This is a genomic window from Actinoplanes couchii, from assembly GCF_016862075.1.
Lineage (GTDB): Bacteria > Actinomycetota > Actinomycetes > Mycobacteriales > Micromonosporaceae > Actinoplanes > Actinoplanes couchii.
The window spans coordinates 57,224-113,764 of the sequence record NZ_BOMG01000082.1; the positions used below are offsets into that span (position 1 = coordinate 57,224).

General features: G+C 70.6%; 54 protein-coding genes and 1 pseudogene (2 of these 55 only partly in view). 28 read left to right on the forward strand and 27 right to left on the reverse strand.

Features of this window, described 5'->3' with window-relative positions:
* From Aco03nite_RS32760 to Aco03nite_RS32775, 4 genes are all read left to right on the forward strand, one after another.
* On the forward strand, positions 1-1,515 hold the 3' portion of the coding sequence (locus Aco03nite_RS32760) for a chitinase (RefSeq protein WP_203801856.1). Its footprint begins 63 nt before the window's first position; only the last 1,515 of its 1,578 coding nucleotides appear in the window; the start codon falls outside the window, past its left edge; the stop codon is at positions 1,513-1,515.
* An 86-nt stretch (positions 1,516-1,601) separates the two neighbouring features.
* On the forward strand, positions 1,602-2,180 hold the full coding sequence (locus Aco03nite_RS32765; RefSeq protein ID WP_203801858.1) for a YncE family protein: 579 nt from the start codon (positions 1,602-1,604) through the stop codon (positions 2,178-2,180).
* Positions 2,181-2,193: 13 nt separating this feature from the next.
* The gene (locus Aco03nite_RS32770; RefSeq protein ID WP_203801860.1) at positions 2,194-4,077 is read left to right on the forward strand and encodes an Ig-like domain-containing protein; all 1,884 of its coding nucleotides are present in this window, start codon (positions 2,194-2,196) and stop codon (positions 4,075-4,077) included.
* A gap of 9 nt (positions 4,078-4,086) precedes the next feature.
* Positions 4,087-4,926 (forward strand): calcium-binding protein, encoded by an 840-nt coding sequence (locus tag Aco03nite_RS32775; RefSeq protein ID WP_203801862.1) that lies wholly within the window; start codon positions 4,087-4,089, stop codon positions 4,924-4,926.
* 54 nt (positions 4,927-4,980) lie between these two features.
* Here Aco03nite_RS32775 and Aco03nite_RS32780 read toward each other — a convergent pair whose 3' ends face one another.
* Together Aco03nite_RS32780 and Aco03nite_RS32785 are read right to left on the reverse strand one after the other, a co-directional pair.
* The gene (locus Aco03nite_RS32780; RefSeq protein WP_203801864.1) at positions 4,981-6,183 is read right to left on the reverse strand and encodes a carbohydrate-binding protein; all 1,203 of its coding nucleotides are present in this window, start codon (positions 6,181-6,183) and stop codon (positions 4,981-4,983) included.
* 14 nt (positions 6,184-6,197) lie between these two features.
* A complete protein-coding gene (locus Aco03nite_RS32785) occupies positions 6,198-7,451 on the reverse strand; it encodes a chitinase (RefSeq protein WP_203801867.1) in 1,254 nt (417 codons plus the stop codon).
* 181 nt (positions 7,452-7,632) lie between these two features.
* Between Aco03nite_RS32785 and Aco03nite_RS32790 the strand changes: the two genes are divergently transcribed.
* The 5 genes from Aco03nite_RS32790 to Aco03nite_RS32810 all read left to right on the forward strand — a co-directional run bounded on the left by Aco03nite_RS32790 (position 7,633) and on the right by Aco03nite_RS32810 (position 11,543).
* Positions 7,633-7,926, forward strand: a complete 294-nt coding sequence (locus Aco03nite_RS32790) for a hypothetical protein (RefSeq protein ID WP_203801870.1) — start codon at positions 7,633-7,635, stop codon at positions 7,924-7,926.
* A gap of 75 nt (positions 7,927-8,001) precedes the next feature.
* Positions 8,002-8,616: a sigma-70 family RNA polymerase sigma factor gene (locus Aco03nite_RS32795; RefSeq protein ID WP_203801873.1), complete on the forward strand. Its 615-nt coding sequence runs from the start codon at positions 8,002-8,004 to the stop codon at positions 8,614-8,616.
* Entirely contained in the window at positions 8,613-9,350 is a 738-nt protein-coding gene (locus tag Aco03nite_RS32800) for an anti-sigma factor (RefSeq protein WP_203801876.1), read from the forward strand. Before Aco03nite_RS32795 ends, Aco03nite_RS32800 begins: the two co-directional genes overlap by 4 nt.
* A gap of 70 nt (positions 9,351-9,420) precedes the next feature.
* Positions 9,421-10,068 carry a fasciclin domain-containing protein gene (locus tag Aco03nite_RS32805; RefSeq protein ID WP_203801880.1) on the forward strand — a complete coding sequence of 216 codons (648 nt, stop codon included), beginning with the start codon at positions 9,421-9,423 and terminating at the stop codon, positions 10,066-10,068.
* Positions 10,068-11,543, forward strand: a complete 1,476-nt coding sequence (locus Aco03nite_RS32810) for a molybdopterin-dependent oxidoreductase (RefSeq protein ID WP_203801882.1) — start codon at positions 10,068-10,070, stop codon at positions 11,541-11,543. The genes Aco03nite_RS32805 and Aco03nite_RS32810 overlap by 1 nt, the downstream gene beginning before the upstream one ends.
* Here Aco03nite_RS32810 and Aco03nite_RS32815 read toward each other — a convergent pair.
* The 9 genes from Aco03nite_RS32815 to Aco03nite_RS32855 all read right to left on the reverse strand — a co-directional run bounded on the left by Aco03nite_RS32815 (position 11,524) and on the right by Aco03nite_RS32855 (position 17,530).
* Complete coding sequence (locus Aco03nite_RS32815) at positions 11,524-11,763, reverse strand: ferredoxin (RefSeq protein ID WP_239145634.1); 240 nt, start codon at positions 11,761-11,763, stop codon at positions 11,524-11,526. The genes Aco03nite_RS32810 and Aco03nite_RS32815 overlap by 20 nt on opposite strands.
* The gene (locus Aco03nite_RS32820) at positions 11,760-12,974 is read right to left on the reverse strand and encodes an NADH-ubiquinone oxidoreductase-F iron-sulfur binding region domain-containing protein (RefSeq protein ID WP_203801885.1); all 1,215 of its coding nucleotides are present in this window, start codon (positions 12,972-12,974) and stop codon (positions 11,760-11,762) included. The genes Aco03nite_RS32815 and Aco03nite_RS32820 overlap by 4 nt, the downstream gene beginning before the upstream one ends.
* Positions 12,975-13,005: 31 nt before the next feature.
* The gene (locus Aco03nite_RS32825) at positions 13,006-13,602 is read right to left on the reverse strand and encodes a ferric reductase-like transmembrane domain-containing protein (protein WP_203801887.1); all 597 of its coding nucleotides are present in this window, start codon (positions 13,600-13,602) and stop codon (positions 13,006-13,008) included.
* Positions 13,599-14,516, reverse strand: coding sequence for an FAD:protein FMN transferase (locus Aco03nite_RS32830; protein WP_203801890.1), 918 nt, complete (start codon positions 14,514-14,516; stop codon positions 13,599-13,601). Before Aco03nite_RS32830 ends, Aco03nite_RS32825 begins: the two co-directional genes overlap by 4 nt.
* Position 14,517: 1 nt before the next feature.
* Positions 14,518-14,754: a hypothetical protein gene (locus tag Aco03nite_RS32835; protein ID WP_203801893.1), complete on the reverse strand. Its 237-nt coding sequence runs from the start codon at positions 14,752-14,754 to the stop codon at positions 14,518-14,520.
* A 147-nt stretch (positions 14,755-14,901) separates the two neighbouring features.
* On the reverse strand, positions 14,902-16,038 hold the full coding sequence (locus Aco03nite_RS32840) for an LCP family protein (RefSeq protein WP_203801895.1): 1,137 nt from the start codon (positions 16,036-16,038) through the stop codon (positions 14,902-14,904).
* A 134-nt stretch (positions 16,039-16,172) separates the two neighbouring features.
* Positions 16,173-16,577 carry a superoxide dismutase, Ni gene (sodN, locus tag Aco03nite_RS32845; protein ID WP_203801897.1) on the reverse strand — a complete coding sequence of 135 codons (405 nt, stop codon included), beginning with the start codon at positions 16,575-16,577 and terminating at the stop codon, positions 16,173-16,175.
* Entirely contained in the window at positions 16,577-17,059 is a 483-nt protein-coding gene (locus tag Aco03nite_RS32850; protein ID WP_203801898.1) for a flavin reductase family protein, read from the reverse strand. Before Aco03nite_RS32850 ends, sodN begins: the two co-directional genes overlap by 1 nt.
* Positions 17,060-17,113: 54 nt before the next feature.
* Entirely contained in the window at positions 17,114-17,530 is a 417-nt protein-coding gene (locus tag Aco03nite_RS32855) for a hypothetical protein (RefSeq protein WP_203802079.1), read from the reverse strand.
* A gap of 31 nt (positions 17,531-17,561) precedes the next feature.
* Between Aco03nite_RS32855 and Aco03nite_RS54805 the strand changes: the two are divergent.
* Positions 17,562-17,867, forward strand: a pseudogene (locus Aco03nite_RS54805) (calcium-binding protein); the annotation flags it as partial.
* A 241-nt stretch (positions 17,868-18,108) separates the two neighbouring features.
* Positions 18,109-18,540, forward strand: a complete 432-nt coding sequence (locus Aco03nite_RS54810; protein ID WP_203801899.1) for a calcium-binding protein — start codon at positions 18,109-18,111, stop codon at positions 18,538-18,540.
* On the opposite strand, the gene Aco03nite_RS32870 is transcribed toward Aco03nite_RS54810, so the two are convergent.
* From Aco03nite_RS32870 to Aco03nite_RS32885, 4 genes are read right to left on the reverse strand one after another with little or no spacing between them, the layout of a single operon-like run.
* Positions 18,541-19,089 carry an ECF transporter S component gene (locus Aco03nite_RS32870; RefSeq protein WP_203801900.1) on the reverse strand — a complete coding sequence of 183 codons (549 nt, stop codon included), beginning with the start codon at positions 19,087-19,089 and terminating at the stop codon, positions 18,541-18,543.
* Complete coding sequence (locus tag Aco03nite_RS32875; RefSeq protein ID WP_203801901.1) at positions 19,086-19,820, reverse strand: energy-coupling factor transporter transmembrane component T; 735 nt, start codon at positions 19,818-19,820, stop codon at positions 19,086-19,088. The genes Aco03nite_RS32870 and Aco03nite_RS32875 overlap by 4 nt, the downstream gene beginning before the upstream one ends.
* Positions 19,817-21,478: an ABC transporter ATP-binding protein gene (locus tag Aco03nite_RS32880; protein WP_239145636.1), complete on the reverse strand. Its 1,662-nt coding sequence runs from the start codon at positions 21,476-21,478 to the stop codon at positions 19,817-19,819. Before Aco03nite_RS32880 ends, Aco03nite_RS32875 begins: the two co-directional genes overlap by 4 nt.
* Positions 21,479-21,510: 32 nt before the next feature.
* Positions 21,511-21,987: a hypothetical protein gene (locus Aco03nite_RS32885; RefSeq protein WP_203801905.1), complete on the reverse strand. Its 477-nt coding sequence runs from the start codon at positions 21,985-21,987 to the stop codon at positions 21,511-21,513.
* Between the two features lie 133 nt (positions 21,988-22,120).
* On the opposite strand from Aco03nite_RS32885, the gene Aco03nite_RS32890 reads away from it, so the two are divergent.
* Complete coding sequence (locus Aco03nite_RS32890) at positions 22,121-24,193, forward strand: tetratricopeptide repeat-containing protein (RefSeq protein WP_203801907.1); 2,073 nt, start codon at positions 22,121-22,123, stop codon at positions 24,191-24,193.
* Positions 24,194-24,350: 157 nt separating this feature from the next.
* Positions 24,351-24,908: a hypothetical protein gene (locus tag Aco03nite_RS32895; RefSeq protein WP_203801911.1), complete on the forward strand. Its 558-nt coding sequence runs from the start codon at positions 24,351-24,353 to the stop codon at positions 24,906-24,908.
* Positions 24,909-25,018: 110 nt separating this feature from the next.
* Here the strand turns inward: Aco03nite_RS32895 and Aco03nite_RS32900 are convergent, their stop codons facing one another.
* The 3 genes from Aco03nite_RS32900 to Aco03nite_RS32910 all read right to left on the reverse strand — a co-directional run bounded on the left by Aco03nite_RS32900 (position 25,019) and on the right by Aco03nite_RS32910 (position 28,001).
* Positions 25,019-25,684, reverse strand: a complete 666-nt coding sequence (locus Aco03nite_RS32900; protein WP_203801914.1) for a biliverdin-producing heme oxygenase — start codon at positions 25,682-25,684, stop codon at positions 25,019-25,021.
* 67 nt (positions 25,685-25,751) lie between these two features.
* The gene (locus tag Aco03nite_RS32905; RefSeq protein WP_203801915.1) at positions 25,752-26,744 is read right to left on the reverse strand and encodes a WxL protein peptidoglycan domain-containing protein; all 993 of its coding nucleotides are present in this window, start codon (positions 26,742-26,744) and stop codon (positions 25,752-25,754) included.
* A gap of 75 nt (positions 26,745-26,819) precedes the next feature.
* On the reverse strand, positions 26,820-28,001 hold the full coding sequence (locus tag Aco03nite_RS32910; RefSeq protein WP_239145637.1) for an HtaA domain-containing protein: 1,182 nt from the start codon (positions 27,999-28,001) through the stop codon (positions 26,820-26,822).
* A gap of 132 nt (positions 28,002-28,133) precedes the next feature.
* On the opposite strand from Aco03nite_RS32910, the gene Aco03nite_RS32915 reads away from it, so the two are divergent.
* From Aco03nite_RS32915 to Aco03nite_RS32930, 4 genes are read left to right on the forward strand one after another with little or no spacing between them, the layout of a single operon-like run.
* Entirely contained in the window at positions 28,134-28,931 is a 798-nt protein-coding gene (locus tag Aco03nite_RS32915; RefSeq protein ID WP_203801917.1) for a hypothetical protein, read from the forward strand.
* A complete protein-coding gene (locus tag Aco03nite_RS32920; protein ID WP_203801923.1) occupies positions 28,928-29,953 on the forward strand; it encodes a heme/hemin ABC transporter substrate-binding protein in 1,026 nt (341 codons plus the stop codon). Before Aco03nite_RS32915 ends, Aco03nite_RS32920 begins: the two co-directional genes overlap by 4 nt.
* Positions 29,947-30,987: a FecCD family ABC transporter permease gene (locus tag Aco03nite_RS32925; protein ID WP_203801925.1), complete on the forward strand. Its 1,041-nt coding sequence runs from the start codon at positions 29,947-29,949 to the stop codon at positions 30,985-30,987. The genes Aco03nite_RS32920 and Aco03nite_RS32925 overlap by 7 nt, the downstream gene beginning before the upstream one ends.
* On the forward strand, positions 30,984-31,739 hold the full coding sequence (locus Aco03nite_RS32930; protein WP_203801927.1) for a heme ABC transporter ATP-binding protein: 756 nt from the start codon (positions 30,984-30,986) through the stop codon (positions 31,737-31,739). Before Aco03nite_RS32925 ends, Aco03nite_RS32930 begins: the two co-directional genes overlap by 4 nt.
* Here the strand turns inward: Aco03nite_RS32930 and Aco03nite_RS32935 are convergent.
* The gene (locus tag Aco03nite_RS32935; RefSeq protein WP_203801929.1) at positions 31,645-33,900 is read right to left on the reverse strand and encodes a DEAD/DEAH box helicase family protein; all 2,256 of its coding nucleotides are present in this window, start codon (positions 33,898-33,900) and stop codon (positions 31,645-31,647) included. The two genes, Aco03nite_RS32930 and Aco03nite_RS32935, sit on opposite strands and share 95 nt — an antisense overlap.
* Before the next feature lie 3 nt (positions 33,901-33,903).
* A complete protein-coding gene (locus Aco03nite_RS32940; protein ID WP_203801930.1) occupies positions 33,904-35,721 on the reverse strand; it encodes a site-specific DNA-methyltransferase in 1,818 nt (605 codons plus the stop codon).
* 260 nt (positions 35,722-35,981) lie between these two features.
* Between Aco03nite_RS32940 and Aco03nite_RS32945 the strand changes: the two genes are divergently transcribed.
* A complete protein-coding gene (locus tag Aco03nite_RS32945; RefSeq protein ID WP_203801931.1) occupies positions 35,982-37,571 on the forward strand; it encodes a hypothetical protein in 1,590 nt (529 codons plus the stop codon).
* A gap of 56 nt (positions 37,572-37,627) precedes the next feature.
* Here Aco03nite_RS32945 and Aco03nite_RS32950 read toward each other — a convergent pair whose 3' ends face one another.
* A complete protein-coding gene (locus tag Aco03nite_RS32950) occupies positions 37,628-41,002 on the reverse strand; it encodes a DUF4132 domain-containing protein (protein ID WP_203801932.1) in 3,375 nt (1,124 codons plus the stop codon).
* A 73-nt stretch (positions 41,003-41,075) separates the two neighbouring features.
* Here Aco03nite_RS32950 and Aco03nite_RS32955 point away from each other — a divergent pair, with 73 nt between their 5' ends.
* Positions 41,076-42,173: a threonine aldolase family protein gene (locus Aco03nite_RS32955; RefSeq protein ID WP_203801934.1), complete on the forward strand. Its 1,098-nt coding sequence runs from the start codon at positions 41,076-41,078 to the stop codon at positions 42,171-42,173.
* Here the strand turns inward: Aco03nite_RS32955 and Aco03nite_RS32960 are convergent.
* Positions 42,170-43,726 carry a pectate lyase family protein gene (locus tag Aco03nite_RS32960; protein WP_203801935.1) on the reverse strand — a complete coding sequence of 519 codons (1,557 nt, stop codon included), beginning with the start codon at positions 43,724-43,726 and terminating at the stop codon, positions 42,170-42,172. The two genes, Aco03nite_RS32955 and Aco03nite_RS32960, sit on opposite strands and share 4 nt — an antisense overlap.
* A 113-nt stretch (positions 43,727-43,839) precedes the next feature.
* On the opposite strand from Aco03nite_RS32960, the gene Aco03nite_RS32965 reads away from it, so the two are divergent.
* From Aco03nite_RS32965 to Aco03nite_RS32980, 4 genes are all read left to right on the forward strand, one after another.
* Positions 43,840-44,430: a hypothetical protein gene (locus Aco03nite_RS32965; protein ID WP_203801936.1), complete on the forward strand. Its 591-nt coding sequence runs from the start codon at positions 43,840-43,842 to the stop codon at positions 44,428-44,430.
* 85 nt (positions 44,431-44,515) lie between these two features.
* Positions 44,516-45,670, forward strand: coding sequence for a Gfo/Idh/MocA family protein (locus Aco03nite_RS32970; protein WP_203801939.1), 1,155 nt, complete (start codon positions 44,516-44,518; stop codon positions 45,668-45,670).
* Position 45,671: 1 nt separating this feature from the next.
* Complete coding sequence (locus tag Aco03nite_RS32975; protein WP_203801942.1) at positions 45,672-46,811, forward strand: dihydrodipicolinate synthase family protein; 1,140 nt, start codon at positions 45,672-45,674, stop codon at positions 46,809-46,811.
* On the forward strand, positions 46,808-47,599 hold the full coding sequence (locus Aco03nite_RS32980; protein ID WP_203801969.1) for a sugar phosphate isomerase/epimerase family protein: 792 nt from the start codon (positions 46,808-46,810) through the stop codon (positions 47,597-47,599). The genes Aco03nite_RS32975 and Aco03nite_RS32980 overlap by 4 nt, the downstream gene beginning before the upstream one ends.
* A gap of 58 nt (positions 47,600-47,657) precedes the next feature.
* On the opposite strand, the gene Aco03nite_RS32985 is transcribed toward Aco03nite_RS32980, so the two are convergent.
* Positions 47,658-48,125, reverse strand: coding sequence for a hypothetical protein (locus tag Aco03nite_RS32985; protein WP_239145638.1), 468 nt, complete (start codon positions 48,123-48,125; stop codon positions 47,658-47,660).
* A 294-nt stretch (positions 48,126-48,419) separates the two neighbouring features.
* Between Aco03nite_RS32985 and Aco03nite_RS32990 the strand changes: the two genes are divergently transcribed.
* Entirely contained in the window at positions 48,420-50,057 is a 1,638-nt protein-coding gene (locus Aco03nite_RS32990) for a LamG-like jellyroll fold domain-containing protein (RefSeq protein WP_203801972.1), read from the forward strand.
* A gap of 7 nt (positions 50,058-50,064) precedes the next feature.
* Here the strand turns inward: Aco03nite_RS32990 and Aco03nite_RS32995 are convergent, their stop codons facing one another.
* The gene (locus tag Aco03nite_RS32995) at positions 50,065-50,400 is read right to left on the reverse strand and encodes an ArsR/SmtB family transcription factor (protein ID WP_203802052.1); all 336 of its coding nucleotides are present in this window, start codon (positions 50,398-50,400) and stop codon (positions 50,065-50,067) included.
* Between the two features lie 230 nt (positions 50,401-50,630).
* On the opposite strand from Aco03nite_RS32995, the gene Aco03nite_RS33000 reads away from it, so the two are divergent.
* Positions 50,631-51,002, forward strand: coding sequence for a hypothetical protein (locus Aco03nite_RS33000; protein WP_203801975.1), 372 nt, complete (start codon positions 50,631-50,633; stop codon positions 51,000-51,002).
* A gap of 9 nt (positions 51,003-51,011) precedes the next feature.
* The gene (locus tag Aco03nite_RS33005; protein ID WP_239145639.1) at positions 51,012-51,737 is read left to right on the forward strand and encodes a YqjF family protein; all 726 of its coding nucleotides are present in this window, start codon (positions 51,012-51,014) and stop codon (positions 51,735-51,737) included.
* A gap of 32 nt (positions 51,738-51,769) precedes the next feature.
* Here the strand turns inward: Aco03nite_RS33005 and Aco03nite_RS33010 are convergent, their stop codons facing one another.
* The 3 genes from Aco03nite_RS33010 to Aco03nite_RS33020 all read right to left on the reverse strand — a co-directional run bounded on the left by Aco03nite_RS33010 (position 51,770) and on the right by Aco03nite_RS33020 (position 54,714).
* Positions 51,770-52,351 (reverse strand): biotin transporter BioY, encoded by a 582-nt coding sequence (locus tag Aco03nite_RS33010; protein ID WP_239145640.1) that lies wholly within the window; start codon positions 52,349-52,351, stop codon positions 51,770-51,772.
* Between the two features lie 91 nt (positions 52,352-52,442).
* On the reverse strand, positions 52,443-54,011 hold the full coding sequence (locus tag Aco03nite_RS33015; RefSeq protein ID WP_239145641.1) for a M4 family metallopeptidase: 1,569 nt from the start codon (positions 54,009-54,011) through the stop codon (positions 52,443-52,445).
* A gap of 136 nt (positions 54,012-54,147) precedes the next feature.
* Positions 54,148-54,714 carry a DNA mismatch repair protein MutL gene (locus Aco03nite_RS33020; RefSeq protein ID WP_203801981.1) on the reverse strand — a complete coding sequence of 189 codons (567 nt, stop codon included), beginning with the start codon at positions 54,712-54,714 and terminating at the stop codon, positions 54,148-54,150.
* Between the two features lie 36 nt (positions 54,715-54,750).
* Between Aco03nite_RS33020 and Aco03nite_RS33025 the strand changes: the two genes are divergently transcribed.
* Together Aco03nite_RS33025 and Aco03nite_RS33030 are read left to right on the forward strand one after the other, a co-directional pair.
* Positions 54,751-55,437, forward strand: a complete 687-nt coding sequence (locus Aco03nite_RS33025) for a response regulator transcription factor (protein WP_203801984.1) — start codon at positions 54,751-54,753, stop codon at positions 55,435-55,437.
* Positions 55,434-56,541, forward strand: the 5' portion of a protein-coding gene (locus tag Aco03nite_RS33030) for an ATP-binding protein (protein WP_203801985.1). It continues 161 nt past the right edge of the window; only the first 1,108 of its 1,269 coding nucleotides appear in the window; it begins with the start codon at positions 55,434-55,436; its stop codon lies beyond the right edge, outside the window. Before Aco03nite_RS33025 ends, Aco03nite_RS33030 begins: the two co-directional genes overlap by 4 nt.

Genomic DNA, 56,541 nt, shown 5'->3' on the forward strand with positions numbered 1-56,541 from the left:
GAACAGCCGCCGAAACGGCTGTCGTGGACGAGACTGGGCATTCTCGTTCTCGTTCTCGGAATGGTCGGTGCCGGCGGCACCTTCGGGTTCCTGCACCTGCGGGACACGTCCGGCCCGACGGCGAAGTCCTGGGCGGTGCCGTACGTCGACGTCACCCTCACGCCGACCTTCCAGTTCCAGGACCCCAGTGCGAACCCGGCCAACGACGTGGCCCTCGGCTTCGTCGTCGCCGACCCGGCGAGTCCCTGCACACCGAGCTGGGGTGGGGCGTACACGCTGGATGGCGCCTCCTCCGCCCTTGACCTTGATCGGCGGATCGAGCAGCTGCGCCAGTCCGGCGGCGACATCACCCTCAGCCTCGGCGGGCTCAGCAACTCCGAACTCGCCGTCGCCTGCACCGACCAGGAGAAACTCGACGCGGCGTACGAGCAGCTGATCGACCGCTACGACGTGAAGACCCTGGACCTCGACATCGAGGGCACCGCCACCGCCGACCAGGCGTCCCTGCAGCGCCGGGTGAAAGCCGTCGCCGCGCTGCAGAAGAAGGACGACGAGCTGGCGGTGTGGCTGACCCTGCCGGTGTCGCCGAGCGGGCTCACCGCGGACGGCGTCGGCGTGGTCCGCGGCATGCTCGAGGGCGGCGTGAACCTGCGCGGCGTCAACGTGATGACGATGGACTACAACAACGGCGACAAGAAGCCGGACATGCTGGCCCTCGGGCTCAGCGCCCTGAACGGCACCCACCGGCAGCTCACCGACCTCTACCTGCAGCTCGGGCAGAAGCTGACGTCGCCGCAGGTGTGGTCCCGGATCGGCGCCACACCGATGATCGGCCAGAACGACATCGACGCCGAACGGTTCACCGTCGCCGACGCCGAGGGGCTGGCCCGGTTCGCCGTCGACAACGGCCTCGGCCGGGTCTCGATGTGGTCGATCAACCGGGACGCGCCCTGCACCGGCACCTTCTCCGGCGTGGTCGTGCACTCCAACACGTGCAGCGGTGTCGACCAGGAGGCGCTGGCCTTCTCCAAGGTCTTCGCCGGCCTGCCCGGCAAGGCGGTGGGCGACGATCCCGGCTCGGTCGAGATCCCGGACCGGGCGGCCACCGTGGACGACCCGAAGACCAGCCCGTACCCGATCTGGCGTCTCACCGCCCTGTACGTCACCGGCTACAAGGTGGTCTGGCGTGGCGTGGTCTACGAGGCCAAGTGGGCCAACTCGGGGCTCGACCCGTCCTCGGCGCCGGTCGCCGGCCAGCAGAGCGCCTGGTCGGTGCTCGGGCCGGTCAGCCCGGTGGAGAAGGCGCCCCGGCCGACACCGCAGGTCACCAACGTGGCCCGGACCTGGAAACCGGACGTCACCTACCGGCGCGGCCTCCGGGTGCTCCATCAGGGACTGCCGTACGAGGCGCGCTGGAACAACAAGGACCAGACCCCGTCGACGGCGTTCCCGATCGACGCCGACGACCCGTGGAAGCCGCTCTTCGACGTGCCGGGCGAACCCTCCACGTCGTGACGTAGCCGACTCGTCCTTTCGGTCGATGGGTTGCTCTTGATCTTCGATATAGCCTCGCGTCGAACCATGACGCACGGGGGAAGATCATGAGCAACCGACGGGTCGGAGCGGTGGTCGCCGCGGTACTGACCGGAACCACCGCGCTGGTGGCCACACCGGCCTCGGCCGACGACACCAGAGCGGCACTGACCATCACCTCGATCGGCGACATGCTCGTCGACGGTGTGCACGAGCGGGTTTTCATCAGCGACCCGAGCGCGGGCCAGGTGATCGCCACCGACTACAGCGGTAAGCAGGTCGGGACCGTGGACGTGCCGGGCGCGGGCGACCTGGCCCTCACCGCGGACTCGTCCCGGCTCTACGTCGCCTCGCCGGGCACCTCTGCGGTGGTCGCTCTGGACACCGCCACCCTGGACCGGGCGGCGACGTACTCCACCGGTGAGGTGAAACCGGATGACGTGACCGTCGCCGGCGGCCGGATCTGGTTCTCCTACGTCAGCGGTGGCGGCGCGCTCGGCACCATCGACCCGGCCACCGAGACGGTGTCGCTGAACCGCTACGCCACCGGTCAAGTCCGCCGCCGAACTGGCCTCCGCCTCCGCCCGGCCCGGCCGGATCGGTGTCCTCGCCAGTGGGAAGATCGCGGTCCTGGACGTCGCCGGTGACAGCGCCACCGAGGTGGCCGCGACCGGGGAGGGCCCCACGTCCGCGGCCCTCGACATGGCCATCTCCCCGGACGGCGACCGGATCGCCACCGCCCACCGGAGCGGATACGGCTTCTACATGCGGGAGGCCGCCGACCTGGAGACTGCGGCCTACCTGTCCACCGGCCCGTTCGTGACGGCCGTGGACTTCGCCGCGGACGGCACCGTCGTCGCCGGCATGGACCAGGTCCTCGGCCCGAACCTCGCGGTCTTCACCCCGTCCGGCGAGCTGATCAAGAACCTCACCTTCGCCACCAATGGCCGTGGCCTGGTGAAGGGTGTGGCGTGGGCGCCGGAGGGCGACCGGCTGTTCGGCGTCTCGGCCAACGGCAACGCCTACTCGCTGCTCTCCTACACCGGCACCAAGCAGGCGCCGACCACACTGACCCTGAACGGCCCGTCCGCGGTGATCCCGGGCGCCACCGCCACCTTCAGCGGCCGCCTGACGACGACGGTGGCACTGCCCGCCGGCACCACCGTCACGATCACCCGGGACGGGGTGTCGCTGGGTACCGCCACGGTCGGTGCGACAGGCACGTACTCCTTCACCGACACCCCGCCGGCCGACGCGGTCTACCGTGTCTCGTTCGCCGGTGACGACTCCCACCAGGCGACCGCGGCAACCCGGACGGTCCAGGTCACCAAGGCCACCGCGACGGTCACCCTCCTCGGCCCGGCGACCACCGCCATCCCGGGCGAGCGGATCTCCGTCACCGGCCGGCTCACCGCCCCCTACCTCGATCTCGCCGGATCCACTGCCGCGGTCTCCCGGGACGGGGTCTCCCTGGGCACGGTCACCGTCGACGCGGACGAATACTTCACCTTCGCCGACACCCTGCCGGGCGAGGGCACGGTCAACTACAGCTTCTCGTACGCCGGGAGCAACGTCACGCTGCCCGCGGTCACCACCCACGCGGTCGTGGTGTCCCGGGTCGCGTCCGCCGTGACGCTCGCCGGGCCGACCTCGGCGCCCCGGGCCAAGGCGCTCACCCTCACCGGCACCCTGGCATCGCCGCTGGCCCTGCCGTCCGGTGCGAAGGTGTCGATCACCCGGACCGACCTGGACAGCCCGTCCGGTAAGGCGCTGGGCACAGTGACCGTCGCCGCCGACGGCTCGTTCCGTCTCACCGACACCCCGCCCGCCGGTGGCACGGTCACCTACCGGGTCGCCTACGCCGGGGACGGCACCCACACGGCTGCCGCTGCCACCTGGGCGGTCGCCGTCTCCCGGGCCACCCCGGCGCTGACCCTGACCAACGGCGGCAAGGTCTACGACTACGGCAAGACGGTCACGTTCACGGCGCGGCTCGGTGCCACGTACAAGAACCGGGTCGTGGAGATCTGGGCCGACCCGGCCGGTGGCGACCAGGCCCGGCGGCTGCTCAAACGCGCCACCGTGAACAGCAAGGGCGACGTCGCGGCGAGTTTCAAGCTGACCCGGGACACCACGCTCAGCGCGGTCTTCACCGGCGACGCCCGCTACGCGCCGCGCACGGTGACGGTCACCGTCGGCACTCGCGCCGATGTGGGACTCGTCCTGCGCAACTACTACAAGACCAAGACGATCGGCGGTACGCGGTACAGCTTCTACAAGCCGGGCAAGACCGCGTACTTCAAGCCGAACGTGAACGAGGCCGCCAACCGCCGGGTCCGGGTCCAGCTCCAGCGCTACTCCGGCGGCAAGTGGAAGACCATGGACGACAACTACTTCGAGGCCGACGACGTGCTCTACCTGAGCGGCAGTGGGCTGACCAACGCGAAACTGCGGACCCGCCTCGGGTACGTCCGGGGCACCTCCCGCGACAGCCTCAATGTCAGCACCTGGACGACGTACCGCTACTTCACCTTCGCCAAATAGGGATCAGCCGTGAAACGCATCGCTCTGCTGAGCTTCGCCGTGGTCGCGGGCGCTGTCGTCGCCCCGGCACCGGCACTGGCCGCGACCACCGGGCTGGCCAAGGTCGCCGGGACGGTCGTGCAGTTCAAGGCGGCCGCCGGGAAGACCAACAGTCTGGTGATCACCATCGCCGGGCGCACCGTGACCCTGGACGACCGGGTCGCGATCAAGGCGGGGGCCGGCTGCAAGGCGGTCAAGGGTGACGCCACCAAGGTCCGGTGCACCACCGCGAAGAAGACCACACGCCTGGTGGTGGCGCTCGGCAACGGCCACGACGAGGTGATCAACCGGACCGCGGTGCCGATGACCGCCGACGGCGGAACCGGCGACGACACGCTGATCGGCGGCTCCGCCGCGGACCGGCTGCTCGGCGGCTCCGGCTGGGACACCATCCTCGGCCGCGGCGGCGGCGACACCATCGACGGCGGCTCCGGTAACGACCGGATCCAGGGCAACTCCGGCAACGACGTCATCCAGGGCGGCACCGGGCACGACACCGTCTACGGCGGGTCCGGTGCCGACCGGGTCGCCGGTGGCGCCGGCGATGATTGGATCTTCGGTGGTTCCGGGAACGACGTGCTCGACGGCGGGACGGGCAACGACCTGATCCAGGGCGAGTCCGGCCACGACAAGATCACCGGCGGATCCGGCGACGACCAACTGGTCGGCGAGACGATGGTGGTGAACGTTCCGGAGGGCAGCGCCAAGGCGCAGGACCGGCTCGACGGTGGCCCGCACAAGGCCGGCGACGTCTGCGTGGTCCTGGCTGCCGGCACCACCGTCAACTGCGAGTCGTCCCAGCTCTCCTGACACACGACAACGGCCGGCCACCCCGTGGTGGCCGGCCGTTGTCGTTGTGGTGGATCAGAAGCCGGCGCTCACCCGGGTGAACGCCCAGTCGGCCTGGGCGATGCCGGAGCATTCGCTGACCACGCCGCCGCCGGCGCAGCCGCGGTCGCGGTTGACGCCCCAGAAGGCGAAGCGGGCCAGGCCCTTGCTGGTCGCGTAGTCCCGGATCCGGGTCCAGGTCTCGACCGTGGTCACCTCCTGCTGGTCGGAGAGACCGTTCATGCCGGAGATGCCGATCCGCGAGTACGCCTGGGCATCGGTGTATCCGAACGTCGTCTTCAGCGCGTTCTTCAGACCCTCGGTGGCGCCGATGGTGGACGCGTACATGTCGGCGTGACCGTTGAAGTCGAACGGCATCTGGGTGAACACGTCGATGTTGGCGTTCTTCGCCTTCGCCTGCTGGATCAGCCGCAGCCCGTGCACGTTGGGGCCGGTCGGCGTGGTGCCGAAGGTGAGGATCGTCTTGACGTTCGGGTTCTTCTGCTTGACGATCCGCAGCGCGTCCACGATCCGGTCGGCGACCACGTAGTTCTCGAACTCGTCGGTGTTCTCGATGTCGACGTCGATCGCCTTCAACTGGAAGGTGTCGATCACCTTCTGGTACGCCGCGGCCAGGGCCTCCGGGGTCGAGCAGTTCGGGCCGAGCTTGTTGCCGCTCCAGCCGCCGATCGACGGGACCACGTCGGCGCCGGCCGCCCGGATCGCCGTGATGGTGCTGGCGTGCACCCCGCCGGTCAGCCCGGTCGAACCGTCCCAGGCCGGGTTGCAGCCGTTGCTGGCCAGCACGAACGCCAGGGTGAACGCCTTGATGCCGGTCGCGTTGACCACGGTGGCCGGGGCGGGCGGGTTACCCCAGCCGGGGAAGAGGTACGGCGCGGCCGCCATCTTCGTACCGGAGGACGGGGGTGGGGTGGTGGGGTTGGTCGTGGGGTTCGTGGTCGGCGGTGTGGTCGGCGTGGTGCCGCCACAGACGCCGTTGTCCGCCCAGACCGCCCACTGGCTGCTGTTGGTGGCCGGCGACTCGTTCTGCGTCCACCACTTCGCGGTGTAGTTGTGCCCGCTCTGCGACGCAGTGTTCCCGCCGACGTAGACCGAGGACGCGCTCCAGGCCGGGGCGCAGGCGGTGGCCGCGTGCGAGGAGGCCATCGGGAGGACCGCGGCGGCGGCGCCGACCGCCCCGACCGACGCCACCAGGGCGATTTTCCTGCTCAGCTTCATTCTGTTCACCTGGTTCAGGGAAGGGTGGAGAGGTGCGGAGCGACGGTGTTCGCCCAGCTGTTGCCGTTGGTGACATCCCAGTTGATCGACCACGTCATCGCACCGCGAATGCCCGGGTAGGTGGCCGGCGGTTTGAAGGTGCCGCAGTTGACGGCCTTGGCCAGGCAGTCCAGGGCGGCGTTCACGACCGTCGGGGCGACGTATCCGCCACCGGCTGCGCGGGTGCTCGACGGCAGGCCGAGGGCGACCTGGTCGGGGCGCAGGCCGTTCTGCAGCGGGATACAGGCCAGTGCGGTCATGAAGTTGATGTTGCCTTGTCCGTATGCGGCGTTGTTGTCGCACCCCAGCATCGCGCCGGAGTTGTAGTACTGGGTGAAGACGACGGTCAGGATGTCCTTGATGTCGAGGGCGAGCTTGAAGTACGAGGACTGCGGGTTCTGCATGTCGATCGTCTGCGGCGCCATCGTGATGATCAGACCGCTGCCCACCTTGGCCCGCAGGCTGCGCAGCGCGCTCGCCATGTGCACCGGGTCGAGGCCGTTCTCCAGGTCGATGTCGACGCCGTCGAAACCGTAGGTCTGGATCAGCCGGTGCACCGAGTCGGCGAAGGCGGTGGCGGCGGCCGGGCTGTTGACGGCGACCGTGCCCTTCTCCCCGCCGACCGAGATGATCACCTTCTTGCCCCGCTGGTGCAGGGTGGCGATGTCCGCCTTGAACTGGGCGTCGGTGTACCCGCCGACCGCGGCGGCCAGCCCCGGGTCGAGGTTGAAGGTGACCGCCCCGGCGGTGCCGGTGGCGTCCGCGAAGGCGACCGCGATCAGGTCGTACGTGCCGGGTACGGCGGCGAGCTTGAGCGGCGCCGCGCCGTTGTCGAAGTTCTGCCAGTACCCGGTGAGGAAGTGCTTCGGCAGTGACCCGTCACCGGGCGGCTGGGTGGGCGGAGTGGTCGGCGGCGTCGTGGGCGGAGTGGTGGGTGGTGTCGTCGGCGGGGTGGTGGGCGGCGTGGTTCCGCCCTCGCAGACCCCGTTGTCGGCCCAGACCGCCCACTGGCTGCTGTTGGTGGCCGGCGACTCGTTCTGGGTCCACCACTTGGCGGAGTAGTTGTGCCCGTTCTGTGACGCGGTGTTCCCGCCGACGTAGACGGTGGTGGCGCTCCAGGCCGGCGCACAGGCGACCGCGGCCGAAGCACTTCCTGCGAAGGTGGTGGCCACCCCTCCGGCGACGAGCGCGGAGACGGTGGCGAGGACGACCGATCTGGAGAGCCTCATGGCTGTCAATTTTTAAGACTGTTAACGGTTCAGGTAAAGAGGGGCGGACTTTAAATATCCTTAAATGCCAACGGCCCAGACTGCCGTCAAGATCCTTACATCCGCGCATCAACCGATTGATGACCGGAGGACTCACCCGTCGATGGATGGAATGGCCCGGCTGTCCTTGAAGGATGGACGCATGACGAAGAGCATCCTCTCCTACAAGTCCAGCGGCTCGATCCTGAGCGTCTGCTCCACCGACTCCATCCTCAGCGTCGGGTCGTACGGCTCGATCCTGTCGGTCCTCTCGGTCGCCTCGTTCGGTTCGGTCCTGTCGGTCGGCTCCTTCGGATCGGTGCTGGCCCTCGGCGCCTTCGGGGTCTTCCTGGGGATCGGCTCCCTGGTCGCCGCCGCGGTGGTCCTCGCCGCGGTCCTGGTGGTCACCACCCTGCTGCGGTACGCCCTGCGGAACCGAAACCGGAACCGAAACTGAAATGGGACCGATCCGCGGCTCTGTCGGCTCCGAACGACCTGAGGACGATATTCTGGTCGTCAGGGACGGAGAGTCATGGCGGAGCGCGGCACGAGTGGTCGGCCGGAGTACCTGACCCCGGTTCCGGAACCCCGGCGGGAACCGGATGCGGGAGCACTGCTGCGGGCCGTGGCCCAAGGCGACGAGCAGGCCTTCGGCAAGCTGTACGACCTGGTCGCACCCCGGGTCTACGGTCTGATCCGGCGGGTGCTGCGGGATCCGGCGCTGGCCGAGGAGGTCGCGCAGGAGGTGATGGTCGAGGTCTGGCGGTCGGCGGCGCGGTTCGATCCGGACCGGGGCTCGCCGACGGCCTGGGTGTTCACCATCGCGCACCGTCGTGCGGTCGACCGGGTGCGGGCCGAGCAGGCGGCGGCCGACCGGACCATCCGGGCCGGGGCGGCCGCGGTGGACACCCCCTACGACGCGGTGGCCGACGAGGTCACCGGCCGGCTGGAGCGTCAGCAGGTGCGGCACTGCCTGGACGACCTGACCGATCTGCAGCGGCAGGCGGTCACCCTCGCCTACTACCAGGGGCACACGTATCCGCAGGTGTCGGAGTTGCTGAAGGTGCCGCTGGCAACGGTCAAGACCCGGATGCGCGACGGCCTGATCCGCCTGCGTGACTGCCTGGCGAACGGGGTGGCGGCATGAGCGAGGATGTGCACGCCCTGGTCGGGCCCTATGCGCTGGACGCTTTGGACGACATCGAGCGGGCGGCTTTCAGCAGGCATCTGCGGGATTGTGAACCGTGCCGGGCCGAGGCCGCCGAACTCCAGGAGACGGTCACCCGGCTCGCCGACGGCGCCTGGTCGGTGCCGCCGCCGGGCTTGCGGGACAACGTGCTGGCGGCGATCGCCACGACCCGGCAGATCGCGCCGGCCGGCCGCGAGGAGCCACGCCGGGCGCCGGGTCCGCGCCGGTTGCGGTTGGTGGCCGCGGCCGCCGCGGTGGTCGCGGTGGTCGGGGCGGGTGCGGTGGTCTGGACCGTGCAGGATCAGCGGGTACGCCGGGCCGAGACGCTGGCCGAGCAGGCCCGCACGAGCGAGTCCCGTCTCCGGTCGATCCTGGCCGCCCCCGACCTGGTGGTCCGCGAGCAGCAGTTGGCGAGCGGCGGCCGGGTCACGATGGCGATGTCGCGCCTGCGGGACGCCGGGGTGGTCACGCTCGTCGCCGACGGCGCGCCCGGCCCGGACCGGGTCTACCAGCTGTGGACGATCCACGGGGAGACGCCCGCGTCGGCGGGTGCGATGGCGGTGGGCCAGACGACGATGGTGCAGGTCATCGAGGGGCTGGAGGGCACCTCCGCGCTGGGGGTCACGGTCGAGCCGGCACCCGGTTCCACGACGCCGACAAGCACGCCCGACGCCCTCGTCAAAATAACCTGAGCATCCACCAATCCGGCGCATGGTTCGTTCCGAATCAAGGGTGTACAAACCCCGACGTAAGGAACGAGCCATGCGTGCAACAAAGCTCACCGCCCTCGCCGCCGCGACCCTCTTCTCGATCTCCTTGGCGGCCTGTGGCAGCGACGAAAGCAGCACCAGCACCGGCAGTGGCAGCGGAACGACGGCGGCCCCCACCATGACCACCGCGGCGCCGAGTATGGCCGCCCCCACCGACACGATGACCAATTTCGGTCCCGGGTGTGCCGCGGTGCCGACCGACCCGGCGAACGCCGGCAGCTTCGAGGCGATGGCCGCGGTGCCGGTCGCGACCGCGGCGTCCGGCAACCCGCTGCTGTCCACCCTGGTCAGTGCGGTGAAGAAGGCCGACCTGGTCGACTCGCTCAACTCGGCCGACCAGATCACCGTCTTCGCGCCGACCAACGACGCCTTCAAGAAGATCCCGGCGGCCGACCTGAAGAAGGTGCTCGCCGACAAGAAGACCCTGACCGACATCCTCACCTACCACGTGGTGACCGGGAAGCTGACGCCCGCCGATCTGGCCGGCACGCACAAGACCCTGCAGGGCGGCGAGCTGAGCGTCAGCGGCAGCGGCGAGGACTTCAAGGTCGACGGCGCGGCGGCGGTGATCTGCGGCAACGTGCAGACCGCGAACGCCAACGTGTACATCATCGACACCGTTCTGATGCCGAAGAGCTGATGCGAGGTCACCTGCGCGGCGCGGCCGCCGGAGTGGCCGCCGCGGGACTCGGGATCGCGGTCGCGGAACTGTTCGCGGCCGCGGCCCGGCCCGGGGCGGGGCCCCTGGTCACGGTCGGCGCCGCGGTCATCGACGCCACCCCGACACCGGTCAAGGAATTCGCGGTACGGGAGTTGGGCACGTACGACAAATTGGTCCTCCTGACCACCATCGGCCTGGTGGTGGCTCTGCTCGCCGCGATGATCGGCATTCTCGGGCGGCGTCGCCGTCCGGTGGTGGTGGCCGGTGCCACGCTGTTCGGCGCTCTCGGCGCGACCGCCGCACTGTCCCGCCCGGCCGGCACCCTGCTGGACACGGTGCCGTCGCTGCTGGCCGCGATCGTGGCCGGGACGACCCTGTGGTGGCTGCTCGGGCGGTCCGGACCGGTCGTGGCGGGCGGCCGGCGGACGTTCCTGCGGGCGCTGGCCCTGGTCGCCGGGGCGGCGGTGCTCACCGAGGGTGGTGCACAGGTCGTCCGGCGCACTGTCGGCCGGATCCGGACCGATCTGAAGCTGCCGCCGCCGGCCGACGCGGCCGAGGCGCTGCCGTCCGGTGTCGGGCCCGGGTTCACCACGCCGAGCGCCGAGTTCTACCGGGTCGACACGGCGCTGACGGTGCCCCGGGTGGATCCGGACACCTGGTCGCTGCGGATCCACGGGATGGTCGGGCGTGAACTGACGCTGAGCCTGGCCGACCTGCTCGCCCGGCCGCTGATCGAACGCGACATCACGCTGAACTGTGTGTCCAACGAGGTGGGTGGGCCGTACATCGGCACGGCGCGCTGGCTGGGCGTACCGCTGGCGCCGCTGTTGAAGGAGGTGGGGCTGAAAGCCGGGGCCGACCAGATCGTGGCGCGGTCGGTGGAGGGCATGACGATCGGAACGCCGCTGGCCACCGCGCTCGACGGCCGGGACACGATGCTCGCGGTGGCGATGAACGGTGCGCCGCTGCGGCCCGAGCACGGGTTCCCGGTGCGGATGCTGACGCCGGGGCTGTACGGCTACGCCGGCGCCTGCAAGTGGGTCACCGAGCTGGAGATCACCACGTTCGCGGCCTTCGACGCCTACTGGGTGGAGCGGGACTGGGCCCGGGAGGGCACCGTCAAGACCGCGTCCCGGATCGACCGCCCGCTCCCGTTCGCCCGTCCCGCGGCCGGGCCGGTGACTGTCGCCGGCGTGGCGTGGGCGCAGGGCCGGGGGATCACGAAGGTCGAGGTCCGGGTGGACGGCGGCGAGTGGCGGTCCGCCGAACTGCTGCCGGTACCGTCGGCCGACACCTGGGTGCAGTGGCGTTTCCGCTGGCCGGCCACGCCCGGACCGCACTCGTTGTCGGTGCGTGCCACCGACGGGACGGGCGCCGTGCAGGTCGAGGAACGGGCGACGCCGTTCCCGAGCGGGGCGACCGGCTGGCACACCATCACCGTGACGGTTGCCTGACCTGGCTGACCTGCTGGACCTGCTTGACCAGGCGCAGGGCCAGGGCCGGGCAGCGGTCGACCGCCTCCCGGGCGGCCGGTTCCAGCGCTGCCGGGACGGTCATGTCGCCACGGGCGACCGGATAACCCCAGTCGTCCTCGGCCAGCAGCTCCGGCAGCAGTTCGGCGCAGAGTCCGCGCCCGTCGCAGGCGGTCCAGTCGATGTGCAGGGAGTCGGTCACCAGGATCCCTCCAGGGCCAGGCAACGTCCCGCGAGGTGCGCGGAGACGTCGGCGTCGAAGGCACGCATCGCGCTGACGACCAGACGGGCGGTGCCGTCCGGGTGGCGGCAGGCGACGCGGCCGCTGACCAGCCGGGCCAGTCGTTCCACCTCGGCCGGCAGCCCCGGGCGGTTGCGGCGGCGGGCCAGGTCGGCCAGGGTCTCCGCCATCCGGGGCGGGCCGTTGACACACGGGCCGCACTGCCCGGCCACCTCACCGGCCAGGTAGTTCGCGATCCGGGCGGTCTCGGTCAGCCCACAGGAGCCGGCCGGCAGCGCGATGACCACCCCGGCGCCGGGTGCGGCCCGATACGGGGCGAGCATTTCCCGGCTCACCGGCAGCGTGGGATCGGCCGGCACCCAGCCACCGTGGTAACCACCGATCAGCACCGCCTGGATCCCGGCCGCGGAGACCCTGTCAGAGGCAGCGGCAAGCACGCGACGGCCGGCCGCTGTGATCAGGTCACCGAGCGGAACGCCGTAACCGGCCTCCACCACGATTCCGGGCCGGTTCACCGAACCGCTGACGGTGGCCAGGAACGTGCCCGGCTCGTCGACGGTGCCCGCGCTCCGGAACCAGGCCGGGCCGTACCGGGCGATCAACGCCAGGTGGGCGAGCGTCTCCACGTTCTGGACCAGAGTGGGCGCGCCGCCGACGCCGGACTCGGTGATCCGGACCCGCTTGTCGGCGGGCACCGCGCCCCGCCCGGAGACCGCCCCGACCACCGCCGACTCCTCGCCGGAGACGAACGCGTCCGGCGCCGCGTGCAACTCCACCGCCTCGCCGCGTCGCCGCACCAGCGCCCCGATCGGGCCGAGGGCCGCGGCCGGGCCGTAGAAGTGCACCGACTTCGCCCCGGTCGCCCGGGCCACCAACTGCAGACCGTCCAGGATCAGACCCGGTGCGGTGGTGAGCAGCGCCTTGTCCTTACCGGCGGCGGGCTCACCCTCGGCGGCGTTCGCGATCACCACGGCCGGGCGGCCGGTGCCGGCCACCGCGCTCAGCTTGCGCCACACCGGGAAACCGGCGCCGCCCCGGCCGGTGATCCCGGCATCCCGGGCCATCGCGATGATCTCGGCGCCGGTCAGCGCGGGCAGCGGGCCGTGCGCGGCGTCCCCGGTCAGCAGCCGTTGTTCCACCCGCGCGACCGGCGCGGTCATCATGCTGGTCATCAGTTCCCCCTGCTCGCGGTGCTGAGCGGCTTCACCGGCTGGGCCGGCGTTGTCGAAACGGCCAGTCGTGGTGCGATCCGGCGTTTGTTGCGGGCCGGGAAGCGGCCGAACGACGCGGACGTACGCCACACCACCGCCGCCCCCACCACGGCGACACAGCCGATCGAGATCGCCCACAGCCACCAGGTGCCGTTGTCGCTGCCCGCGCCCAGCCCGTGGGCAGCGCGATCGGCCAGCTCAGGTAGGCCAGCCAGTGCACGATCCGCCAGGTCCGGGCGCCGAGCCGGTGCCGCAGCAGGCTGGTGATCACGATCGCGGCGAGCAGGTCCAGGGCGACCGTGCCGAGCCCCAACCAGAACGGGCGGTAGCTCCCGACGAACGGCACCACCAGATCGATCGGATCCAGATTCGCGTACGAGTCGAACAGCAGCGCGATCACGTGCCCGGCCAGGAACAGCACACTGAGCAGAGCGGCGTTGCGGTGCAGCAGGTTGACGGCGAACCGGGGCAGCCCGAAGGCGGTACGCCCGGACCGGGCCCCGACCCCGAGCGCCACCACCACGGTGAGCAGGACCAGCGAGACCACGCCGGTGCCGCGGGCGAAGTACCAGAGGATGTCGTCGCTCACTCCGGCCACCCACCCGTACGCAGGATCCGCATCGACGGGGTGACCAGCCGGCTCGGCACACCGGCGAGCAGACGCCGGGCGCCGTGGCCCCGGACGATCGCCGCCGTGCTCAGGGTGTTGGCCCGCAGGCAGCTGACGGAGGCGACCGAGACGGTACGCCAGACGGCCGGCGCGGGCCGCCCGGTCGCCGGGTCGACGATGTGGTGCAGCAGCTCACCGGCCCGGCCGCCCCAGACCCGTCCGGCGGTGCTGGAGGTGGCCAGCGCGGACCCGGCGGGCAGCCGGATCGTGCAGGACGGGTCGCCGGGCCGGTCCTGGACCAGCACCTGCCAGCCGCCGTCCGGGCCGGGACCGGCGGTGGCGATGTCGCCGCCGAGCGCGACCAGCACACCGGTGCCGAGCCGCTCGGCGATCCGGGCCGCGGCCCGGTCGGCGGTGAACGCCTTCGCGGTGGCGCCCAGATCCAGCAGCACACCCCGCGGGACGGTCAGCTCCCGGCCGGTCAGGCGCACGGCCCGCCAGTCCGGTGACGGGAAGACCCGGACGCCGGGGCCGATCACCCGGCCGGCGAGCTCGGCGAAGTCCCGGTCGTAACCGAGGGCGCAGAGCGCGCCGCCGACGGTCGGGTCGACCGCCCCGCCGGTCTCCCGGGCCGCGGTCAGTGCCGCGCCGACCAGGTCGGCGAGCAGCGAGCTGACGACGACGGGGCGGCCGCCGGCCCGGCACACGTCCCGGATCTCGGAGGCCGGGCGGAAGCGGCTGCAAGCCTGCTCGACCGCGGCCAACTCGTCGCGCAGCAGGTCGGCGGCCTGATCCAGAACGGTCGGGTCGGTCACCACGAGGCGGGCCACGGTGCCCCAGACCGGCCACTGCGCGGTGTCCGGGCGCACCGGAAGGGTCTCGATCATCGGCATCTCAGGAACCTCCCGAAGTCGCCTGCGAGCTGCTGCTGTCGCTGCTGCCACTGGAGATCGTGGGGGAGGAACTGTCCGAGGTCGAGGTCGTCGACGAGGCCTCGGTCGAAGAAGAGGTCGAGGAGGTAATCGAGGAGGCATAGGCCGCCGCGCCGATCGTCGCGGTGGCCGCCACACTCGCCACCACCAGGGCACCCGTGATCAGGGCGGCCTTCCGTTTTCCGGTGTCCCGCTGCATGGACGCTCCCCTTCACTGGATGCTGTGAAGGCAAGAGTGCGGCGGGAAACTGCCCCTACCCTTTGCGAAGCCTGTGCGGTTCCGATGAACTCCCATGAACGAAAAAAAGGGGGCCCGTGGGCCCCCTTTCTCAGATCCGTTCCGGGATCACTCGTTGTTGACCATCGCCGGGTTGTCCAGCAGGAACGGGCCGACCCGGTCCTCGGCGACGGCCTCGAAGAAGTCGTCGGTCCCGGCGCCGAACTCCTCACCGAGGTAGCTGCTGCCGTCGAACTTGCCGCCACCGGGCAGCTTGATCGTCGTCATGTCGTCGACGTTCAGGTTCTTCAGGGCGACCGCCCACTCGATGGGGCTGTTGCCGCCACCGGCGAACGTCAGCGACTTGCCGGCCGCGTCCAGGATCTTCGAGAGCTTGCTGACGTCGGTGATGACGTCCTTGCTCATCGCCTCCTTGGCCATGGCCTTGATGAACTGCTGCTGGTGCCGCTGCCGGTCGTAGTCGGTCATCGGCACACCGGCGTTGGCGTACCGCTGGCGGACGTAGTCGAGCGCCTGCCACGGCTCCAGCCGGATGGACTTGGCGCTCTTCTTGTACGACGCCTGCGGCCCGGTGTACGGGTGGTCGCAGCCCTTGGGGGTGTTCTTCACCGGGCAGCGGTCCAGGCGCGGGCGCTGCTTGCCCTCGGGCGTGAGGTGCTCGGACTTGACGTCCATGTCGATCACCATGGAGACGCCGCCGAGGGCCTCGACGATGTTCTTGAAGCCACCGAAGTTGATGATCGCCGCGGCGTCGAAGTCCTTGATGCCGGTGACCCCGCGGACCGCCTTGGACAGCACCTTGAAGCCGTTCGACACGTCGATCTTGCCGTCGACCTGGCTGCCCAGCGCCATCGCGGAGTTGATTTTGCCCTTGTGCGCGCGGAGACCGGACTTCGAGTCGGCCGGGATGTCCACGTACAGGTCACGCGGGATGGAGAAGAGGTACGCCGTGCTCATGTCGGCCGGGATGTGCGCGACCACGATCGAGTCCGACAGCGGCGGCGTCTTCGCGTTCCGCGGGTCGATGCCGACCAGCAGCATCGTCAGCGGGCCCTTGATGTCCTTCGACGCCGCGTTGGCGGAGGTGGACTCGAGCAGGCTGTTGTCGGTGAAGTCGCTGGTGTAGGACGCGATCAGGGTCTGCCCGCCGACCAGGGCGACACCGCTGAGCACGGCGAGTGACGCTCCGACAGCGGTGGTGACCTTCGCCCACAGCGGTGCGCGACGTTTCACGGTTCTCGCCAAGCCACTCTCCCCACCAACCGGTCCGACAACGCCACGCACTATCGCACGGCAAGGCAAACGCCTCGATGGTTCGGGTGGTCATAACCACCCGAATCCATTGAGAGTCACGTCACGCGAGGGAGTTTCGTTCAAACTCAGGCCTGTTTGGTCTCCCAGAAGATCTTGGAGATCTCCTCGATCTTGCCGAGCAGCTCGTCCGCGACGGCCACGTCGACCTTGCCCTTGGCGCCGGCGGCGCCAGCGAGTTTGGTGGCCTCGTTGAAGAGCTGGTGCAGGTGCGGGTACTTCTCGAAGTGCGGGGCCTTGAAGTAGTCGGTCCAGAGCACCCAGAGGTGGTGCTTGACCAGTTCGGCGCGCTGCTCCTTGATCAGGATGGCGCGGGTGCGGAACTCGGGGTCGGTGTTCCCCTGGTACTTCTCGGCGATCGCCTTGACCGACTCGGCCTCGATCCGGGCCTGGGCCGGGTCGTAGACGCCGCACGGCAGGTCGCAGTGGGCACTGACCACGGTGCGCGGGGTGAACAAACGCGGGAAACGCATCAGATGTCTTCTCCGAAGAAGGTGCGGTCATGGTGGACGAGCCGCCCGCCGGGCGGCCCGAGCAGCACCTCGATCACTCCGGCCACCACCACCGTCGAGTCGCCGACCGGCACCAGGTGCAGAGGTGCGGCCCGCAGGCTCGCCAGGGCGCCGGGCAGGACCGGCTCGCCGGTGGGCAGCGTGTCCCAGCCCTGATCGGGGGTGAACCGCGGGCCGCCCGAGCGGGCGAAGTCGCGGGCCAGATCGAGGTGCGCGGCGCTCAGCAGATTGACGGTGAAACTCGGTGCGCCGAGGATCGCCCGGGCCGAGCGGCCGTCCATCACCGAGAAGGACAGGGCCGGCGGGTCGGCGGCCACCGACGCGACACTGGACGCGGTGAGTCCCACCGGCCCGGCCGCGGCGATGATCGCCACGCCCGTCGGGTACCGACGGAACGCGGTCTTGAACTGATCGCCGATGGCCGTATCGATGCTGCTGAACACCCCTCACACGCTAGGACTTCAACCTCGATTGAGGTCAAGGTGTCGCGACACAGGTCACTGTTGTGCCGGTTCGGACGACCTGCGTCGGTACGGACGCGTTCTATCATCCTCCGCGACGGGGAGGATGACCATGCATGGCAATCGGTGGTTGCACACAGTCGCTGCCGCGACGACAGCGATCGCGGCGAGCGGACTGTTCGCGAGCCCGGCGTCCGCCTCGGCGACCGGTGTCGCCCGGGTTTCCGGGACCACGGTCCTGTTCACCGCCGCGGCAGGTTCCACGAACGCCGTCACGGTGACCTCGAGCGGAAAGACCGTGACGATCGACGACCGGATCCGGATCACACCCGGCAAAGGCTGCAAGGCGGTCAAGGGCGACAAGACCCGGGTCCGCTGTACGCCCGCGAAGAAGAAGCAGCCCAGGACGATCAGGGTCTGGCTCGGCGACAAGAACGACACGTTCGTCAACAAGTCGACGGGCTACTACGCGCTCGTCGCCACGGTGTCCGGCGGCGCGGGCAACGACACCCTCACCGCGAACGGCGCCGGGAACACCCTGAACGGCGACGCCGGCAACGACCGCCTCGTCGGCGGTTACCTCCACGACGTCCTCACCGGTGGAGCCGGCAACGACACCATCCTCGGCGGATACGGCAAGGACAAGATCTACGGCGGTGACGGCGACGACTCGCTGTACGGCCAGCAGAACCAGGACGTCCTGAACGGCGGCGCGGGCAACGACAGGCTGTCCGGCGGCGGGGAACCGGACAAACTCCACGGCGGTGCCGGTAACGACACGCTCCTCGGCGACGACGCGGAGGACGACCTCTACGGCGACGCCGGCAACGACACCCTGTCCGGGTTCCGGCCGGGACATCCTCTACGGCGGGGACGGCACCGACGTGGTCTCGTACACCTACGTCGACACCTACTACGCCGAGGCCGTGTCGCCGGCCGACGTGTCGATCGACCTGTCGACCGGACGTGGCCGGGTGCACGCGACCGGCCCCTTTCCCCTCGACTCCGACCAGCTGAGCCAGTTCGAGAACGTGATCGGTTCCGCCGGGAACGACTACATCACCGGCGACGCGGGGCCCAACGTCATCTGGGCGGGTGGCGGGCTGAACCAGGTCTTCGCCGGAGCCGGGAACGACGTCATCCACGGCGGCCCCGGCCGGGGCCTGCACCTGGAGGGCGGCGAAGGCGATGACGTCATTCACGGCGGCCCCGGCCGAGACCTGCTCTGGGGATCGGAGGGCGACGACATCCTGTTCGGTGGAACCGGCCGGGACGAACTCTGGGGCGATGCGGGTGACGACTTCCTCTGGTCGGAGCCGGCCGGGTCGTACTCGGGCAAGGAGACGCTGCTCGGCGGCCCCAACACGACGGCCTTGCCCGGGGACACCTGCTACGTCCCGCCGCCCGTCGACGACCACGTCCTGTACAACGACTGCGAGACCTGGGCGACCGAGCCCGCCTGATCAGGACGGCTGTGGCCGGCGGATGCCGCGGGCCACGCCGGCCGCGGTCAGTCGTTTCGCGATGATCAGGCCGGCCTGGACGAAACCGACGGTACTGAGGGCGAGCAGGATGACAAAACCGGCCTTTCCGGCGAGCGCCACGTCGTCGATGTGGAAGTAGGCGTACGCGCTGATGGCGTAGAAGGTCTGGAAGACCAGCGCCGTCACGTGGAACAGCCAGGGGCGCCAGATCCGGTAGAGGGTGACCAGGAAGCCCAGCTCCATCGCCACCCCGACCATCAGGTTCGTCACGATCGCGCTCGGGCCGGCCGGTGAGGCGATGTTGATGATCCCGGCGAGCAGCATGGTCAGCACCGCGGCGCCCGGGCGGCGCAGCACGGCCAGCGCGATCACCGGGCCGAGCAGCCACACCCCGGCCATCGCCGCGTACGCCAGCGGGACCGTCGCCGAGATCGCGAACGACACGAAGAACGCCGGTATCAGCAGCACACCGGTGGCCGCGCCGATCGCCGCGCACGCCATCAGGAAACGGGTGGTCAGGTTCTTCATCCGAGAACTCCAGGGAGGGTGGGGACAAGGCAGAGGAGCAGAAGCCACAGCGCCAGTACGGCGTCCCGGGCCCGCAACGGGACACGGCGCCGTTCGGTGCGGGCCGGGTACGCGCCGAAGCCCCGCGCCTCCATCGCCAGCGACACCCGGTCGCCGTGCCGCATCGCCCCGGCCAGCAGCGGCACCACGTACCCGCTGTAGCGCTTGGTGGTCGCCACCGGGCCCCGGCCGGTGGACACCCCGCGGACCCGGTGCGCCAACCGGATGATCTCCAGGTCGTGGCGGAACCGGGGCACGAACCGCATCGCGGCGAACCCGGCGTACCCGATCCGGTACGGCATCCGCAGGTGCGTGATCATCGACCGGACCAGGTCGGTGCCCTCCGAGGTGAGCCCGGCGATCAGCGCCAGCGTCAGCACCGCCGACACCCGCAGCCCGGTCGCCAGCCCGGCCTCCAGCGCCCCGGACCAGCCGCCCACCTTCTCCCGGTCGATCCACACCCCGAACGACAGCGTCAGCACCGCGACCATCAGCGGCGGGCCGGCCAGTGTCCAGAGCAGGGCCCGGCCCCGGAGCCGGCCGAAGGCGAGCAGCATGACCAGGGCGATCACGGTCAGGGCGGCCGGGGTCCACAGGTCCCGGGAGAGGCCGGCGACGACCATCGCCGGGATCGGGGCCAGCACTTTGACGACCGGGTTGTAGGAGCGCAGCGACAGGATCGAGTCGATCACCGCGACGGCTCCAGCACGGGCAGGTCGGCGAGGCGGGTCACGGTGTGCCAGGCCGGGTGCCGGACGAGGGTACGAGCGGCCCGCGCGAGTGGCGGTGGCCGCAGCCCGGTGTCCGCCAGCAGGGCCGGGTCGGCGTAGATCTCGGCGGGTGTCCGGTCGGCGAGCACCCGGCCGCCGTCGAGCACCAGCAGCCGGGTGGCGTACTCGGCGATCAGGTGCATGTCGTGGCTGACCACGACGATCGTGGTGCCGTCGCGGTGCAGGCCGTCGAGGAGGTCGAGCAACTCGGCGGCACGGGCCCGGTCCTGGCCGAACGTGGGCTCGTCGAGCACCAGCACCCGGGGCCGGGTCACCAGGGCGGCGCCGACCGACAGCCGCCGTTTCTGGCCGCCGGAGAGCAGGAACGGGTGCACGTCGCGCAGTTCCCGCAGGTCCAGCCGGGTGAGCAGGTCCTCGACCCGGGCGGTGTCGGTGGTCCCGTACGCCAGCTCGTCGGCGACCCGGTTGGTGAGGAACTGGTGCTCGGGGTTCTGGAAGACGAAACCGGCCGGGCCGGTGATCGTGACCTTCCGGCTGGGTGTCACGCCCGCCAGGGCCTGGGCCAGGGTGGTCTTGCCGGCCCCGTTGGCACCGGCCACGGCGACGAACTCCCCGGCGCCGATGTCCAGGGTGATGTCGTCCAGCACGGTCACGGGTCCACGTCTGATGGTCAGTCCCCGTACCGCGATGGCGGCCTTGGACCTTGCCGTTGATCGCGGGGTGTCCCGGGGCGGAGGCAGCGCCGGGACCGTGTCGAGCGCGGCGGCCAGCTCACCCGGCGTCAGCGGCAGCGGGTCCAGGGCGACCCCGACGGACCGCAGGCGCAGCGCGGCCAGGGTGGCGACCGGCAGCCAGACACCGAGGGTGAGCAGCTCGTCGACGTGGTCGGTGAGGATCGTGCGGGCCGGGCCGTCGAGCACCACCCGGCCGTCACCGTCCAGCACGATCACCCGGTCCACAAATTCGATGGCCGCGTCGAGGTTGTGCTCGACCAGCAGCACCGCCCGGTCCCGCCCGGCGGCGACCGCCCGCAGCGTCCGGTAGACCTCCTCCACCCCGGCCGGGTCGAGGTTCGCGGTCGGTTCGTCGAGGACCAGCACGGGGGTACGCAACGCCAGGGCGCAGGCGATCGCGAGCCGCTGCCGGCCACCGCCGGAGAGGATGCCCGGGTCGTCGTCGCGCCGGTCCCAGAGGCCGACCAGCCGCAGCGCCTGTTCCGCCCGCTCCAGCACCTCGGCGAACGGGACCAGCAGGTTCTCCGGGCCGAAGCAGACCTCGTCGAGCACGCTGGCGGTGACGATCTGCGCGTCCGGGTCCTGGAAGACCATCGCGACGTCGCGGGCCAGCTCGGGAACCGTGGTCCCGGCGGTGTAGGCGCCGGCGACCGTCACGGTGCCGTCCATCTTGGCGCCGATCACGTGCGGGATCAGGCCGTTCGCGGTCAGGGTAAGTGTCGACTTGCCGCATCCGGAGGGCCCGAGCAGCAGCACCACCTCGCCGGCCCGCAACTCGGCGGTGATCTCGTGCGGCCGGGGTATCCCGTATCCGACATCTCCGGCATCGTCGTACACCTCGTGCCGCACGGAGACCCCGGTGAACCGCAGCAGCGCATCGGACATGGCGCTAAGGATAGGCATACCTCAGTTGATCGTCAGCCTCCCGAGGTGCCGCCTCCGGAGATCGAGCCGCCGCCGGTGCTGCCTCGGCCGACCACATTGGTCTTGACGGTGCCGTTGGTGACCCGGCCGGTGGCCGGCAGCTTGAACGCCTTCCGGCTGGCCTTGTCGCCAGGAGGGAAGTAGTCGCCGTCGTACAGGCGCTCCCCGGGGCCGAGTCCGCGCTGGTAGCTCGACGAGTGCCAGAGGAAGAAGAGCCCGCCGGCGCTGGTGTCGTCGTCGCAGTTCTCCGCCTCGACGATCTCCCCGTCCTCGTCGGCGCAGTAGAAGACCTCGTCCGTGTCCTCCTCCACCGGTTCCTCGTCCACGTACTCCTCGTCGTCGGGAACCTCGTAGACCTCGCCGGGCCCGGTGTAGAACGTCTCCTCGTCCTGCGGGGCGTCACAGGCGGCGGTTCCTCCGGCGGCGAGCGCGATGAAGGTGGCCGTCAATACGACGCGTCGCGAATTCATCCGTCGGATGGTCATGAAGTGAAGGCTAGGACACGTCTGCCAGGGAGTTTCCTGACAACTGTGACAGAACCCAGCCCATCGGGACGGTGCGGCAGCGAAGCGATCAGTGGGACTACTGGGTATGTTCCTGCGCGTGTTCATCGGACGCGACGCCGAACTCCGGGCCCTGCACACCGCGCTCACCGAGAGCCGGGTGTGTGTGCCCGCCGGTCCACCCGGTGCCGGGAAGACGGCGTTCGCGACCGCGTACGTGACCCGGTCCGGCGCCGGATACCGCGGCATCTGGCGGGTCAGCCTGGCCGGCAGCAGCGCCGACCCGGACGAGATGGTCGCCACCTTCGCCGCCGGGCTGCGGGCCCAGATGGCGCTCGGGCCGGCCGGTGACCCGATCGCCGAGTTCGCCGAGCGGGTGGTCGCGGAGACCGGGCCGAGCCTGCTGATCGTCGACGACATCCCGGGTGGGCTCGACGACGACCTGATCGGGCGGCTCACCGTCCCGGCGGCCGGCCGGCGCCTGCGGACCGTCCTGCTCACCAACCGGGACGTGTCCGGCCTGGCGGTGCCGACCGTCGACATCGGACCACTGGGTCTCGAGGAGTCCGCCGAGATTCTCCGCGGGCACCGGGACGGCACCGTGGACGAGGCCGTCGAGCTGGCCGAACGGCTCGGCGGGCACGCCTTCGCGGTCCGCCTGGCCGGGCTCGCGCTGCGGGACCGGGCCGGGTACGCCAAGCTGATCGAGCGGATCGACGGCAACCCGGTCGCGATGCTGCTCCGGGACCGCCTGGACGCGCTCAGCGAGCCGGCCTGCCGCCTGCTGCGGGTCGCCTCGCTCACCTCGCCGGCCGCTCTCCCGCCCGGCCTGATCCGGCTGTTCATGGGCGCCGCCGCCGAGGAGGCCGCCGACGAACTGGCCCGGAACCTGTTCGCCACCCGGATCGACGGCACCTGGCACGTGCACTCGCTGGCCCGCGACGTGGCCCGGCGGTACCTGCCGGCGATCGACTGGACCCGGCTGGCCCGCCAGTTCGCCGACGCGGTGCTCGACCACCCGTGGTCCGACCCGATCGAATCGTTCCTGGTCGCCCGGCACGCGGCCCGGCTGGCCGGCCGCCCGGACCTGCCCGGGGCGATCGTCGACCGGCTGCACCGGCGGGTCGTCGCGCACGGGTCGATGACCCTGCCGCACCACCGTGAGCTGGCCGAACAGAACTTCGACGACCCGGTCGTGCTCATTGAGGCGGCCCGGCACCTGCGCGACGCCGGGGAGCTGGGCGAGGCCCGGGACTGCGCCGACCGCGCGGTGCCGCTCGCCACCGACCCGGCCCTGCGGCACCGGGCCCGGCTGCTGCTCGCCGAGACGATCGAGGAACTGGGCGGCGACACCACCCGGGCGGACGCCCTGTGGACCATCCTGACCTCGGAGGGCGACACCGGCACCGCCATCGCCCGGCTGCGGGCCCGGCGGCTGCGCGGTGAGCACGAACAGGCCCGGACCGGGCTGACCGAGCTGATCGAACGGCTGGGGCCCGGCTCGGCGGCGTTCCTGCCGGTGCAGGAGGCGCAACGGGAACTGGCCCGGGCCGAGATCGACGCCGGACTCGAAGCGGCCGCCCGGCGCCGGCTGGTCCGGGTGATCGCCGACCACCTGAGCTGGCACCAGGACGATCACCCCGGCGTCGTCGAGGCGATCCGGATGCTGGCCGCCGCCGACCTGGCCCTGCCGCTCACCGAGCCGAAGAACGACCGGGCCGTCTGGGAGGAGACCGCTCGCGAGCTGCGGCGTCTCCGCGGTCGATTCGCCACCGGGCACGGGCCGCGACACCTGGCGACCCTGACCCTGGCGGTGGTCCATGCCGAGGCGCTGGTCGCCTGGGGGCGGCCCGACGAGGCGGTTCAAGAGCTTGCCGCGGTACGCGAGGACGTGCGCGACCGGTTCACCCGCGACCAGCCGATCCGGTTCCGGGCCGAGCTGCTGTTCGGGTGGGCCACCGGCGGGGACGAGCACTTCGAGGACGCGTACCGGGGCGCCCGTGCGGTTCTCGGTGAGACACATCCGCAGACGCTGCGTGCCGAGCTGAGCCTCGGTGTGGCCCTGAAGCCGGTCAACCGGTCCCGGGCCGCCCGCCACATCCTGCGGGTCCTCCGGCACTCCCCGGGCGCCTTCCTGCCCGGCCAGCACTGGCCGAAGACCCGCCGCCGCTGACGATTTCCGTCCGTCAGCACATCACGAAGGTTCGATGTGTTCCGCCCTGTCGGTATCGAGATCACCGCCACCGGGGCACCGATGCACCGTAACCATTCGTGATAATCGCTGGACCGTCCGGTGTGGCGGGTGTGTCGGGGCAGTGGAAGGGGACTGTGTGGTGGCGGCATTGGCGGATGTCCGGCGGCGAGCTGGACTGACGGCGCTCTATCTGGGGATCTTCGCGACCGTCTGGCTGAGTGTGCCGGCGGCCGAACCCCCGCTGGGGGTGCTCCTGGTGGTCGCCAGCATCGCCGCCCTGATCACCGCGGTGGCCGGGGGCGTGTTGGTGTTCCGGGCCCGCGCCGACGGCCCGGTGCTGCGGGACGCCGCCGCGGACCGCCGATACCTGGTGATCTTCGCGGCCGAGCTGGCGACGGCCGGGTTCGGCGCGATGCTGCTGGCCGTGACGCACCGGTCCGAGTACATCCCGGTCCTGGTCGGCGCGATCGTCGGGGTGCACTTCTGGCCGCTCGCGCCGGTGCTGAAGGACCCGGCGCTGCGGGTGCTGGCGGTGCTCGTCGTGCTGGCCGCGCTGACCGGCCTGATCACCGGCCTGGTCTCCACGATCCCGGCCGGCCAGGTGGTCGGCGCCGGCATCGGTGTCCTGCTGCTCGGTTACGGCCTGGGCGCCCTGATCCGCGGCGCCCTGACCTGGCGTGTGTCACCCGCCTGACGCCTGTCCTCGAGCCCCGGAAGTGATGATGTCCGGCCGGAGGGCAGCTCCGGCCGGACATCACGTAGGGCGCCCGGCCGGCGGGCAGGGCCGGCCGGGCGGGTTGTGGGTCAGGCCGCGGGGGCCAGATCCTCGGGGGTTTCCGGGAAGAGAGCGCCCAGCTCGACGAAGACGTCGCCGTTGAAGCGGAAGGCCAGCTGCGCCTCCGCGACCAGTGCGGCCGCCTGCTCCTCGGGCAGGTCGAGGGCGTCCAGCTTCGCCCGGTAATCGATCTTGTAAGCGCGCGCGTCCGGGATCTGCTCGAACCGGTAGAACGACGTGCCGGCGTCACCGAGGCCGTACACCGTGGACAGCTTGCGGCCGATCATCTGGCCACCGCTGAGGTCGCCGAGGTAGCGCACGTAGTGGTGGGCGATGAAGTGCACCGGCGAGGTGGCGGCCAGGTCGCGCAGCCGGGTGGCGTACGCCCGGGTGGAGTCCAGGACCGGGGCGGCCGACTCCCAGTCCGCACCGTAGAGGTGGGCGAGGTCCGCCTCCAGCGCCGGAACGCGGGTGAGGGCCGGGTCGGCGAAGACCGCGGCGAGCCCGTCGTCGGCGCGCATCCGTTCGGCGGCGCCCTCGAGTTCGCGATAGACCGCGAGGTATTGAGCGGTGAGCGCGGCGAAACCGGGCAGCGGCACCGATCCGCTCATCAGCCGGGAGATGAAGCCACGCGTCTCGGCCTCACGGTGCTCGACCATGGTGGCCCGGCGGACCCGGGTGGAGAAGTCGGTCATGTCGGCTCATCCTTCCTGATCATCGAGGTGGTGGGGCGGCACGACGACGATGTCGTTCTGATCATCCTCATGAAGCGGGTGCCGGGTCCAGACCCAGCGCCTCGGTCTTCTTCCGCCGCCGGGAGATCCGACTGCGGACAAAACGGAAGGCGAGGTACAACACGGCTGCGGCCAGCAGTCCGACCAGGGCCCAGGGCCAGGCCCAGACCGCGGTGCCACGGGTGACCGCCGGGAGTTTCTGTTCGAAGTTGGCCGGCTCGACGGTGACCTCGGCGTTGAGGCGTACGGTCGGCTGCACTCCGGTGATCTTCTCGGTCACCGTCACCGAGCCGCCGGGCAGCAGCTCGGGGATCTCCATCAGCTCGGTCCGGGCCAGTTCCCAGCCGAGCGGGCCGGTGACCCGGACCGCGCCGGTGCCGTTGAGCCGCAGGTTCCCGGTGTTGCGGACGAGGTAGCGGACGGTCATCTCGCCGCCGTCCGCCGGGTTCGCCGACTGGACGTACTCCAGCCGTACCGTATCGATCTTGAGGGTGGGCGCGACCGCACCGGCGACGGTGAGATAGACGCGAGCCGCGACCCGGCGATCCACCAGCACCTTCTGCCCGGAGGGGTCGACCATCTCCTCGGCGATCGAGGCGATCACTCCGCCCGCGTGGTCGCCGGGGGTGGCGTCGACCGGGACGGAGACGGCGAACGGGACGTCGAGCCGGGTGTTGGGCTCGACGGTGAACTGGTTGGCGCCCAGTTCGATCCACGAGCCCACGTCGGTGGGTTTGTCCGCGGCCGGGAGCAGCGCGAACGACCCGTCCTCGGTGTTGTACGCGTCGGTGCCGTAGACCTTGAAGGTCAGCGGCCGGGTGGTCAGGTTGGTGATGCCGACGTAGTCGGTGAGCCGCTCTCCGGGAGCCGCCCGCCGGATGATGAAGTCACGCCCGTCCGGCCCCTTCGCACTCGACGGCTGGACGGACCAGCGCACGTCGGAGTTGCTCGGGGCGGCCTGTGCCGGGACCGGTATCAGGATCAGCAGAAGAACCGCGGCCAGAAGGCCTCGGACGGTCATGTCGCTCCTTACGATGGTGCGGGCCGGCCCGGGGAATGTTGCGGATTCCCCGGGCCGGTTCCCCACCCGAGTGGATCAGGCGAGCGTCAGAGTGAGCACGGCGCTGTACTCACCAGCCGCGCTGGACTCGGGGATACCGAGGTTCAGGGCCGCGCCACAGGTCGCGCTGCCGAGGCTGCTACCGGTCTCGGCGCTGCACAGGGTGCGGCTGGTGCCGAGGCCGGAACCGGGAGCGATCGGGCCGCCCGGGGTGACCGCGTTCTTCACACCGTTCGCCGCGACCAGGGTGGTGCCGGCGACCTGCGCGGTCGGGGCCCAGCCGAGGTTGGCGGCCGGGATGCTGCCGCCACCGGTCGAGGTGAAGTCGGTGACCTGACCGACCAGGTCCCAACCGGAGTTGGTGCCCCGCAGGTCGCTGACCGTCACCGCGTTGAGCGAGCCGGACGCGGTCTGGCCGGGGGTGGCCGCCGCGAGCGACACCGCGGTGCCGGCCGACGTCAGGGTCAGGGCGCCGCCGGAGACGGCCGCCTTGATGGTCTGCGCGGCCGAACCGTTGCCGGTTCCGGTGCCCGGGTCCGTCGGATCGGTGGGATCCGTCGGGTCCGTGGGGTCGGTCGGGTCGGTGGGCTCGTTCGGCTCGGTCGCCGAGGCCGAGGCCGAGGCGGTGACCGGGTCCAGGGCGGTACCGGCCGAGTAGAAGCCGGCGAACGCCGAGGCGCCGGACGCGGTGAGCGTCGCCGCCAGGTTGTTGAACGAGATGTCCCCACCGGTCACCGTCGGCGCGGTGGTCACCAGGGTGGCGATCTCGGCCTGGTCCAGGTGCTGGTTCGTGGTGCCGCCGTTGGCGACCAGGTCCACGTCGGCCTTGAGCGAACCGGTGCCGTCGCCGTCCACGACCACTGTCGGGTTGGCCACGGTGATCTCGAACATGTGCGCCGGGTACGAGAAGACGACCGTGCCGCCGTAGCTGACAGTTGCGGTGCCAGCTGAGGCGTCGTAGGTGCCTCCCATCGCCGGGAAGTCGAACGTGCCGTCCGTGTTGCGGGTGGCGCCGTTCAGAGTGGCGATCGGCGGGGTGCCGTTACCGGTGCCCACGTAGGCCCGGAACGAGGCCTTGAAGCCCCAGTCCAGGCTGCCGCCGGCGACGGTGACCGAGGCGGCCTGTGCCGGTGAGATGCCGAACAGCGCGGTGGAGGCGCCGAGGGCGATGGCGCTCGCGAACAGAGCAGTCCGATGCGAGCCCTTCAGTTTGCCCACGCTTTTTCCTTCCATGAGCTTCGAAGTCCGAAGAGGGCAGTGACCCGCGAGTGCGGGTTCGGTTAGGGTAGCCTCACCTAATCCCCATGATCAATCAAGGTCATAGGGGAAGCGTGTGAGATGGAGGACTCGATGCGCGTCGGGTCGCGAGTGGCGGCTGCCGCTCTGGCGCTGCTCATCGTCGCTGTGACCGGGTCGCCGGCATCAGCCGCTGGACGCCTTACGGCTTCCAAGACCAAAAAACTCGACCGGAGCGGCGAGACGGTCACGGTAACCGGTAGCGGATACGACGAGACGAAGGGCATCTACGTCGCGTTCTGCCTGGACAACGGGGCCGGCGTGCTGCCCTCGCCGTGCGGTGGCGGTGCGGACATGTCGGGCAGCTCGGGCGCCTCGGTGTGGATCTCGTCGAACCCACCGTCCTATGCGGAAGGCCTGACCAAGCCGTACGGCCGCAACGGGTCATTCCGGGTGTCGATCCGGGTCAGCCAGATGATCGGCGACGTCGACTGCGCCGTCCGGGCCTGCGCCATCGTCACCCGCAACGACCACACCCGGACCGCCGACCGGTCCCAGGACAAGCGCATCCCGGTCCGCTTCGCCGCACCGTCCACTGTGACCAATCCCACGCCGAATCCGGCGGTGGGTGTCACCCGGAATCCCGCGCAGAGCGGCACCACGAAGGCCACCACGAGCGGCAAGGCGTCCCCGGTCGGCCCGCCCACCGGCAAGCTGGCCACCGCCGCGCCCTCGACCGCCGCCACCGCCGCCGCGCTCGCCGCCGCCGAGCCCGCGCTGAACCGCACCAGCAGCGCCACCCCGCTCGGCCACTGGTGGTCCATCGGCGGCGCGTTCCTGGTCGGCATCCTGGTGGCCGGCCTCGTCGGACGGATCCGCCGGTCCAAGACCAAGCAGGAGACCAAGGCATGATCCGCCGTACGACAGTCCTGGCTCTCGCCGCGTCCCTGCTGCTCACCGGCGGCTGCACCACGGTCAGTGAGGTCGGCCCGGAGGACGGGGCCGCGGCCGCCGCCTCGAACTGCGGCGCCACCACGGCGAAACTGGCTGAGGAGGACGTCGACCCGCTCGACCCGAAACCCACCCCGAAGCTGCCGGTGACGGTGAAGTCCGCCGACAAACGGGACGTGACGGTGCGGTCGGCGGATCGGATCCTGGCCGTCAACCTCTACGGCTCGCTCGCCGAGATCGTCTTCAGCCTCGGGCTCGGCGACCGGGTGATCGGCCGGGACACCTCGACGGCGTTCCCGGCCGCGGCGAAACTCCCGCTGGTCACGCCGCAGGGACACGACCTGTCCGCGGAGGCGATCCTGAAGCTGAACCCGACGGTGCTGATCGCCGACGACAGCATCGGCCCGGCCACCGTGCTCCAGCAGATCCGCGACGCCGGGATCCCGGTCGTGATCGTCGACGACACCCAGACGCTGGAGGCCATCCCCGGGCACATCCGCGCGGTGGCCGGTGCGCTCGGGGTCACCGAGGCCGGGGAACGCCTGGTCACCCGGGTGCAGTCGGAGATAGACACGGCCCGGAAGTCGGCGCCGAAGGAGGGCACGCCGCCGCGGATCGCGTTCCTCTACGTGCGCGGCACCGCGGGTGTCTACCTGATCGGCGGTGCGGGCGCCGGATCCGACGCGATGATCGAGGCGATCGGGGCCGTCGACGCGGGCACCGAGGCGGGGCTCACGAAGTTCCGGCCGCTGACCAGCGAAGGCCTGATCAACGCGGCACCGGACGTGATCCTGGTGATGACCGAGGGGCTCAACTCGGTCGGCGGGGTGGACGGGCTGCTGAAACTGCCCGGCGTCGCGCAGACCCCGGCCGGGGTGAACAAGCGCGTCGTCGACATGGAGGACGGTGTGCTGCTGAACTTCGGGGCACGCACCGGCAAGGCCGTGGAAGCGCTGGCCGGGGCGGTCTACGCGTCGTGCTGAAGGCGTACGCCAAGCCGGGGTTGATCGTCGGGTTGGCTCTGGCTCTGACCGCTGTCTGCCTGGTCGCGGCCGGGAAGGGGCAGGTGCCGATCTCGCCGGCCGAGGTCGCCGGGTCGGTGCTGCACCGGCTCGGGCTGGACATCGGGCCACTGCCGTCCGCGGTGCAGGGCGAGAACGCGCTGTGGCTGGTCCGGTTCCCCCGGGTGGTCCTCGCGGTGATCGTCGGCGCGGCGCTGGGCTGTGCCGGAGCCCTGATGCAGGGGGTGTTCGGCAACCCGCTGGCCGAACCGGGCGTGGTCGGCGTCTCGTCCGGCGCCGCGGTCGGCGCCGCCGCGGCCATCGTCACCGGCGCGACGGTCGCCGGGATCTGGACCACCGCGGCGGCCGCCTTCGCCGGGGGCATCGTGACCACCCTGATCGTCTACGCGATGTCCCGGGCCCAGGGCCGCACCGAGGTGGTCACCCTGGTGCTGACCGGGGTCGCGGTGAACGCGACAGCCGGCGCCCTGCTCGGCCTGCTGATGTTCATGACCGACGACGACGGGGTGCGGGCCATCGCGTTCTGGCAGCTCGGCAGCCTGGCCCAGGCCACCTGGGGCGCGGTCGCGGTGGCCGGGCCGTGCGCGGCCGCCGGGCTGATCGTGGCCGGGATCATCGCCCGCCGCCTCGACCTGCTGGCCCTCGGCGAACGCCCGGCCCGGCACCTGGGCGTCGACACCGAACGACTGCGGATCACCGCGATCGTGGTGACCGCGCTGCTCACCGCGTCGGCGGTGGCGTTCACCGGGATCATCAGCTTCGTCGGCCTGGTGGTGCCGCACCTGATCCGGATGGCCGTCGGCCCCGGGCACCGGGTGCTGATCCCGGCGAGCGCGCTGGGCGGGGCGGTGGTCGTGGTGACAGGTGATCTGATCGCCCGGACCGCGATCGAGTACCAGGAACTGCCGCTCGGCGTGCTGACCGCGGTGGTCGGCGGGCCGGCGTTCTTCTGGCTGCTGCGGCGCACCCGGGCACGGGCGGGAGGCTGGGGATGAGGGCTGTCGATGTGTCGGTGAGCCTCGGCGGGCGCCGGGTGGTCGACGGCGTCGATCTGCGCGTCGACCCGGGCGAGGTGGTCGCCCTGGTCGGCCCGAACGGCGCCGGCAAGTCCAGCCTGCTCGCCGCGCTCGCCGGGGATCTCGCGTTCGCCGGGCGGATCGAGATCGGCGAACGCCCGCTGGGCGACTGGAGACCGGTGGAACTCGCCCGGCGGCGTGCCGTGCTGCCGCAGAAGGCCGCCCTGTCCTTTCCGTTCACCGTCGGTGAGGTCGTCCGGATGGGGCGGGCGCCGTGGCACGGGCGGCCGGAGAGCGCCGACGACGAGGACGCCGTGGTCGAGGCGATGCGGCAGACCGAGACGACCGGGTTCGCGGCCCGGCCGTTCCCGGCGCTGTCCGGTGGCGAACAGGCGCGGGTGGCGCTGGCCCGGGTGCTGGCGCAGCGCACGCCGGTGCTGCTGCTCGACGAGCCGACCGCCGCGCTGGACCTGCGGCACCAGGAGCTGGTGCTGCGGACCGTCCGGGAACGATCGGTCGCGGGCGCCGCGGTCGTGGTGGTGCTGCACGATCTGGGACTGGCCGCGGCCTACGCCGATCGGGTCTATGTGCTGGCGGCGGGCCGGGTCCGGGCTGAGGGGCCGCCTCGGGAGATCTTCACGGCCGAGCTGCTCGGGGATGTCTATCAGCATGAGGTGGACGTTTTCGATCACCCGCGGACCGGTGCGCCGATGGTAGTACCGAGACGCTGAACTCGACGCCGTCGAGAGCCTCGGCCCAGCGGCGGGCGCACGCGATCCGGGCCGGGTCGTCGGCACCGGCGGTCACCACGACACGGTCGGTGCAGACGATCAGCCAGCCGGGGTGGTGGTCGCCGAGCGGGGTCGGGATGGTGAAGTCGCCGGGGAGCCGCGCGTAGACCAGGACGTCGGCGCGGGATTCCAGCTCCTGGGCGAACGCTGTGCCGGCGTAGTCGTAGACGTGTTTGTGCAGGCGCGGGCCGGGGCTGCTGACGGTCAGGCGGCCGAAGGCGAGTTTCTGCTCGTCCAGCGCCTGGTAGGTCACGGTGTCGGTGATCAGGCTCGACTTCCGCTGGGTGATCAGGTCGGCGGCCATTGTCAGGAAGTGGTCGGGGTTTTTCCGGTACTGGGCGAAGGTTTTCGCTCGGATGCTGGTCAGGATTCGGCTGATGGTGTGGCGGGTCAGATGGGTGCGGTCGGTCAGTTCGCCGATCAGGTCGAGCGCTTTGACCGACTTGTCCGGAAATATCGTGACCTGGCTGCCGCGCTGCACCGCGAGTCGCGCTGACTCCACCACCAACTCGGCGTCCAGCGTGGCGACGCAATCCTGCACGAGCCGAGCGGAATCGAACGCGACCCGGTAGACGACCCGGCGGCCGATCCGGGACAGGGCTTCTTGAAAGTCGTACCGGCGGAAATTGGCATTCAAGGGAATTTTGGTCCGTTGTCGACCGTCGATCACCTCGCCGGTCCACGACTCCCGCTGCAAACCTTCGACAAAACTTGCGTACGACTCGTCGGTCACCACCGTCAACTCGTTGATCTCGTGCACGGTGGCCGGATCGTCGAGCCGCTCGCCGTGCTGATCCACCGCGAGCCGCAGCCCCCGCCCGATCTCCTGCCGCCGCGAGATCCCCACGTCACCGCGTTTGAGCAGGCCCATCACGAAGACGTTCGGATTGTCCCAGCCCTCCCGCAACGCCGAGTGCGAGAAGACGAAACGAACCGGCTCGTCCAGCGAAAGAAGCCGCTCCCGATCGCGCAGGATCAGGTCGTAGGCGTCCACATCGGAGGCGTGCCCGTCGACCTGCCGCCCGGTGCGCCGATCGATCGCGAAGTAGCCCTGGTGGGTCCGTTCGACCGGGATGGTGTCGAGATACCGGCGGTACGCCCCGTCCGGCTCGGCCGAGGTCAGCGCGCTGTACTCGGCGGTGAAGATCCGGGCGTACTCCCCGAGCTGGTCCGGCCGGGAGTAGTCGCGGTACCGCCGCACCTGGTCGATGAAGAGCAGCGACAGCACCTTGACACCCCGGCCGTGCAGTTCGCGTTCCTTCTCCAGGTGGGCGCGGATCACCTCACGGATCTGCAGTCGTCGTTTCGCCGGGCCGTCCGCGCCGTCGATCCCGATCACCGCGATCCGTTTGACCAGCTTCTCCCGGTACGCCTCGGCGGCGTCCAGCCGGTGCACCAGGTCGTGCCGGACCCGGTGGGTGGCCGAGTAGCGCAGCACCATCAGCGGCCCGAACCGGCTCAGCGACTCCAGCGAGCGTGCCGATCCGATCCGTTGCGGCTCGTCCACCACCACGACCGGCCGGGCCGCGCTGATCACGTCGATCGGGCGGCGGGACTGGAAGCCGTCGAGTTCCTCGTAGATGCGGCGGTTCCGGCGGGCGGCCGAGTTGAACGCCTGCAAGTTGATGATCATGACCTGGACGCCGGATCCGGTCCGGAACCGTTCCAACTCGTGCAAGGCCGAGGAGTCGTAGGTGAAACAACGCGGGCGGGTGCCGTACAGCTGATGGAAGTGGTCGGCAGTGACCTGGAACGTCTTGCGCACCCCTTCCCGGATCGCCACCCCGGGGACCACCACGATGAACCGGGACCAGCCGTACCGCCGGTGCAGTTCCATGATCGTCCGGATGTAGACGTAGGTCTTGCCGGTACCGGTCTCCATCTCGACGTCCAGATTCGGGACGTCGTCGCAGGTCAGAGTCGAAGACCGGGAGAGCCCGGCCCGCTCCTGCACGGCCCGGACGTTGGCCAGCAGCCGTGCCCCGGTCAGCTCGATCGGCGCGTTGCCCGGCCCGGTGTGCCGGGGCTGCCCGGCGAAGCAGTCCGCCACCGCGGTCACCGCCTCGGTCTGGAACTCCTGCACCTTGAACCGCAGCCGCACCGGTCAGACGGCTCTCACGTCGGTGGCCGGCGACAGCGCGGCGAAGATCTGCTCGGCGTTGACCCGGGCCGCGTCGTCGGCGAACGCCGAATCCCGGAAGACCGCCCGGACCGGGCGGCGCTCGGCGATCGCCCGCACCACGGCCGGGTCGACCCGGTCGTCGAAACAGGCGATCAGTTCCCCGGCACCGACCACGAAAGAACTCGACAGCCGGGTGATCGGCAGACCGGGATCGAGGCCGACGGTGAGCAGGGTTTCGAACAGCAGATCCTCGGCGTCGCGGTCGGCCCGCACCCGATCCACCTGATCAACCAGGGCGTCCTGCCGGAGCTCGTCCGGATCCACCCGAAGATCCATGAAGTTCGAGGAGTCGAGCCGGAGCACCCGGAAGCCGCCCGGCACGCCGGCGGAGATCACATTCCGCACCCGGGTCAGCCCGATCTCGAAGATCGACGACAGTCCGCTCTCGGCGACCGGCAACGGCTCCGGGATCTGCACGCTGATGAACCGCCGATTGCCACCGTCCGCCTGGTTCTGGGCGAGCACCGCGTGCGCCGTGGTCGCGCTGCCGGCGAAGAAGTCCAGCACGATGTCGCCGTCCCCGGGCCGCCCGGCCAGCTGCAGGATCCGCTGCACCAGCTCGACCGGTTTGACCGAGTTGAGGACGTTCGCGGTGTTCTCGAACGGCACGTACCGCAGCAGGGTGCGCTTGGCGTCCTGGGTGTGCCCGACCTCGTCGTACGTCCAGAGGGTCTGCGGGGTGCGCCCGGCCGACACCTCGGACAGGAAGCGTTTCACCGCCGGCGCGTTGTCCCCGCCGGCGCCCCACCAGATCCGGTCGTCGTCGTTCAGCTCGTCGAACCGCTGCCGGGAGATCCGCCAGTAGCTGCCGCGCGGCGGCCCGTCGATGACCCGCCCGGACGGGGTGGTGATCGGGTAGACCCCGGCGTCGTACCGGTTACGGGCCGACATGTTCTCGGCCTTCCACGGGCCGCGCGGGTCGCCGTCCGGGTTCCGGTACCGCGCCTCCATCGCCTCGGTGCGGGCCAGCGGGCGCGGTTGCCAGCGCTCCCGGTTCCGGGCGAAGACCACGATGTAGTCGTGATCCTCGGAGAACCAGCGGGCCGAGTTCTTCGGGGCGTACACCTTCTGCCAGATGATCTGGGCGACGAAGTTCTGTTCGCCGAAGATCTCCGCGCAGATCTTGCGCAGGTTGTCGACCTCGTGATCGTCGATCGAGACGAAGACGACCCCGTCGTCGGTGAGCAGGTCGCGGGCCAGGGCGAGCCGCGGGTACATCATGCTCAGCCAGCGGGAATGGAACCGGCCGCCGGATTCCGGATTCGCCACCCCGTCGGCCTGCCCGGAACCGGCCAGATAACCGGCCCGGGTCTGCGTGAAATCGTCGTCGTAGATGAAATCGTTTCCGGTGTTGTACGGCGGATCGATGTAGATCACCTTGATCCGCCCAAGAAACGATTCCTGGAGCAGTTTCAGCACGTCGAGGTTGTCACCCTCGATGAGCAGATTGCCGGCCGTGTCGAAATCCACCGACTCGGCGCGTGACGGCCGCAGGGTTCCGGTCGCCGGCTCCCGGGCCGCCCGCTGCGCCACCCGCCGGCCCGGCCAGTCGAGCCGGTACCGCTCCGGCGCGCCGTCCGTCACGTAGCCGTCGAGACGCTCTCTGAGCAGGTCGAAGTCGATGGCCCGGGTCAGATTGCCGGCCGCGTCGGTGACCTCGGTGACGGCCGCCGGGAACAGGTCGGCGAGCCGGTCGACATCACGTGCCGCCGGGTCGGTGGCGCTGGTCAGCTTCTCCACGGCCGTCCTCGGTTTCCATGGAACCCGTACCCTACCCGGCAAAACCGTCTTTCCTGCGTCTGAAAACCCCTAAAAACAATTTTTCGGTACGCCAATCGACGGTTCCGCTCCGACCGCGCGAGGTCCGCGCGGCCCCGGACCGCAGCGCGTCCGCCGGGCCGGATGCGGTGGTTACGGAAAGACCCTCATCCATGGCATGATTCGTACGTGAGGACGTGACCGACCCGTCCCACACCACTCCACACCACGGGGACAGGTGGATGCTCTCTTTGCCTCGGGCCACGCTCGCCGCGTCGGCCCTGATCCCGGCGATCCTGCTCGGCACCACCGGGCCGGCGGTCGCCGCCACCAACACGCTCTCGATCACCGCGGTCAACCGCTCCGGCGCCAAGGTCGCGGTCACCGCCACTGTGGTCAGCCTCGCCACCAGCCAGGAGTACCGGGTCCGCACCGGCACGAAACGGAAGCTGCCGAAGGGCAACTACGCGGTCCTCGCCTCGATCGGCAGCCTGAACACCTCGACCACCCTCGGCGGCAAGACGGTCAAGGTGTCCGGCGCCTCGAAACTGACCATCGACGCCCGCCACGGCAAGCTGGTCCGGCTGGGCCTGAGCCCGGCCGTGTCCGGTCTGGAGTCGACAGTCGACGCCGAGATCTGCAGCAACACCGGCGGCGGCGCGGACTCCGAGGTCCAGTCGTGGGGTGACGCCACCCGGCCGCTCTACGTCATCCCGACCGCGTCGAAGAAGATCGCCTTCGCGGCCATGGGCACGTGGACCGACCGCTCGGGCAGCACCGACGCCTACGCGACGCTGTACCGGACCACCGGGGTGCCGAGCACGCCGAGCCGGACCTTCGCCCGTTCCAAGCTCGCCACCATGACCGTCGACTCACGGCGCGGGCCGGCCGGGACCAACTACAGCGACGTCGCGGTCCAGCCCACCCACCAGGGCTGCGGCAGCTATCTGTACGGCAGCCTGGCGAACACCGACCGCCCCACCACCACGAAGATCCACCTCTCGCCCGGCCGATGGGACATCCGCGGTGACCTGTCCGCGGGTGCGAAGAACGGCCAGACCTGGGCCATCGGCGGCTACACCACGACGCGCACCGTCGCGGCCGGCAAGTCCTACTTCGTCCGCTACTTCGGCGCGGCCTGGGGCCCCGGCTTCCACGTGCCGATGACGTACCAGGGCCGGATCAGCTACCCCCTCGACGACATGTTCACCGACCCCGCCTTCAGCGGGCTGAACGGCAACTACGGCGGCGCCGCCGGGGACAAGTCGAAGGCGACCCTGAAGTTCGGCGGCAAGGTCGTCAAGACCGCCTACGACAAGGGCTTCGGGCAGGACGGGCCGTCGCTGGAGTACAAGGTGAAGAAGGCCGGCTGGTACACGCTGACCAACTCCGCGCAGCGGTACTACCCGGAGATCACCTTCCCGAAGGGCATGCTCTCCACCGCGTCGACGGTCACCTACCGCTTCCACGCCAAGCCGAACACCAGCGTGCTGTCCCCGGTGAGCGCGGTCCAGCAGGTGCCGGCCGGCCTGAACGGTTACAACCACGCCAAGGCCGGCAGCAGCACGAACGTCGCGCTCCGGATCAACCGCCACCTGCTCTGGGGCGACGTCAAGAAGGGCGCCGCGCCCAAGTTGAAGTCGCTGACCACGAAGGCGTCCTTCGACGGCGGCAAGACCTGGAAGACGGCGCCGGTCAAGAAGATCGGCGGAGTCTGGACCGCGGTCGTCAAGAACCCCGGGTCCGGTGCGGTCTCGTTGCGCACCCGGGCGACCTACACCAACACCGGCTACACCGAGGTGACCGTCTACCGCGCCTACGGCATCGGCTGACGTCCCGTCACCGTCGTGCGTGGTGACCACCGGAGGTCACCACGCACGACCGGCCGTCAGCCCTCGGTGACCGCGGTCAGATCGCGCAGGATCTCCGAGGCGACCACCGGGTCCAGCGTGCCGAACAGCCGGTGGCCCACCTTCTCCTGGTTCCACCAGCGCGAACCGGTGCCGTCGTGCAGGAAGACGTCGGTCACCTCCTGCTCGGGGAACATCTCCAGGTAACCGACCGCGATCCCCGGCTCGATCGCCACCACCACCGTGCGACCCGGCTCGACGGTGAACTCGATCTGGCTCTGCACCCCGGCGTCCTGCGGGGTCTCCCGGCGCCAGCCCCTGCGCTCCAGCCCGATCAGCCGCCCGGTCGGCACCTTGACCCCGCGGAACCGGTCCAGCGTGCTCGCCGCCCGCTCCGCCTCGGTGAGAGTGAGGACCGGCCGCCCGAGCTGCGCGAACGGCTGCAGGATCTGGTAGTCCGCGAACACCTCGGCCCACGCCGGGCCGGTGTCACCCAGGTGCAGCGGATGCGCCACTCCGACGACCGCGTCGTCGGCGAGCGTGGTGGTCTCGTCGTCCATCGTGGACAGCGTGCGGTCCTCGGCGATCCGGAACGCCGCCCCCGGCTGCCCGGCCGCGTCGAACCGGACCCAGACCAGCCGCCGGACGATGTGCCAGAGCAGCGGGTGCCCGACGAACAGCCGCTGGAAGTCGGCGCCGGACCACCGGCGGCCGGTGACCATCGCCTGCTCCAGCCGGCGCACCTGATCGGCGGCGACCGTCCGCACGTCCTTCTTCAGCGCGCCGAACCGTTTCGCGGCGGCCGGGGCCAGCTCCGGGTCGTCCTTCACCCCCGGCTTGGGCAGGGACTTGAGCCGCTTGCCGGCGGCATCGCTGACGTACGGCTTGAGCTGCTCGTCGAACCCGACGGTGAACTGCCGGGGACCGTAGTCGAGGACCAGAGTGCCGTCGGCGGCCAGCCCGAAGTCCGGCACCAGCCGGTCGGCCAGCTGGTCGGCGGTCAGCCCGATCGCGGCCGCCACCTCGTCCATCTTCTGCCGTGCGGCGTTCTTCAACCCGGTGAACCTGGACCGCTGGGCGATGCCGTGCAGGTGCATCAGGGCCACGTCGGTGCCGATCGCGGACAGGATCCGCAGCCCGGTGACGGCCTTGTTGTGCCCGTTCTCCCCGGGCCAGGCCAGGATCAGCGGCGACAGCATCCGCACCGTCTCGTCGTCACCGAACACCCCGAGCGCCTCCAGCGCCCAGTTCTCCTTCGACTCGGCGCCACTTGCCTGCCACAGGTCGAACACGCCCCGGCAGAACCCGGCGAGAGCGACCGGCTCGCACGCCTCCCGGACCGTGGCCAGCCCCGGGTAGGGATCGCCCGTCTTGGACAGCGCCAGCATCGTGATCAGGTGGGGGACCGCGGAGTCCGGCAGCCGCCCGGACCCGTCCCGCAGCAGCACCGGCGGCAGCAGACCCGGCTGCGCCCAGGCGGGAACCGGCGGGATCTTGACCGGCACGACGGTGAGCGGATCGACGGCGAGCAGGATCTCGATCGCGGCGGCGGCCTCGTCGCCGTACCCCCGGGCGGCCGCCCGGACCGTCTCCGTGTGCCCGTTGGCGTGCAGGGTGAGCAGCGCGGTCTCGGCCTGCCGGCGGGACTTGCCGGCCTTGCCGAGGGCCGGTGGCACCAGGGCCCGGGACGCCGCCGCCGGGTGCCGCAGCAGCCAGGTGGTCGCCTCGTCGCGGACACTCTTGAGCCGGGCCAGCCAGTCCGCCATCAGCACGGCGACCTCCGGCGAGGCGAACGGCTGCAGCGGCCCGGCCAGCTCGGCCGCCGCCGTCCGGGCCAGCACCAGCATCCCGGGCAGCAGGTCCAGCTCGAACCGGGCGGCTATCGGGCGCAGGAAGGTGCCGGCGTGCCACCCGTCGGTGGGCTGCCAGCGGGCCAGCGCCGGCCGGATCAGCTCCTCGGGCCCGTCCAGGAAGAACCCCGCGGACGCCTGGAGCGACGACTTGTTGGCCAGGATGCGGTTCATCCGAGCCTGGGGCTCCCCCGAGCCGTCCCGGTCGAACCGCCGGATCTCGGTTTCCGCCCACCGCTCCCGCTCCTCCGGCAGCCACCTCACCGTGGCCGGGTCGGTGCAGCTCAAACCGGTGATCACCACCGGCTTGGCCGGCGGCGCGGTACGCAACCACGGCGGGTCGGCGAGCACCGCCGGCACCGAGGACAGTGGCGCCGGCGCGACGGCGGTGGAGTCGGCCAGGATCGCCGAGACCCGGGCCGCGGCCTCCGGGCCGAGCAGTGGGAGCACCTGCCCGGCGAGGTCACCGTGCTTCAGCAGATGGGCCCGGAGCAGGTCGGCGACGGCGCCACTGCCACCTGCCCCGGCCAGCAGCCGCAGTGTGCGGGCCGGAAAGAGCTCGGCGTGCTCGACCAGCGCGGGCCGGACGTACTTCGTGTCGATCCGGTCGATCAGCCCCTGCGTCACCTCGTCGCCGGGCAGCAGTGTCAGGGCGGAGAGCAGGCGTTTCCTGATGTCGGCATTGCTCTGGACCTCGTCGAGCCAGGCGAATAGTGCCGGGGTGGCGGCTGCGCCGACCCCGTCGAGCATGGTGACGAACATCGGCAGGGACCGGACCATCGCGCTGATGGTGGCGACCGGGAACAGGGTCCGGACGTCGTCCTCGGTGGCAGCCGCGGTCAGCAGGAGGTTCGCCAGGTACTGGTCGTGGCCGGTCACCGCCGCGGACCGGACGTCCGGCTCGAACCAGGACCGCTGCTCCGGAACCAGGACACCGGCCGCGGTCCGGGCGTAGGGGTGCGCCTCCCGGTACGGCGTCAGAGTGTCGACGACCTTCGCGTACTCCTCCTCGGTGGCGGCGGCGAGCGCCTGCCGGACCCGGAGCAGCGCCTGAATCCTGCTGTCCGTTCCCCAGCCGGAGTCGGTCTCGTCGAGCCTCCGGTGCCGGATGCCGGGTTTGTCGTCCACGGTCGAGCGGGGGTACGGCGGCGCGTAGTCGTCCTCGATCCGCAGCGCCACCATGATCACCGCAGCCTCGGCGGCGAACGGCAGCCCGTGCTCGGTGATCCACACGTCGGCGACCGGATTGCTCAACGAGGAGTCGTGCCACCAGGCGGAGTCGTAGGAGTTGAGGACGAACCCGACGACCGCGGCGCCGAACGGCCGTGCCCCCGGATCGCCGGAGAGCCACTCGCGGGCGGCCAGCCGGGTCGATTCCTCGGTGGTGCGTGCCGCCAGGAGTTTGTCGAGAAGACCGGTCATCGCGGTGAGGCGCTGGTCGACGGTGGCCCGCGCGGTCGCCGCCGGAGTGAACCTGACGGGACCGGCGCTGCCCCGGCGGGCCACCCGGTAACGCTGCCAGGACGGCGGGAGGACGAAGTCCGGGGATTCGGTGCTCGACATGGCATGGACGGTATCGACCGGGTCCGACAAAAACCGGTCCGACAAGAACAGCCGTTCGTGCGATCATCCGCGGGTGTCCGATGACCTCAGACTGCGGCGGCTGACCGCGATGCGCGGTTGCGACCGGCTCCTGTCCGGAAACCGCCCGAAGACGATGCGGGAGCGGCTCGCCGACATCGCGGCCGGTGGTGACCTGGACGCGATGCCGGACTTCTACGACGGCGGCCCGGTCACCGAGCTGGAGCAGCGGGTGGCCGGCCTGCTCGGCACCGAGGCGGCGGTCTTCTTCCCGAGCGGGACGATGGCCCAGCAGGTGGCGCTGCGGTTCGGCGCCGAGCGGACCGGGCTCTCCACCGTCGCGCTGCACCCGCTGAGCCACCTGGAGATGTACGAGCGGCACGCGTACTCGCAGCTCAGTGGCCTGCGGGCGGTCACTCCCACGCGGGAGCCGCGGAACCCGACGGCCGCCGAGATCGACGCGCTGCCGGAGCCGGTCGGTTCGGTCCTGCTGGAGCTGCCGATGCGCGAGGCCGGGTTCGTCCTGCCCACCTGGGACGAGCTGGTCGACGCCACGGCGGCGGCGCGCAAGCTCGGCGCCCGGGTGCACTTCGACGGCGCCCGGCTGTGGGAGTCGACCACCCACCTGGGCCGCACCCTGCCGGAGATCACGGCTCTCGCGGACAGCGTCTACGTCTCGTTCTACAAGTCGCTGGACGGGATCAGCGGGGCGGCTCTGGCCGGTACCGAGGAGATGGCCGCGTTCGCCCGGGCGTGGCGGCACCGGCACGGCGGGCAGATCTTCCAGACCTTCCCGGCAGCCCTGTCCGCTCTCTCCGGGCTCGACCGTGAGCTGCCACGACTGCCGGAGTACGTCAGGCACGCCCGTACGATCGCGGACGCCCTGGCCGCGCTGCCCGGCGCCCGGGTCTTCCCGCACCCGCCGCACACCCACCAGTTCAAGCTCTGGCTGCCGTACTCCGCGGATGCCCTGTCCGACGCGGTGCTGGCACTGGCCGAGCGGGAGAAGATCGGGTTCGCCGCCTACTGGCAGGACGCGGACGTGCCCGGCTACGCGGTGACCGAGATCACGGTAGCCGGGCCCGCTCTGGAGTGGACCGCCGACGACGTCGCGGCGGCCGGCTGGCTGCTCGCGCAGGAGCTGGAGAGTTAGAGCTTTCCGGCGCCCGCACCGGCCCGGACCGTCGCGGAGACGGTGCCGGTGGCGTCCGGGGTCACCGCGTACGGCGCCTTGGTGAAGGTCCCGGTCCTGGTGATCTCCGGCTCTTCACCGCCGAAGTCGTTGCCGGAGATCACCGCGAAGCCGTCGAGGTCGGAGTCCTGGGTGGTCCAGACCGGCAGCTTGACGTTCACGAAGACGTTGTTCTGCACCAGGCACTGCGACTCCATCAGGCAGTGGATGCCGCTGGTCTTGGCGTCGGTGAACAGGTTGTTGTAGAGGTGCACGGTGCCGAACCGCAGGCGGGGCAGCCGGGACGCGACGTTGTCGAACCAGTTGTGGCTGTAGGTGACCCGCAGCTTGCCGGTGTCCTCGGCGGCGTTGTTGTCGCTGTGCCCGAGCAGCGAGCCCTTCGAGTGGTCGTGCAGGTGGTTCCAGCTGACGGTGACCAGGTCGGTGGCGTGCGTCAGGTCGAGCATGCCGTCGTAGAAGTCCTTGCCGTGACTGGTGTCGTTGAACAGCTCGTTGTGGTCGATCCACAGGTGGTCGGACTTCTGCGCGGCGATCAGGTCGGTCGGCGCCTGCACGAACGAGATCTTCAGATTTCGTACGATCACATTGCTCGCGTTCTTGATGAAGATGCCCGCGCCGGTGAGCCCGGCGTTCGCACCGACCCCGACGATCGTCTTGTCCGAGGTCACGTCGACCCGGTCGGTGCCGCTGCCCTGGAGAACGGTGGACAGCTGGAGGATCTTCTTCCCGTCCGAGGCGGCCTCGGTCTTCAGCTGGGCCAGCGAGGTGATGTTCACCGTGGTGCCGCCGGCGCCTCCGGTGGTCCCGGCGCCGAACCCGATCGGGCTGGACTCGAAGGTCCCGGTGGCCGCGGCCGGTGTGGTGGCCGCCGGGACGGACGGAGGCGCGGCGGTGGTGGTCGTGACCTTCACGTCGTCGAACTGCGCGGTGGCGTCGTAGGTCTGCAGCCCGATCCGCCCGTTGCCGAACGTCGACGCGGTAGCGCTCAGGATCGAGGCCCCGTTGACCGACCCGGTGAGCGTGCCGCCCGCAACGGTCAACCCGAGCGTGTAGTCCGCACCGGGAGTGACGGTCAGAGCCGCCTCACCAAGAGTAGTGATATTTCCGGACTTGACTGATTCGAGCCGGACCTTGTTCGTCCCGACCAGTGCCAACCGGTAGTAACTGGTCGAGCTCGTGGACCGCGCCACGATCGCGGCGAACCCGCCGGTCCCGACCGACAGCGGCGACACCTTCGCGCTGACCGTGTAGTCGGTCCAGTCGGTGAGCCCGGCGAACTGCCGGGACAGGGTGGCGCCGGTCTTGGCCTGCTTCAGCACCTTGCCGCCGTCGCTGACCACCGACCAGGTGCCGCCGGACCTGGTCCAGCCCGCGGTGTCACCGTCCTCGAAGCTGTCGCTGAACCCGACAGTGGTGGCGCCGTCGGCGTCGGCGAACGAGATCGAGGCGACAGCCCCCATGCCGGCGACGACCGCCGCCATTCCGGCCGCGATGGCGACCTTCCGCTTGTTCATCGGTGTTCCTTTTCGGTGGGGAAGACGTGCCCGGTTGTGGTCGTTCCCGGCCGGAAGGGTTGCCGTGACCACCGTCACAACGGTGGTTGCGTGGCCGATGTTGAATGGCGCCGGTGGGCACCTGGCTGGCAACGATCCGTCTCCCCGGCGCTGTTCGGTACGCCGACTACAGCACCGTGGTCGAGGCCGTCTGCACCCCGCTGTACCCGTCGATGGAGTTCGCCTACGACCGCAACCGGGCGTGTGGCGAGCGCCTGCCGGATTTCCCGGAGCGGCCGCTCGCCCCGATCGACGAGCTGATCCTGGTCACGATCGAGCGGGAGCCGTACGGCGAGCCCTGGCACGCCCTCTACTGCCCGAACCGGCAGCGGATCGTCGGACCCCTCTCCGATCACTACCGCTACCGGCTCCAGGAGGAATACGACCTGATCAACGGCCACCTCTGCCGGTACGCCGGACCGGCCACCGTCTGCGGCCGGGTGACCGACGGCGAACCGCTCGGGCTCTTGTTCCCGACCTGGCCGGGTGGGCCGGACACCTCGGACGCACCGCCGGCTCCGGACCTGTTCGCCCGCTGGAACGATCCTGACCTGTGCCGACGCTGTTTTCTCACCTGGTCGACGCAGCCGGAGGAGAATCCGGAGGGTGCCGCTGACGTGCCCGGACCAGTTCAAAGGCGTCGATGGTGGCGCTTCGGTCACTAACCTGCTCTTGTCGGAAGGGATTTAGACGCCTACGCTGCCAGCAGCAGGAAAGCGCTTTCCTAAATAACCTCCGGAGGGATCCCGTATGGCAGCGCGTAGATCGATCGGCATCGTCGTCAACGGCGTCACCGGCCGGATGGGTTACCGGCAGCACCTGGTCCGTTCCCTTCTCGCCATTCGTGAGCAGGGTGGCGTCCAGCTCGCCGACGGCACCCGGATCTGGCCCGAGCCGATCCTGGTCGGCCGTGACCCCGACAAACTGGCCGCCATCGCGGAGCAGCACGGCCTGACCGAGTGGACCACCGACCTGGCCGAGGCTCTGGCCCGCCCGGACGTGGAGATCTACTTCGACTCTCAGGTCACCTCGCAGCGCGAGAAGGCGATCCGGCAGGCGATCGCCGCCGGCAAGCACATCTACACCGAGAAGCCGCTCGCCGAGGGCTCTGCCGCGGCTCTGGAGCTGGCCGAGCTGGCCACCGCCGCGGGGGTGAAGAACGGTGTCGTCCAGGACAAGCTGTTCCTCCCCGGCCTGCGCAAGCTCAAGCGCCTGATCGACGGTGGCTTCTTCGGGCAGATCCTGTCGGTGCGCGGCGAGTTCGGCTACTGGGTGTTCGAGGGTGACTGGCAGGACGCGCAGCGCCCGAGCTGGAACTACCGGCTCGCCGACGGCGGCGGCATCGTGATGGACATGTTCCCGCACTGGAACTACGTGCTCGAGGAGCTGTTCGGCAACGTCCGCACGGTCCAGGCAACCACCGCCACGCACATCACCGAGCGGGTCGACGAGCGCGGCGAGACCTACACCGCCGACGCCGACGACGCGGCCTACGCGATCTTCGAGCTGGAGGGCGGCATCATCGCCCAGCTCAACTCCTCCTGGGTGGTCCGGGTCAACCGGGACGAACTGGTCGAGTTCCAGGTGGACGGTACCCACGGCAGCGCCGTCGCCGGTCTGCGCGGCTGCAAGTTCCAGCACCGGGCGGGCACCCCGAAGCCGGTCTGGAACCCGGACCTGCCGCTGACCGGCAAGTCGTTCCGCGACGAGTGGACCGAGGTGCCGGACAACGACGAGTTCGACAACGGCTTCAAGGTCCAGTGGGAGGCGTTCCTCAAGCACGTCGTCGCAGGCGAGGCGTTCCACTGGGACTTCACCTCCGGCGCTCGCGGCGTGCGGCTGGCCGAGGCCGGTCTCGAGTCGGCCAAGACCGGTCAGCGGATCTCGCTGATCGAAGGGGCCTGACATGAGCACCGTCAACCTGCCCGACGGGCGGAAGCTGACGCTCACCGCGAAGAGCTGGGACAAGCCGGCCGGGCCGCCGAGCAGCCGGATCGCGTACGCGGCCGCGCACGTGGTCGCCGATCCGCGGGCCGAGAACGCCCCGGGCGCGCCCGCGGTCCTCGACTGGGAGTCGACCCTGGCGTTCCGGCACCATCTGTGGTCGCACGGTCTCGGGGTCGCCGAGGCGATGGACACCGCGCAGCGGGGCATGGGCCTCGACTACGCGGCGACCAAGGAGCTGGTCAAGCGCAGCGCCGCCGAGGCGGCGGCGGTCGGCGGCAAGATCGTCGCCGGGGTCGCGACCGACCAGTTGGCTCCGGGTGACACGACTCTCGGTCAGCTCCTCGCGGCGTACGAGGAACAGCTCGGTGACGTCCTCACCGCCGGGGCCGCCCCGGTCCTGATGTGCAGCAGGCATCTCGCCGCCACCGCTCAGAGCGCTGACGACTACCTCAGCATTTATCGCTCATTGCTGGAAAAGTCGGACAAGCCGGTAGTGCTGCACTGGCTGGGTACCGCTTTCGACCCGGCGCTCGAGGGCTACTGGGGTTCGTCCGACGTGGACAAAGCTACCGAGACCGTACTGGAGCTGATCAACAGCAACCCGGCCAAGGTCGACGGCATCAAGGTCTCGCTGCTGGACGCCGATCACGAGATCAACCTGCGTCGTCGGCTGCCGGCCGGGGTGCGCCTCTACACCGGTGACGACTTCAACTACCCGCAGCTGATCAAGGGTGACGAGCAGGGCTACTCCGACGCGCTGCTGGGCATCTTCGCGGCGATCGCCCCGGCCGCCGCCGCCGCGTTCGCCGCTCTGGACCGCGGTGACCTGGACGAGTACGACCGGATCCTGGCTCCCACGGTCACGCTCTCCCGGCACATCTTCGCGAAGCCGACCTTCTACTACAAGACCGGCATCGTCTTCCTCGCCTGGCTGGCCGGTCACCAGAGCCACTTCACCATGGTCGGTGGCATCCAGTCCGGTCGTTCGGTGCCGCACTTCGCGAAGCTGATCGAGCTCGCCGACGCCGCCGGGCTGCTGCCCGACCCGGCGCTGGCCGCCCACCGGGCGAACCGGTTCTTCGAGGTGACCGCCGGATGAGCCGCTTCTCGTTCAACCAGATCACCGCGAAGCACTGGGAGCTGGAAGACCTGGTCGCGGGCCTGACCGAGGCCGGTGTCGACAAGGTCGCGCTGTGGCGGGAACCGGTGCAGGAGTACGGCCTGGAGCGCTCCGCCGCCCTGGTCCGGGACGCCGGCCTGTCGGTGACCACACTCTGCCGCAGCGGGTTCTTCCAGCTCGACGGCTGGTTCGACGACAACCGCCGGGCCATCGACGAGACCGCTGCTCTGGGAGCGCCGGTGCTGGTCCTGGTCTCCGGTGGTCTGCCCGAGGGGTCGAAGGACATCGCCGGCGCCCGGGCCCACGTCGCCGACGCGATCGCCCAGCTGGTCCCGCACGCGGCCGCCGCCGGGGTCACCCTGGCGATCGAGCCGCTGCACCCGATGTACGCCGCCGACCGCTGCGTCATCAACACCTGGGACCAGGCGATGGCGATCGCCGAACAGCACCCGGCCGCGCACGTCGGCGTCACCGTCGACACCTACCACCTGTGGTGGGACGACACCGTGCTGCCGAAGATCGAGGCGGCCGGCGACCGGATCGCGATCTACCAGCTGGCCGACTGGAACACCCCGCTGCCGGCCGGTGTCCTGACCGGGCGCGGGCTGCCCGGCGCGGGCTGCGTCGACATGGCCGCCTTCCACGCCGCCGTCGAGAAGGCCGGGTACACCGGCCCGATCGAGGTCGAGGTCATGAACGAGGAGCTCTGGCAGCGCCCCGGCCGGGAGATCCTGGCCGACACGATCGCCGGTTACCGGAGCATCTGAGCACCGGACGGGTCCACCGGCCCGCGGCCAACGACGCCCGCGGGCCGGCTCGTCCGTTTCAGGGCAGCCGGCCGACCGCCTGCGCGTAGTAGAGCGACTCCTCCAGGTGGAACGCGACCTGCCGGATCGACCACGCGTCGCCGTCGCGGGCGTCGAGCGTTGCCGGGGACAGGCCGCGCAGCCGCACCCGGAAGATCAGCGCGAGACGGCTCAGCCGGCTGCGGGCCTCCGCCAGATCCTCGGTGGTGAACGCCGCCAGGTCGGCGGGTGTGGTGATCGCCGAGGCGTGCCAGTGGTCCGGCACGGTGGGCACCCCGGCCAGCCGCGCCTCCACCTCGGCCAGGTGGTCGATCAGGTGGTCGGTGACCCGGCGGACGGCCTTGTGCGGCGTGTAGACCCGGTCGTCGGCGGGGATCGGCACCCCGTCCCACGCGACCCAGGTGGCGGCGAGATCGAGCACCTCGGTGACCATGGCGGTGACCACGTCGGCGGGCGCCCGGTCGTCGGTGACCGGTGTGTCGGACATGGCGGCTCCATCCACTCGCGGCTCGGGACGCGATGGTATCCACCCCCACCGACAGTTCTGTGCTCCACACGTACCGCAGCAATCGGGTCTTTTGTCTTTTTGGTGTGGTTTGGCTTCCACTGTGGAGGCAAGATTGTTAACCCACAGGATGCACATCCCGGAGGCCCGGCAGGATAAGAATGAGGCCGCGTTCCGCAACGCGCCTTCGGTTGATCTTGCTGACCAGGAGGCTGTTGCCGTTGCCGGGCCGGTCGGGTGAGATGCGTACTTTGAGGTCTGCGGGGGAGGCGACACGTGGCGGGGATCGACACCCCGGCCGGCTATACCCGCCTGGAGCGGACGGGAACCGGAGCTGACGCCGGTGTCTACCGGGCCTGGGACGAGCGGGCCGGGCGGTGGGTGGTGCTCAGGCTCTTCCACCGGTTCCTCAGCGGCCGCTCCGAGGAGGCCGCCTTCGCCGCGCACGTCACCTCCTGCATCGGTCTCGGCCGCAACACGTCGATCGTCCCGGTCCGGGCCGGTGGCATCACCGCGACCGGCCGGCCCTGGATGGCGCTGGACCCGATCGAGGCCCGCCCGTTCAGCGAGATCCTGCGCGACGACCCGCCCCCGGCCACCGCGGCGATGGACCTGACGATCGTGCTGGCCGACACGCTGGCCTGGTCGCACACCACCCGCCCGGCGATGGTGCACGGCCGGATCCGGGCCGAGTCGGTGCTGGTCCGGGCGGACGGCGTGCCGATGCTCACCGACTTCGCCGCGCCCCGCCCGCCGGGCACCCCCGCGCCGACCCCGAGCGGCGATGTGACCGACCTGGCCGCGCTGCTGTTCCGGGCGGTCACCGGCGGTCCCTGGCCGGGCCGCGGCGACGAGGACGAGCTGCTGATCTCGGGCTGGCCCGGGCTGACCGCGCTCTTCGACGAGGTGCTGACCCCGGTTCCGGCGATCGAGTCGATGGCGGTCTTCGCCGACCGGCTGCGCCAGGTGCGACACGGTGCCGGCGGGCTGCTCGGGTCACCCGGCGCGGTGTCGCTCGCCCCGAAGGTCGCCGCCGCCCCGGCACTGCCGGTGGTCGCCGTGACCGCGCCGGTGGTCGAGACGGAGCAGGCGCCGGTCCGTGGCCGCCATCTGCCCGCGCTGGCCGCCGTGCTGGTGCTGGTCCCGATCGGGTTCGGGGTGGTGCAGCTCTTCCCGGGCCGCACCGGGGAGGCCGCCGAGCCGTCCGTGCCGGTGTCCCCGGCCGCCTGCGCCCCGCCCACCCCCACCCCCGAGCCGGCCGCCAGCGATCCGGCCCTGTGGTGGCCCGCCGACGAGGGCGACGGCCCGACCGTCTGCGACCATTCCGGCGGCGGCAACCAGGCGACGCTGAGCCCCGAGGCGGGCTGGTCGACGACCGGCGCCGCGATGCGGTTCGGCGCCGGTTCCGGCTTCGCCAGCGGTTCGGCGCCCGCCGTCCGCACCGACCGGAGCTTCACCGTGATGGCCTGGGTGAAGCTGGGGAACACCGACCGCACCCACGGGGTGCTCTCCCAGCCGGGCACCACGAGCAGCGGGTTCATCCTCAAGTACGAGAAGGGTTCGGACACCTGGCGGCTGACCCTGCCACGAACCGACAGCGGCGCCCCGGTGGTCGACGGCCCGTCCTCGTCGAGCCGCCCGCAACCCGGCGCCTGGACCCATCTGGCCGCCACCTTCGACGCCGACCGGCGGGAGGCCACCCTCTACGTGGACGGCGTCGCCGAGGGCACCGCGGAACACGCCGTGGCGTGGGACGCGACAGGTCCGGTGCAGGTGGCCCGCTCCTGGTGGGACGGCGCCTGGACGGACCGTTTCGACGGCCTGATCGACGACGTCCGGGCGTACCGCGTCCAGCTGTCCGCACAGGGCATCACCGAGATCGCCGACGCGGGCCGCGCCGACCACCCGCACTAGCTGGGTCCTAGCTCTTCGCCTGGGACCGCAACTCCACCAGCAGGCCGTCCCGGTCGGTGAGGACCGCGCCCAGGATGCGCCGGCCCGCGGCGAGCAGGTCAGCGACGTCCGGGGTGCTGAGGGCGTACATCACCAGGGCGCCGTCCCGGAACGAGGTGACTATCCCGGCCCGGCGCAGGACGGCGAGCTGCTGGGACAGGTTGGACGCCTCGACGTCGATCTCGGCCAGCAGGTCACGGACCGGCCGCGGGCCGCCCTGGAGCAGCTCCAGCACCCGGATCCGGACCGGGTGACCGAGAGTCCGGAACATCTCCGCTTTCGCCTGGTACAGCGGCACCGACACGTCCCGTCCCCTCATGCCCGGACTCCGACACTCCTCACAACTGTGCGACCCGGATGTGGTTACGGCTGTTGACGTATTCAGCAGTTGCGGAGTTGCAGAAATCTTCAAGTGCCTTGTCGCACGATCCATGAACCCACGCCGGGGCCGCACCGAGGCGGACATCGTGTGCGACTCGTTCGGTGAGATCTCGTACACGCTCTGCGACAGACCGGACCGATGTGGAGGATCAGATGCCGGACATGGACGTAGCCCTCAAGGACGCGATGCAGATCGACGGCGCGATCGGTGCCGCGCTCGTCGACCGTTCCAGCGGAATGGCGCTGGGTGTCGCGGGCGGGAGCAGGGACTTCGACCTGCAGGTGGCGGCAGCCGCCAACACCGAGGTGGTACGGGCGAAGCTGCGCACGATGGAGATGCTGAGCCTGCACGAGAAGATCGAGGACATCCTGATCACCCTCGACTCGCAGTACCACCTGATCCGCCCGCTGACCGGGCGTTCCGGGCAGGGCCTGTTCCTGTACATCGCCCTGAACAAGGACCGCGCGAATCTCGCTCTGGCCCGGCACCAGCTGAAGCGGATCGAGGGTGGTCTGGACCTCTAGAATCGGGGTGTGCCGGCACCCCCGATGGTGGAGATCCGCACCGCCATGATGATCCAGTGGTGGCGGCGGATGACGTTTCTGCACTGGCGTTATCCGGCCGACACGGTCAGCCCGCTGCTTCCGGCCGGGCTCACCCCCGACACCGACGACGGCCAGGTCTGGGTGGGCATGCTCCCGTTCCTGATGGACGAGGTGCGCCCACCCTGGCTTCCCGGCCTGCCGTGGCTGTCGACATTCCCGGAGACCAACCTGCGGACGTACGTCCGTGGCCCGGACGGCAGGGCGGGCATCTTCTTCTTCTCGCTCGACGCCGCACGCCTGCCCGTGGTGGCCACCGCCCGGGCCGGCCTGAACCTGCCGTACCGCTGGTCCCGCATGTCGTTACGCGTCAACGGTGACGTGACCGAGTACCGGGGCAGTCGCTTCGCCGAGCCGCGCGGCGCCGGGTACCGCCTGCTGGTGCGGTCCGGCGAGGAGTTCCCGGAGGCCGAACTCGGCCCCGTCGACCACTTCCTGACAACCCAGAGCCGCCTTTACACCCTGCGGTACGGCCGTCTGGTCGCGGTCGACGTGTGGCATCCGCCCTGGCCGCTGCACCGGGCCGAGGTCCTGGACCTGCGCCAGGACCTGACCGCCGCGGCCGGGCTACCCGCCCCGAAGGGAGCGCCGCTGGTGCACTCGTCACCGGGGGTGCGCACCCGGATCGGGCTGCCGGAGTTCGTACGCATGTTCTAGTTATCCACAGGCTGTGTGCACAGCCTGTGGATTCAGCGGCGGCGGTGGATCAGCATCCAGGCGCCGGGCAGCAGAGCCGCCGCGAGCAGCACTTTCAGCACGTCGCCGATCAGGTAGGGGACCAGTCCGGTGGTGAGTGCGGTGGTCAGATCGGTGCCGGTGGCGAAGGCCAGCCACGGCACCCCGACGAGGTAGATCAATCCGTGTCCGCCGGCCATCAGGGCGACGGTGCGGAGCGGGCGGCGATCCCCGCCGAGGGCGGCCAACTGTCCGATGAGGGCGGTCGCGATGACGAAGCCGACCAGGTAACCGGCGGTCGCGGACGGCCAGCCGGAACTGCCGTCGGCGAACCACGGCACCCCGAGCACGCCGGCTGCCAGGTAGATCAGCATGGCGGCCGAGCCGCGGGCCGCGCCGAGGGTGGCGCCGGCGAGCAGGACCACGAACGTCTGCCCGGTGATCGGAACCGGCGACCCGGGGACCGGGACGGCGATCTGTGCGGCGAGACCGACCGCGCCGGCCGCACCGACGGTCAGCAGCACGTCCCGTACGGCGGAACGGCCCCACGCGTCGGCGAGGACCCCGGTCGGTCGGGCGTAAGCGCTATAGGTCACCGAGGGCCTCCTGTCCGTACATGTGCGGGGAACCATATGTCCCCGGTCACCGCGAGGGCAGTGACCGGGGACATACCGTGATCGTTTCGAGTTACGCGGCGGTGCAGGTCGGGTCGGCGGTCTGCGCCGGCACGTTCACCGCGTCCCATGCGGACTTGGTGGTGTTGAACAGCGCGCAGGTGCTGTCCAGGGCCTTGGCCGAGGTCAGCGTCCAGGTGCGGTACTTCAGGTAGGACGAGCTGGACGTCTTCATCAGCATCGCGTTGTAGAGGACCTTGGTGGCCTTCTGGATGCCGACACCCTTGATCGCGGCAGTGCCGCTGCACCGGGTGCTGGCCGGCTGGCCGTTGGCCGGGCTGGTGCCCTCGGCGAGCAGGTAGAAGAAGTGGTTGCCGGGGCCGGCCGCGGCGTGCACCTCGGAGGTCGGCGTGCTGCTGGTGTAGCAGTTGGAGTCACCGGCCAGCGACGGGTTGTACATGTACCGGATCGGGCCGTTGCCGACCAGGTTGATCTCCTCGCCGACCTGGTAGTCGGCCGGGTCCTTCGGGTTGGCCGCGAAGGCCTCGGTGGCCGCGCCGAAGACGTCGCCGATGAACTCCTGGGTGCCGCTGCGCGAGATGCCGCCCGGGGTGTTGTCGTCGATGCCGTGCCCGATCTCGTGGCCCACCACGTCCAGCGCGGAGATCCACTGACCGGCGTTGTTCTTACCGATCTGCACCTGGGTGCCGTCGTAGTAGGCGTTCACCTGGTTCAGGCCCACCCGGATCGGCCAGGCGCCGCCGCTGCTGGTGAAACCGGTCCGGCCGAGCCAGCTGGACAGCATCGCCTTCTGCTTCTGCGCCGCGTAGAGCGCGTCCACGCAGGCGGTCTCCTTGCTGGTGCCGACGCCGTTGCCCCACACGTTGTCGGAGCCGCTGAAGATCGTGTTGGTCGACGAGTCCTGGCAGCTCAGCGTGGTCATCGACGGGTCGCGCAGGGTGAAGGTGGTGCCGGACTGGGTGGTGTCCAGGCTGACCGAGCCGACGATCCAGCCGGTGCCGGTTCCGGTCGCGTGGGTGACGTGCTCCTGGGTGCGCAGCACCGCACCGGTGGTGGCGTCGACGTCGACGGTGAGACGGCTGACGTTCTCCTCGCCGTGCTCGTCGATCCGGGTGCCGTTGATGGTCGACTCCCACGCCAGCGTCGGCGCGCTCTCGGAGTTGACCACGACCAGGCGGGTGCCCTCGACGTTCGCCACCGTCTTCAGTTCGGCCCGCGCGAACGGGACCGAGTCGGCCGCGGAGAGCTTCGGGGTCACCGACAGCTCACCGATCGACCGGTTCTGTGCGACCGACGTGAACTGGTGCTGACCGGACTGGTCGGTGACGACGACGAAGTCACCACCGATGACCGGCAGTCCCTTGTACGTGCGCTCGTACGGGACGTACTGCAGCTTGTCCGAGGTGATCACCGGGCGCTGGACGAACGCCTCGCCGGTGCTGGCCTTCAGCACCGCGGGACGCTGGGCCACGAGAGCCGAAGCGCTGTCCGCTGCTCGGGCCGCGACCGCGGACGGATCGGTGGACGGGGCAGCGGTCGCCGGTCCGGCGACCGCGACCATCGCGCCGGCCGCCGCGGTCACGGCGGACAGTGCGATGACGACTGGGGTACGGGATTTCACGCCTACTCCTCTCCCGTCCGCAGGGGGTGGCGGACGGGCCTCAACCGTCCGTGGACGGCAGGTCACGCCGAGGTGACTTGAGGTGAGACGTTAGATATCGACAAGCTTCCACGAATCAGGGAAAACCCTTGTGGGGTCAGCCGCCGACTTCGCTGATCTCCACAAATGGGGCGTCGTTGTGCCACTGTGCGTGAACGATGAAGCTGTGGTTCGGAGCGTTGAAGTAGACCGCCAGGTTCACGTCGGAGCCCTGTTTGACCACCTGGAAACCGTCCGCCGGAGTGGCTGTGACCAGCGACACGGTGCCCTTGCTGGTCATCCGGATCACCGCCGTGCCGCCACCGGTCACGAACGACCGCACATAGGTCTTGACGCCGTCACTGGTGGTGACCGTCCAGCCGTCCTCGACCGTTGTCGGCGGGCGAGTGGTAGGTGTCACTCTGCTCGGTTCCGCCTTGGGTGAGGGGGACGTCGGCCGGGGCCGGGCCGTTCTGCTCCGGGACGGCGCGGCTGTCTCCGGTGCCGGTGCGGAAGCGGTCTCGGCCACCGCCGTCGGCGCCGGAAGCTGATCGATATCGGGCAGATCGCCGGACTCGGCCCGGGCCGTGCTCAGCACCGGCGACAACGCCACCGAGGACAGCACGATGCTGGTCGCGGTGGCCAGACACCAGCCCGCGACCGGCATCCACCGGGAAGAGCGCACGACACCATCCTTACACCTGCGCCTAAGGTGGGCGCCATGGCGATGATCCTGTTGGTCGAGGACGACCGCATCATCACGGCCGCGCTGACCCGGGCCCTGACCGACGCCGGGCACGTCGTGCGCCCGGTCGGCCAGGCTGCCCTGGCCTTGAAGATCGTCACCCAGGAGCGACCCGACCTGGTCATCCTCGACCTCGGGCTGCCCGATATCGACGGCACCGACGCGCTGCGGATGATGCGTACCGTCTCCGACGTCCCGGTCATCGTGGCCACCGCCCGGCGCTCCGAGGCGGACATCATCGCCCTGCTCTCGGCCGGCGCCGACGACTACGTGACCAAGCCCTTCTCCGGTGGTCACATCCTGGCCCGGATCTCCGCCGTGCTGCGCCGGGCCCGCAGCCAGGTCGAGCAGCAGCCCAACGCCATCACCGTCGGCGAGCTGATGATCAGCCCGCGACAGCGCCGGGTGGAGTTGCGCGGTGAGGCGCTGCAGCTGACCCGGCGCGAGTTCGACGTCCTCGCCTACCTCGCCGAGCGGGTCGGCCAGGTGATCAGCCGCCGCGAGCTGATGAACCAGGTGTGGCAGCAGGCCCGGATCGGCGAGGAACAGACCATCGACGTCCACATCTCCTGGCTGCGCCGCAAACTCGGCGAGACCGCCGCGAAACCGCGTTACCTGCACACCGTACGGGGAGTGGGCGTCATGATGGTCGATCCGCAGTGAGATGGGCGCTCAACCGGCTCGCTCTGGCGATCACCTCGATGGTCGCGCTGGCCTTCCTGGTCCCGCTCGCGGTGGCGACCCGGCAGATCGCCTACGACCGGGCCATCGCCGAGGCACGACAGCAGGCCACCTCGATGGTCACCGTGCTCGGGGTCAACAGTGACCCGTTCACCCTGACCAACGCGGTGGCCAGCACCGCCTCCGGCAGTGTCGGGCGGCTCGCCGTGCACCTGCCTGGCGACGATCCGATCGGCGCCACCCACCTGGCCGGTGACGTGGTCCGGCGGGCCGCACAGGACCGCCGGGCGGCCGTCGCGCACACCGACGACGGTGTCGCGTACCTGCAGCCCACGGTGCTCACCGACGGTCGTACCGTCGTGGTCGAGGTCTTCGTCCCGGACGAGGACACCAGGCGCGGCGTGGTGGTGGCCTGGCTCGCCCTCGGTGGCCTCGCGATCGTCCTGGTCGGCGGCTCGACCCTGTTCGCCGACCGGCTCGGCGGCCAGCTGGTCCGGGCCACCCGCCAGCTCGCGGCCGCCAGCCGCCGCCTCGGCGGTGGTGAGCTGAACGAGCGGATCACCCCGGTCGGCCCGCGTGAACTGCGCGACGCCGCGAGCGCCTTCAACGGCATGGCCGACGACCTGCGCCGGTTGCTGGACCGCGAGCGGGAACTGGCCGCCGACCTCTCGCACCGCTTGCGTACGCCGCTCACCGGTCTCCGCCTGGACGTCGAGGCGATGCCACCCGGCCCGATCGCGGAACGGATGCGCCAAGCCTGCGACCTGCTCGACGAGGAGCTGGAGGCGATCATCACCGGCGCCCGGCTGGGCAGCATCGAGACCCGCGGTTCCCAGCAGTGCGACCTGGTCGAGGTGCTGGCCGACCGGCTCGCGTTCTGGTCGGTGCTCGCCGAGGACCAGGAACGGCCCTGGGAGGTGGTCGGCGGCTACGAGCCGGTGATGCTCCCGATGCCGGCCGGCGAGGTGATCCTGGTGGTGGACGCCCTGCTCGGCAACGTCTTCTCGCACACTCCGGACGGCACCGCGTTCCGGGTGCTGGTCTCGTCCACCGGCCTGCTCGTCGACGACGCCGGCCCCGGCATCC

What these genes read in the sequence shown, in the direction of transcription:
- Aco03nite_RS32765 (WP_203801858.1), top strand. Translation starts at nt 1,602, where the DNA reads ATGAGCAACCGACGGGTCGGAGCGGTGGTCGCCGCGGTACTGACCGGA.
- Aco03nite_RS32780 (WP_203801864.1), bottom strand. Translation starts at nt 6,183, where the DNA reads ATGAAGCTGAGCAGGAAAATCGCCCTGGTGGCGTCGGTCGGGGCGGTC.
- Aco03nite_RS32785 (WP_203801867.1), bottom strand. Translation starts at nt 7,451, where the DNA reads ATGAGGCTCTCCAGATCGGTCGTCCTCGCCACCGTCTCCGCGCTCGTC.
- Aco03nite_RS32790 (WP_203801870.1), top strand. Translation starts at nt 7,633, where the DNA reads ATGACGAAGAGCATCCTCTCCTACAAGTCCAGCGGCTCGATCCTGAGC.
- Aco03nite_RS32795 (WP_203801873.1), top strand. Translation starts at nt 8,002, where the DNA reads ATGGCGGAGCGCGGCACGAGTGGTCGGCCGGAGTACCTGACCCCGGTT.
- Aco03nite_RS32800 (WP_203801876.1), top strand. Translation starts at nt 8,613, where the DNA reads ATGAGCGAGGATGTGCACGCCCTGGTCGGGCCCTATGCGCTGGACGCT.
- Aco03nite_RS32805 (WP_203801880.1), top strand. Translation starts at nt 9,421, where the DNA reads ATGCGTGCAACAAAGCTCACCGCCCTCGCCGCCGCGACCCTCTTCTCG.
- Aco03nite_RS32810 (WP_203801882.1), top strand. Translation starts at nt 10,068, where the DNA reads ATGCGAGGTCACCTGCGCGGCGCGGCCGCCGGAGTGGCCGCCGCGGGA.
- Aco03nite_RS32820 (WP_203801885.1), bottom strand. Translation starts at nt 12,974, where the DNA reads ATGACCAGCATGATGACCGCGCCGGTCGCGCGGGTGGAACAACGGCTG.
- Aco03nite_RS32830 (WP_203801890.1), bottom strand. Translation starts at nt 14,516, where the DNA reads ATGCCGATGATCGAGACCCTTCCGGTGCGCCCGGACACCGCGCAGTGG.
- Aco03nite_RS32835 (WP_203801893.1), bottom strand. Translation starts at nt 14,754, where the DNA reads ATGCAGCGGGACACCGGAAAACGGAAGGCCGCCCTGATCACGGGTGCC.
- sodN (WP_203801897.1), bottom strand. Translation starts at nt 16,577, where the DNA reads ATGCGTTTCCCGCGTTTGTTCACCCCGCGCACCGTGGTCAGTGCCCAC.
- Aco03nite_RS32870 (WP_203801900.1), bottom strand. Translation starts at nt 19,089, where the DNA reads ATGAAGAACCTGACCACCCGTTTCCTGATGGCGTGCGCGGCGATCGGC.
- Aco03nite_RS32880 (WP_239145636.1), bottom strand. Translation starts at nt 21,478, where the DNA reads ATGTCCGATGCGCTGCTGCGGTTCACCGGGGTCTCCGTGCGGCACGAG.
- Aco03nite_RS32885 (WP_203801905.1), bottom strand. Translation starts at nt 21,987, where the DNA reads ATGAATTCGCGACGCGTCGTATTGACGGCCACCTTCATCGCGCTCGCC.
- Aco03nite_RS32900 (WP_203801914.1), bottom strand. Translation starts at nt 25,684, where the DNA reads ATGACCGACTTCTCCACCCGGGTCCGCCGGGCCACCATGGTCGAGCAC.
- Aco03nite_RS32905 (WP_203801915.1), bottom strand. Translation starts at nt 26,744, where the DNA reads ATGACCGTCCGAGGCCTTCTGGCCGCGGTTCTTCTGCTGATCCTGATA.
- Aco03nite_RS32915 (WP_203801917.1), top strand. Translation starts at nt 28,134, where the DNA reads ATGCGCGTCGGGTCGCGAGTGGCGGCTGCCGCTCTGGCGCTGCTCATC.
- Aco03nite_RS32920 (WP_203801923.1), top strand. Translation starts at nt 28,928, where the DNA reads ATGATCCGCCGTACGACAGTCCTGGCTCTCGCCGCGTCCCTGCTGCTC.
- Aco03nite_RS32930 (WP_203801927.1), top strand. Translation starts at nt 30,984, where the DNA reads ATGAGGGCTGTCGATGTGTCGGTGAGCCTCGGCGGGCGCCGGGTGGTC.
- Aco03nite_RS32945 (WP_203801931.1), top strand. Translation starts at nt 35,982, where the DNA reads ATGCTCTCTTTGCCTCGGGCCACGCTCGCCGCGTCGGCCCTGATCCCG.
- Aco03nite_RS32950 (WP_203801932.1), bottom strand. Translation starts at nt 41,002, where the DNA reads ATGTCGAGCACCGAATCCCCGGACTTCGTCCTCCCGCCGTCCTGGCAG.
- Aco03nite_RS32960 (WP_203801935.1), bottom strand. Translation starts at nt 43,726, where the DNA reads ATGAACAAGCGGAAGGTCGCCATCGCGGCCGGAATGGCGGCGGTCGTC.
- Aco03nite_RS32970 (WP_203801939.1), top strand. Translation starts at nt 44,516, where the DNA reads ATGGCAGCGCGTAGATCGATCGGCATCGTCGTCAACGGCGTCACCGGC.
- Aco03nite_RS32975 (WP_203801942.1), top strand. Translation starts at nt 45,672, where the DNA reads ATGAGCACCGTCAACCTGCCCGACGGGCGGAAGCTGACGCTCACCGCG.
- Aco03nite_RS32980 (WP_203801969.1), top strand. Translation starts at nt 46,808, where the DNA reads ATGAGCCGCTTCTCGTTCAACCAGATCACCGCGAAGCACTGGGAGCTG.
- Aco03nite_RS32985 (WP_239145638.1), bottom strand. Translation starts at nt 48,125, where the DNA reads ATGTCCGACACACCGGTCACCGACGACCGGGCGCCCGCCGACGTGGTC.
- Aco03nite_RS33000 (WP_203801975.1), top strand. Translation starts at nt 50,631, where the DNA reads ATGCCGGACATGGACGTAGCCCTCAAGGACGCGATGCAGATCGACGGC.
- Aco03nite_RS33025 (WP_203801984.1), top strand. Translation starts at nt 54,751, where the DNA reads ATGGCGATGATCCTGTTGGTCGAGGACGACCGCATCATCACGGCCGCG.